The organism is Candidatus Merdisoma sp. JLR.KK011, assembly GCF_036941125.1.
In the GTDB taxonomy this organism is placed as follows: Bacteria; Bacillota; Clostridia; order Lachnospirales; family Lachnospiraceae; genus Laedolimicola.
This window is the reverse complement of sequence record NZ_JAYWSZ010000004.1, coordinates 1,931,887-1,984,607: the sequence shown is the minus strand read 5'-3', so window position 1 is coordinate 1,984,607 and position 52,721 is coordinate 1,931,887. Positions and strand designations below refer to the sequence as shown.

General features: G+C 49.7%; 51 protein-coding genes and 1 pseudogene (1 of these 52 running past the window's edge). 8 read left to right on the top strand and 44 right to left on the bottom strand.

Annotated elements, in window-relative coordinates:
- The 22 genes from VV089_RS23380 to VV089_RS23275 form a co-directional block, all read right to left on the bottom strand.
- On the bottom strand, positions 1-799 hold a 799-nt coding region (locus tag VV089_RS23380), incomplete at its 3' end, for a Mu-like prophage major head subunit gpT family protein (RefSeq protein ID WP_334337577.1).
- 17 nt (positions 800-816) lie between these two features.
- Positions 817-1,218 carry a hypothetical protein gene (locus tag VV089_RS23375; protein ID WP_334334553.1) on the bottom strand — a complete coding sequence of 134 codons (402 nt, stop codon included), beginning with the start codon at positions 1,216-1,218 and terminating at the stop codon, positions 817-819.
- A gap of 3 nt (positions 1,219-1,221) precedes the next feature.
- Positions 1,222-2,289 (bottom strand): phage protease, encoded by a 1,068-nt coding sequence (locus tag VV089_RS23370; protein ID WP_334334554.1) that lies wholly within the window; start codon positions 2,287-2,289, stop codon positions 1,222-1,224.
- Positions 2,290-2,407: 118 nt separating this feature from the next.
- Positions 2,408-3,148, bottom strand: coding sequence for a phage head morphogenesis protein (locus VV089_RS23365; RefSeq protein WP_334334567.1), 741 nt, complete (start codon positions 3,146-3,148; stop codon positions 2,408-2,410).
- On the bottom strand, positions 3,148-4,725 hold the full coding sequence (locus tag VV089_RS23360; RefSeq protein WP_334334568.1) for a DUF935 domain-containing protein: 1,578 nt from the start codon (positions 4,723-4,725) through the stop codon (positions 3,148-3,150). Before VV089_RS23360 ends, VV089_RS23365 begins: the two co-directional genes overlap by 1 nt.
- Positions 4,726-4,740: 15 nt before the next feature.
- The gene (gene terL, locus VV089_RS23355; RefSeq protein ID WP_334334569.1) at positions 4,741-6,507 is read right to left on the bottom strand and encodes a phage terminase large subunit; all 1,767 of its coding nucleotides are present in this window, start codon (positions 6,505-6,507) and stop codon (positions 4,741-4,743) included.
- Positions 6,500-7,063 carry a phage protein Gp27 family protein gene (locus VV089_RS23350; protein ID WP_135991634.1) on the bottom strand — a complete coding sequence of 188 codons (564 nt, stop codon included), beginning with the start codon at positions 7,061-7,063 and terminating at the stop codon, positions 6,500-6,502. Before VV089_RS23350 ends, terL begins: the two co-directional genes overlap by 8 nt.
- On the bottom strand, positions 7,063-7,377 hold the full coding sequence (locus VV089_RS23345; RefSeq protein ID WP_135991633.1) for a hypothetical protein: 315 nt from the start codon (positions 7,375-7,377) through the stop codon (positions 7,063-7,065). The genes VV089_RS23350 and VV089_RS23345 overlap by 1 nt, the downstream gene beginning before the upstream one ends.
- 10 nt (positions 7,378-7,387) lie before the next feature.
- A complete protein-coding gene (locus VV089_RS23340) occupies positions 7,388-7,747 on the bottom strand; it encodes a hypothetical protein (protein ID WP_334334570.1) in 360 nt (119 codons plus the stop codon).
- A 6-nt stretch (positions 7,748-7,753) separates the two neighbouring features.
- Positions 7,754-8,068 (bottom strand): hypothetical protein, encoded by a 315-nt coding sequence (locus VV089_RS23335; RefSeq protein WP_334334571.1) that lies wholly within the window; start codon positions 8,066-8,068, stop codon positions 7,754-7,756.
- Positions 8,069-8,195: 127 nt separating this feature from the next.
- Positions 8,196-8,525: a Mor transcription activator family protein gene (locus VV089_RS23330; RefSeq protein WP_334334572.1), complete on the bottom strand. Its 330-nt coding sequence runs from the start codon at positions 8,523-8,525 to the stop codon at positions 8,196-8,198.
- A 19-nt stretch (positions 8,526-8,544) separates the two neighbouring features.
- Complete coding sequence (locus VV089_RS23325; RefSeq protein ID WP_334334573.1) at positions 8,545-10,155, bottom strand: N-acetylmuramoyl-L-alanine amidase; 1,611 nt, start codon at positions 10,153-10,155, stop codon at positions 8,545-8,547.
- Between the two features lie 121 nt (positions 10,156-10,276).
- Positions 10,277-10,960, bottom strand: coding sequence for a hypothetical protein (locus VV089_RS23320; RefSeq protein WP_334334574.1), 684 nt, complete (start codon positions 10,958-10,960; stop codon positions 10,277-10,279).
- Complete coding sequence (locus VV089_RS23315) at positions 10,960-11,208, bottom strand: AbrB/MazE/SpoVT family DNA-binding domain-containing protein (RefSeq protein ID WP_334334575.1); 249 nt, start codon at positions 11,206-11,208, stop codon at positions 10,960-10,962. The genes VV089_RS23320 and VV089_RS23315 overlap by 1 nt, the downstream gene beginning before the upstream one ends.
- Positions 11,205-11,600 carry a hypothetical protein gene (locus VV089_RS23310; RefSeq protein WP_334334576.1) on the bottom strand — a complete coding sequence of 132 codons (396 nt, stop codon included), beginning with the start codon at positions 11,598-11,600 and terminating at the stop codon, positions 11,205-11,207. Before VV089_RS23310 ends, VV089_RS23315 begins: the two co-directional genes overlap by 4 nt.
- Before the next feature lie 19 nt (positions 11,601-11,619).
- Positions 11,620-11,865: a hypothetical protein gene (locus tag VV089_RS23305; RefSeq protein ID WP_334334577.1), complete on the bottom strand. Its 246-nt coding sequence runs from the start codon at positions 11,863-11,865 to the stop codon at positions 11,620-11,622.
- Complete coding sequence (locus VV089_RS23300) at positions 11,828-12,292, bottom strand: regulatory protein GemA (protein ID WP_334334578.1); 465 nt, start codon at positions 12,290-12,292, stop codon at positions 11,828-11,830. The genes VV089_RS23305 and VV089_RS23300 overlap by 38 nt, the downstream gene beginning before the upstream one ends.
- Position 12,293: 1 nt before the next feature.
- Positions 12,294-12,485, bottom strand: a complete 192-nt coding sequence (locus VV089_RS23295) for a hypothetical protein (protein WP_334334579.1) — start codon at positions 12,483-12,485, stop codon at positions 12,294-12,296.
- A gap of 14 nt (positions 12,486-12,499) precedes the next feature.
- A complete protein-coding gene (locus VV089_RS23290) occupies positions 12,500-13,465 on the bottom strand; it encodes an AAA family ATPase (RefSeq protein WP_135992229.1) in 966 nt (321 codons plus the stop codon).
- Between the two features lie 53 nt (positions 13,466-13,518).
- Complete coding sequence (locus tag VV089_RS23285; protein WP_334334580.1) at positions 13,519-15,633, bottom strand: transposase; 2,115 nt, start codon at positions 15,631-15,633, stop codon at positions 13,519-13,521.
- A 14-nt stretch (positions 15,634-15,647) separates the two neighbouring features.
- On the bottom strand, positions 15,648-15,851 hold the full coding sequence (locus tag VV089_RS23280; RefSeq protein WP_160225173.1) for a helix-turn-helix domain-containing protein: 204 nt from the start codon (positions 15,849-15,851) through the stop codon (positions 15,648-15,650).
- Between the two features lie 14 nt (positions 15,852-15,865).
- On the bottom strand, positions 15,866-16,045 hold the full coding sequence (locus VV089_RS23275; RefSeq protein ID WP_334334581.1) for a DUF6906 family protein: 180 nt from the start codon (positions 16,043-16,045) through the stop codon (positions 15,866-15,868).
- Positions 16,046-16,270: 225 nt separating this feature from the next.
- Between VV089_RS23275 and VV089_RS23270 the strand changes: the two genes are divergently transcribed.
- Positions 16,271-16,678, top strand: coding sequence for a helix-turn-helix domain-containing protein (locus VV089_RS23270; protein ID WP_334334582.1), 408 nt, complete (start codon positions 16,271-16,273; stop codon positions 16,676-16,678).
- Positions 16,679-17,280: 602 nt separating this feature from the next.
- Here the strand turns inward: VV089_RS23270 and VV089_RS23265 are convergent.
- The 5 genes from VV089_RS23265 to VV089_RS23245 form a co-directional block, all read right to left on the bottom strand.
- Entirely contained in the window at positions 17,281-18,504 is a 1,224-nt protein-coding gene (locus VV089_RS23265; RefSeq protein ID WP_334337576.1) for an N-acetylmuramoyl-L-alanine amidase family protein, read from the bottom strand.
- Positions 18,505-18,508: 4 nt separating this feature from the next.
- Positions 18,509-19,918: an ABC transporter permease gene (locus VV089_RS23260; RefSeq protein ID WP_172542649.1), complete on the bottom strand. Its 1,410-nt coding sequence runs from the start codon at positions 19,916-19,918 to the stop codon at positions 18,509-18,511.
- Positions 19,915-21,879 (bottom strand): COG1361 S-layer family protein, encoded by a 1,965-nt coding sequence (locus VV089_RS23255; RefSeq protein ID WP_334337575.1) that lies wholly within the window; start codon positions 21,877-21,879, stop codon positions 19,915-19,917. The genes VV089_RS23260 and VV089_RS23255 overlap by 4 nt, the downstream gene beginning before the upstream one ends.
- Positions 21,876-22,601 carry an ABC transporter ATP-binding protein gene (locus VV089_RS23250; protein ID WP_172542644.1) on the bottom strand — a complete coding sequence of 242 codons (726 nt, stop codon included), beginning with the start codon at positions 22,599-22,601 and terminating at the stop codon, positions 21,876-21,878. The genes VV089_RS23255 and VV089_RS23250 overlap by 4 nt, the downstream gene beginning before the upstream one ends.
- Before the next feature lie 319 nt (positions 22,602-22,920).
- Positions 22,921-23,358: a DUF3879 family protein gene (locus tag VV089_RS23245; RefSeq protein WP_172542643.1), complete on the bottom strand. Its 438-nt coding sequence runs from the start codon at positions 23,356-23,358 to the stop codon at positions 22,921-22,923.
- 425 nt (positions 23,359-23,783) lie between these two features.
- Between VV089_RS23245 and VV089_RS23240 the strand changes: the two genes are divergently transcribed.
- From VV089_RS23240 to VV089_RS23230, 3 genes are read left to right on the top strand one after another with little or no spacing between them, the layout of a single operon-like run.
- On the top strand, positions 23,784-24,365 hold the full coding sequence (locus VV089_RS23240; RefSeq protein ID WP_172544199.1) for a TetR/AcrR family transcriptional regulator: 582 nt from the start codon (positions 23,784-23,786) through the stop codon (positions 24,363-24,365).
- Positions 24,358-25,050 (top strand): ABC transporter ATP-binding protein, encoded by a 693-nt coding sequence (locus tag VV089_RS23235; RefSeq protein ID WP_334337574.1) that lies wholly within the window; start codon positions 24,358-24,360, stop codon positions 25,048-25,050. Before VV089_RS23240 ends, VV089_RS23235 begins: the two co-directional genes overlap by 8 nt.
- Positions 25,034-26,203: an ABC transporter permease gene (locus tag VV089_RS23230; RefSeq protein WP_334337573.1), complete on the top strand. Its 1,170-nt coding sequence runs from the start codon at positions 25,034-25,036 to the stop codon at positions 26,201-26,203. Before VV089_RS23235 ends, VV089_RS23230 begins: the two co-directional genes overlap by 17 nt.
- 126 nt (positions 26,204-26,329) lie before the next feature.
- Here VV089_RS23230 and glyA read toward each other — a convergent pair whose 3' ends face one another.
- On the bottom strand, positions 26,330-27,571 hold the full coding sequence (glyA, locus tag VV089_RS23225; protein ID WP_334337572.1) for a serine hydroxymethyltransferase: 1,242 nt from the start codon (positions 27,569-27,571) through the stop codon (positions 26,330-26,332).
- Positions 27,572-27,947: 376 nt separating this feature from the next.
- Here glyA and VV089_RS23220 point away from each other — a divergent pair, with 376 nt between their 5' ends.
- Together VV089_RS23220 and VV089_RS23215 are read left to right on the top strand one after the other, a co-directional pair.
- Complete coding sequence (locus VV089_RS23220) at positions 27,948-28,214, top strand: DUF1294 domain-containing protein (protein WP_334337571.1); 267 nt, start codon at positions 27,948-27,950, stop codon at positions 28,212-28,214.
- 214 nt (positions 28,215-28,428) lie between these two features.
- Entirely contained in the window at positions 28,429-29,529 is a 1,101-nt protein-coding gene (locus VV089_RS23215; protein ID WP_334337570.1) for a radical SAM/SPASM domain-containing protein, read from the top strand.
- 368 nt (positions 29,530-29,897) lie between these two features.
- Here VV089_RS23215 and VV089_RS23210 read toward each other — a convergent pair.
- From VV089_RS23210 to scfA, 12 genes and pseudogenes are all read right to left on the bottom strand, one after another.
- Positions 29,898-30,347, bottom strand: a pseudogene (locus VV089_RS23210) (hypothetical protein); the annotation flags it as partial.
- A 62-nt stretch (positions 30,348-30,409) separates the two neighbouring features.
- Entirely contained in the window at positions 30,410-32,176 is a 1,767-nt protein-coding gene (aspS, locus tag VV089_RS23205; RefSeq protein ID WP_334337569.1) for an aspartate--tRNA ligase, read from the bottom strand.
- Between the two features lie 147 nt (positions 32,177-32,323).
- On the bottom strand, positions 32,324-33,568 hold the full coding sequence (hisS, locus tag VV089_RS23200) for a histidine--tRNA ligase (protein ID WP_334337568.1): 1,245 nt from the start codon (positions 33,566-33,568) through the stop codon (positions 32,324-32,326).
- Between the two features lie 290 nt (positions 33,569-33,858).
- The gene (locus VV089_RS23195) at positions 33,859-34,482 is read right to left on the bottom strand and encodes an HD-GYP domain-containing protein (protein WP_334337567.1); all 624 of its coding nucleotides are present in this window, start codon (positions 34,480-34,482) and stop codon (positions 33,859-33,861) included.
- A 51-nt stretch (positions 34,483-34,533) separates the two neighbouring features.
- Positions 34,534-35,988: a coproporphyrinogen dehydrogenase HemZ gene (hemZ, locus tag VV089_RS23190; protein WP_334337566.1), complete on the bottom strand. Its 1,455-nt coding sequence runs from the start codon at positions 35,986-35,988 to the stop codon at positions 34,534-34,536.
- Between the two features lie 8 nt (positions 35,989-35,996).
- Positions 35,997-36,623 (bottom strand): MBL fold metallo-hydrolase, encoded by a 627-nt coding sequence (locus VV089_RS23185; protein WP_334337565.1) that lies wholly within the window; start codon positions 36,621-36,623, stop codon positions 35,997-35,999.
- 23 nt (positions 36,624-36,646) lie between these two features.
- Positions 36,647-38,953, bottom strand: a complete 2,307-nt coding sequence (locus VV089_RS23180; RefSeq protein ID WP_172544546.1) for a RelA/SpoT family protein — start codon at positions 38,951-38,953, stop codon at positions 36,647-36,649.
- 105 nt (positions 38,954-39,058) lie between these two features.
- The gene (locus tag VV089_RS23175; RefSeq protein ID WP_334337564.1) at positions 39,059-39,583 is read right to left on the bottom strand and encodes an adenine phosphoribosyltransferase; all 525 of its coding nucleotides are present in this window, start codon (positions 39,581-39,583) and stop codon (positions 39,059-39,061) included.
- Positions 39,584-39,998: 415 nt separating this feature from the next.
- On the bottom strand, positions 39,999-41,714 hold the full coding sequence (gene recJ / locus VV089_RS23170; protein WP_172544544.1) for a single-stranded-DNA-specific exonuclease RecJ: 1,716 nt from the start codon (positions 41,712-41,714) through the stop codon (positions 39,999-40,001).
- Positions 41,715-42,048: 334 nt separating this feature from the next.
- Positions 42,049-44,193 carry a protein translocase subunit SecD gene (secD, locus tag VV089_RS23165; protein ID WP_172544543.1) on the bottom strand — a complete coding sequence of 715 codons (2,145 nt, stop codon included), beginning with the start codon at positions 44,191-44,193 and terminating at the stop codon, positions 42,049-42,051.
- A 28-nt stretch (positions 44,194-44,221) separates the two neighbouring features.
- Positions 44,222-45,592, bottom strand: a complete 1,371-nt coding sequence (gene scfB, locus VV089_RS23160; protein WP_172544542.1) for a thioether cross-link-forming SCIFF peptide maturase — start codon at positions 45,590-45,592, stop codon at positions 44,222-44,224.
- A 133-nt stretch (positions 45,593-45,725) separates the two neighbouring features.
- Positions 45,726-45,869, bottom strand: a complete 144-nt coding sequence (scfA, locus tag VV089_RS23155; RefSeq protein WP_160565146.1) for a six-cysteine ranthipeptide SCIFF — start codon at positions 45,867-45,869, stop codon at positions 45,726-45,728.
- 343 nt (positions 45,870-46,212) lie between these two features.
- Here scfA and VV089_RS23150 point away from each other — a divergent pair, with 343 nt between their 5' ends.
- Entirely contained in the window at positions 46,213-46,587 is a 375-nt protein-coding gene (locus tag VV089_RS23150; RefSeq protein WP_172544541.1) for a TIGR04086 family membrane protein, read from the top strand.
- Positions 46,588-46,769: 182 nt separating this feature from the next.
- Positions 46,770-48,059 (top strand): HlyC/CorC family transporter, encoded by a 1,290-nt coding sequence (locus VV089_RS23145; RefSeq protein WP_172544540.1) that lies wholly within the window; start codon positions 46,770-46,772, stop codon positions 48,057-48,059.
- A gap of 103 nt (positions 48,060-48,162) precedes the next feature.
- On the opposite strand, the gene VV089_RS23140 is transcribed toward VV089_RS23145, so the two are convergent.
- From VV089_RS23140 to VV089_RS23125, 4 genes are all read right to left on the bottom strand, one after another.
- Complete coding sequence (locus VV089_RS23140) at positions 48,163-49,884, bottom strand: AAA family ATPase (RefSeq protein WP_334337563.1); 1,722 nt, start codon at positions 49,882-49,884, stop codon at positions 48,163-48,165.
- 147 nt (positions 49,885-50,031) lie between these two features.
- The gene (locus VV089_RS23135) at positions 50,032-51,732 is read right to left on the bottom strand and encodes an AAA family ATPase (RefSeq protein WP_334337562.1); all 1,701 of its coding nucleotides are present in this window, start codon (positions 51,730-51,732) and stop codon (positions 50,032-50,034) included.
- A 231-nt stretch (positions 51,733-51,963) separates the two neighbouring features.
- Entirely contained in the window at positions 51,964-52,284 is a 321-nt protein-coding gene (locus tag VV089_RS23130) for a DUF1540 domain-containing protein (RefSeq protein ID WP_172544537.1), read from the bottom strand.
- 115 nt (positions 52,285-52,399) lie between these two features.
- On the bottom strand, positions 52,400-52,721 hold the 3' portion of the coding sequence (locus tag VV089_RS23125; RefSeq protein WP_334337561.1) for a phosphoribosylformylglycinamidine synthase. Its footprint extends 3,428 nt past the window's final position; only the last 322 of its 3,750 coding nucleotides appear in the window; its start codon lies off the right edge, out of view — the gene reads right to left on this strand; the stop codon is at positions 52,400-52,402.

Sequence of the window (52,721 nt, the reverse complement as noted above, 5' to 3'; positions counted from 1 at the left end):
CCAACATGAAGACATTCTCATCCGTGTCCTTCGTCAAGGACACAAACTTGATTTTCTTCCGGAGCTGGTAGATGAATGGCTTCAGGAAGCGGTTGGTACACAGAAGGAACCAATACTCCGGGTGCTCTGCAAGGGCAGGCTCCACATGGAGCTTCGCTGTACCCTTCAGCACGTTTGTGGTGCCTTCAATCTGGTCAGCCTCCAAGATGAGCCGGGCTTCCTCCTCCAATGCCGGCGGCACCACCAAGAGGTCAGGCACAAGCTTCAGGCTCTTGCCTTTGTCTCCCCTGATGCTCATAATGGAGCTCCTTGCCTCCATGTAGGACTCCCTTGACAGTTTCTTGTTGCTGCGGTTGCTGTAGGTCTTTTCGCCTACCTTGTGGGCTGTGTTGAAGAAAGAGAGCCCGTCATAGCATTTCTCCGTGAAGCCGCTCATCATTGCACCAAAGACAAGCTCGTCCGGATGCAGGGCAGCCGCTTCCCCCATGTTGGAGAAGAGCGGAGTGTACACTCCATACTTGTCATCCTCAATGTCATCCCTCGGAACGCCTATGGTCATCTCAAACTTTTTGTTCTTGATGAGGTAGTCATAAGCGGCAAGAGCCTGTATCTCCCTCTCGCCAATCCACTCCCTCATGCCGGGCATCTGCCCAAGCCACTTGTAATCCTGCTCCCCCGTGGTGCTCGGTACCACGGTTGCAACCTTCTGATAATTGGACTGCGTGGTGTCAAAGCTCTTGTTGAAAGCTGTGGAATACCCCACGGACAGCCCGTGTAAATTCGCCTGATTAACAATCATGTGTCATTTCCTCCTTCTTACTCTCCGGCTCCTGCCTGTGTCATGTCCACGGTCACTCCGTCATCCGCCACCTCCAGGATGATGCCTGCCATGCTTGAGCCCTCCGCTGTGATGGTCACTGTCCGCTCATCCTTGACATAGCAGGGCTTCAGGATGTCGGTCTCCTTGATGGTTCCGTCATTGCCCCACACGAATGTCCCACGCTTCACGCTGACCGCCTGCTCCCCGTCTGCCCCGTTGCGGTTGTCGCAATAACGCTGTACGCATCCTGCGACCCGGAGCCCGGCGGAAGCGGCTGCCGGGGCTGCATATCCATCCCCATTTATGGCTGCCATGGTTGCCTCTGTCAGCTCTGCTCCGCCCTTCACCGGGATGTTGAGCATCCGGTTCCCGGTTCTCTCGTTTCCTGTCCTGTCCATCTCTTAGTCCTCCTTTTTGCTGTACTTCTTTACATCTTCCATGGATACGCCCATGTTCTTCAGGATAGCCACATCCACCTCATCAGAGCCGGGGGCTGCCGGGGCATCCTTCAGGTCAAGCCTGCCCTGCGGAACCACCACCGGAGCCTTGTCCACAAAGCCCTTGAAGCCCTCCATGTCCTTCAGTGCATAGGACTTTGCCCACTCGGACTGTGCCGCTGTGATTTTCCCTGCCTTCAGTGCCATCCCTACCGCCTCATCCGCATCCCTTTCCTGCATCCTCTGTTTGAGTACAAAGAGCTCCGCCTGCGTGTCCGGCGTTCCTGCCCGGAGTGCCATGATGGAAGCAGCCACATCCTCGGTCTTGGCATCCGCCTTCAGACCAAGCATGGAGAGGATGGTGCTGTTCGCCACCATGTCAGCCCCTTCCGGCTTCGGTTCCCCGTCCCCCGGCTTCCCTTCTCCCTCTCCCGGCTTCTTTCCGTCCATCTCCTTGAGCTTCTCCGCCGCTTTTGCAGCATCCTCCACCGCCTTCTTGATTTCATCTTCCGTTGCGGTCTCCGGAAGCCCTAATGCCTTTGCAAGTTCTTTTAAGTCCATGATATTTCCTCCTTCTGATATGTCCTCTATGTCAAGAGAGTTCACCAGTGCGAACATCCCATCAATAGCAGGCGTGTTTGTCAGTGCGACAGAGTGTATCGCCGCCGCCTTTTGGTCTCTCTTCCGCACCAAAACCACCGGGGAGAGGTATCTGTACTCCTTATTCTTCAGATACTCGGCGGCTTTTGCTGTCCACTCCACCTTGGCAATGATGGCATCCTCCCCTTTGTAGAGGTCTTTTATCCATCCGCCTGCCGGAGCCTGCACATCTGACAGTGTTTGGTGCTCATAGTCAATCACAAGGTCAAGCTTCCTGTCCTTGAACTGTTTCCGGATGAGCTCAAAGCTCTCATCATCCACAGTAAAGTCCCCCTTTTGGGAATGAACCCTCCCAAGGGGAAGTATTTTGATTTCTGTAGGCACACCGGAGAGCTCCACGCCCTGTCCGGCACATGCTATCAGCTTTGCCATGCCTTACCACCTCTTTCCTTTGCGTTCTGATAGCGTTATTACGCGTTATAACGCCCTTTTAAGCTTCAAGGCGTTCCTCCCACTATGACATGACACCACAAGCCCTCTAGGAAGCCTCCTAGTCCGCCTCTCCGCCTTCAGGCTGCTTCCTCTCCCTGAACAGTTTCCTAAGTTCCGGGGAGATGCCTGTCATATCGGGCTTCCATACGCTCTTTGCCGGGTTGTTGGAGAAGCCCTTGTCCGGGAACTTCGGGAGTATCTCCCCCGTGGAGTAGTCAATGTCAAACGGTGCATCTGTCTCAACATGCAATCCCATCCTTTCCACCTGTTTCTTGGTCAGGCTCACCACCATGCAGCGGCACCGGAACCCGTTGGGTGGGTACCATACGTCCCATATGGGGTCATCTGCCCGGTACACCCTGCCTTCCATGACTGCATGTGACTCCCTCACATGACCGTCCCCGGCTGTCCGGTACCTCCAATATGGTCTCATCTTCATGGTTGTCTCGTCTGTCATGCTTTTATAGTGTCCTGCATTGAGGGCTGTCTGCATGTTCGTCCGGAAGATGTTGTCACTCTTCCACGGGTTGATGCCCTCATACCCATGCTCCTCAAGGAAGCGGTTCATGTCCTCCCGGAACTGCTCCTTGGTGGTTCCCTCCTCGGCTGCCTTCGTCAGGCAGTCAAGGAACTCCTGAAGGACTCCAAGGCTTGTATAGCCTGACACGGTGAAAGCCTTTGCCCGGCTCTCGTCATCAAGCAGTCTGTACTCCTCACTTGTCAGTGCCCTCTTCCCCTTCAGGAACGCCACCGCCTCCCTGAAGACAAAATCCTTTGCCAGTCCATACAATACATCCATCAGTCCATTGACCTCCCTATCAGGTGGGACAGGTAGATGCCCTGCTGTATCAGGTCTTCAAGCTCCGGGCTCTCCATTTCCTGATACAGTTCCCGGAGACCCTTCTCATCCTTCAGAACCTTTTGCAGCTCATCCATGTCCTCCGCCCTGTCAATCAGCCGGAAGATGGGCTTTACCATTTCCCGGAAGATGCCCTCTGCCTGCTTGTTGGCTGCGGATACGATTGCATCCACCTGTCTCTGCTCCTTCTGCCCTTCCTCCTGCTTCAGCTTCAGCTCCTCGGCTGTTTCCATTGGCGGCTGTGCCGCCGCCTGCGGCGGTCTCAACACCTCCTCGCCATCTTCCGGCTTGGGTATGTTGAATTTCTTGTATATATGGCTCTTGGGTATCTCAAGCCCCATGTCACAGGCAAGTGTCCGGTATATCTCAACGACTTCCTTCTGGTCTTCCACCTCATGGCAGTCAAAGCCAAAGAAGGGGATGTTTGCATCCGTCCCATAGTTGAACTCCACAAGCGGTCTGATGATGTCCCGGCGGATAGTCACCGCCAAGGCTTTCGCATCCGCCACCGTCAGGTCATGCCTGACCTCATCATGGGTCTTGGACTGTGCATAGGAGCCCCCTCCGCTGTCGGATGTGAGTGTCTGCCCAAGAATTGCCTTGCTTATCTGCTCATCACAGTACCGGGCAAGCTTCTCATAAATCTCTACGCTTGTGGTCTTCTGTGACTCAATGAACTCTATCATGGTGGAGCTCGGCACAATCCCGGCTGCATCCGTCCCAAGGCTGATGATAGCTTCCATGAGCTGCTTCTTGTCATCCTCTGATGCAGAGGCATCATACTTGCCAAGGCGGAGCGGCATCCCGAACACCTCACAGAAGCTCACCCAATCCTTGATGTCATAATTCTTGAACAGGTACATCCAAGAGACCACCCTCATAATGCCTGCCCTGCTCGCATGACCTGACTTTGCCTTGTACTTATGCACTACGAACTTGTTTTCAGGGAGCTCCACGCCGGAAGGGTATTCCTTTGTGCAGACCTTCAGCTCATCCGTGGTGCTGTCCCAAACAAGCTTTTTAGGGTGGACATACTCAATGTCCTCAATGACGTTCTTCCCGTCCTCTACCGTCCATGCAAGCTCCATGATGCTGATGCCCTTCCCTATGGCATCCAACATGTCTATCAGCACCTCGTCAAAGTTCTCAATCCCCTTGAGCTGCTCATCTATGAAGTCCGCTATCTCCTTGTCCGCCTCGTCTTCAGAGAATGGCTGCACCTCCCAATCAAGCCCCGTCACAGCAAGCTTGCGTGTCTGCATCTGTGAGAAGAGGTGGGTGTCCTTCTCCTCTATCTCCTCAAAGAGCTCCATCTGTGCCCGGACATTCCCCTCATCCGCCTCCCGGAAGATACGGGCAAGCCTGCGTGGTGTCAGCCCGTTGGATGGGTAGTCAGAGAACTTGTCATTGACATCCCCCACCGCCACCCTTGCGGTCACGGGTCTCCTGATGCCCGTGTCTTTGTCCGGGTTGAAGGGCAGCCCTTCCTTCTGCTTCCGTTTCTTATTCTTTGCCATGCTGTGTCTCACCTCCTAGTAGGCACCCTTGCTTCTCCGGAAACGTCTCCGAAGAACTGTCCTGTAATTTGCTTTTGATGCCACCGCCTTGATGCTCTGTGCAAGCTGCACCGCCATCTGAAGACCGTCCGGGGCATCATCATTTTTGCCCATTGGGAACTCCTGAAGCTGTTTCAGGAGCGTCTTGTGCTCCCGGTTGAATTTCAGGTACTTGTTCTTGATGACGGGCTGCAAGGACTCAATGCGGAGCACCTTGTTGACTGTGGACTGTATCTCCTCTATCGGGATGTACTCCCCTTCCTCTGCGGACTTGGCAGCCATGACCTCCTTGAAGAAGTATTGGAACTGCACCACCTCCACGCCGAACTTATAGAAGCCTTTCTTGTAGTCCCTCTTCAGCCTCCGGTTCATCTCAAACACATCATCAATGATGACATCCGGCTTCCGCTTCTCCACGGAGGCATCCGCCACATACATGTACCCGGTCTTGGTGGACAGGGCAAGGTTGATGATGGAGCTTGTGTCTGATTTCTTGTTTTTTCCAAGTGACGGGTCATTTGCTGCCACGAATACAAACTCCGGACTTGAGAAGTCCATGAGCTCCGGCTCGTAGTAATCAAACCATTCAGGATTGAAGGTTGCACTCTCCGGGTCAATCGGGTCATTCTGAAGCTCGGAGTTGAAAGATGCCACGCCTTCAGAGACCTTAATTTCCATCAGGTCATAATAGGACAGCTTCTCTTCCCAAAGAACTTCAGCTCCAAGGAGCATCTCCTCCTCATGTGCTTCATAAAAGGTCTTTGCATCCTCCTCATGGTTCTCATTGAAAAGATTGGTGTAGATGCTCTCCCATTCATCCCACAGCTTTGTATTGGCTGCTTCCGATATGACCGCCCTATATTTCTTGGTCTTATATCTTGGGTTCTGAAGCACGTTGTTGAGCAGGGAGTCATAGTGGAGTATGGTGCCTATATACATGATGTCTGTATAGGTGTCCCCTGCCTTTGAGACCGCCTTGTCAAACCAGTTCTTCAGCTTCCGCCTCTGCTCCGGCGTGTTGACGTTCTCATCATTCTCAATGTCATCCAGTACAATAAGGTCAGGTCTCCAGTTCCTGTGCCTCCTTCCCCTGACCTTCTTCCCGGAGCCGATTGCCTCCGCCTTGATGTCCGTCTTGGTCAGTATCACCCCTGTCCTCCATGCTTTCTCCCCTTTCAGAGAGCCAAAGTCCATGATGATGTTGCCATTGTCCTCAAGCTCCGTCTTGATGTCATCAAGGAAGCCCTCCGCCTGCTCGGATGAGTCAGACAGAATGAGGATGTAGTGCTTGTATGCGTACAGGATGGCATGGAGGCTGTCCTTGAAGGTGAAATTGGTTGACTTCGCATGACCACGGGGAGCCGCCACGACCTGCCGGGAGCCCTTCAGCCTTGAGATGACCTTGGCTTCCTTCAGGGGGTTCCTCCCCTTCATCACGCCCCGGCTCCATATACCGTCAAGCTCCTCATGGAAGTGTGGGGACTTCCGGATGAAGTAGTGGGGAAGGTACGCCCTCCCAAAGTAGGACATGTCAAAGGCGGCAAGCTCCTTTCTAAGCCCATGCTCTCCCATGAGCTCCTCCCCGGACAGGTACCGCTCATTCAGTTTTTTCCTTTCCTCCTGATGGTCAGAGCCCCGGAGCACATATTCCTCAAAGAGCTTGGTCTGATACTCCTCATTGCTCCTTGCCTCTGTGTCCACGTCCTCCTCAAGCTCCCTCATCCAGTTGTCAATATCAATCATCTTCCATCATCCGCTCCTTTGCCCTTGCCAGTATCTCCTTGAGCTGCTCCGCTGACTTCCCATCCTGCTTGATGACCTTGAGCATCTCGGACTCCATCTCACGGAAGGCAATGTCAGCCTTCCGCCTCATGTCCTGCCTTACCCTGTCCTTGTATACCTTTGTCCGGGACAGGGAGGCAATGAGCCTTCCTGCCTTGTCAAGGGGCATCTCATTGAACTCTTCCTCTGCGGTTGCCACCTTGTTCAGGAGCCCGTTCATGGTCAGGAGTATGGCGGCTTCTGTGTAGTCCGCCTCCGGGTTCTCCTTCACCACCTGTATCAGCCTGTCCGTCTGTGCCTGTGCCTCAAGGAGCCTCTGCATGGCGTTATTTGTCCGGGTGGCATACCTCCCCACGCTGGACTTTGATATGTCATAGCCCTCCCCCTTCAGGAATTGGCTAATATATTCATAGGTATTGGATGTGTCAGCAAGCATCACATCCACTTTCATCCGCAAGCCTTCAGGGAGCTCGTCAATCTTTGAGGTTATCCTCTGCTTGGTTCTTTTATCTCCCATCAGACATCAACCCCATTGTCCTCAATCGTACCTTCCGCAAGGTCTACGCCTTCCTTGGTGAGCTTGATGACTGCATCATTGGCATAGGCATTGTAGGCTGTGACCTTTTCCTCGGTAAATTCGATATATCCGGCTCCCTGAAGGTAATCAAGATACTTGCTGATGTCCGGGGATATGATGAGCCCGGCTGCTATCATGGCATTGGATAACTGCCTTGTGAGGGCTGTGTTGTTGTATCCCTTCACCAAGCACCGGATGATGTACCCCCTGATTGCCTTATTCTGCTTGATTTCTGCTTTTTCTAAGTCATTCACTTTGTTCACCTCACTCTTTTCTGCTGCTCTGCATTAGGAGCTTGTCAATCTTTCCGTCAATGCTCCTCATCCTGTCCTCCACCCCGTTCATGGAACGGAAGAAGTCCTCCCGGAGCACAAACGTGGTAGCAAAGTCACCCTTTATGTTATTGAGTTCCTGTTTGATGTTTGCTATGTCCTCATCCGTCTCCTCTTCCAACCTGTCAATTCTCTTATTCACTTTGTCATCATTCTCTTTAATCTGCTTTTTTATCTCTTCTGTGCTGCTCTTGAGGCTGCCTATCCACCCCTTGATGAAGAATGTTATCACTCCCAAGCCAAGGGTGATGACCCCTGCCATCACGTCAGAGAAAGATATAACATAGTCCATAGGCTCCTACTTTCTGATGAGCTTTTCTGCAAGCTCCGTGACCCTCTCCCATCCGTCCATGGACACCAACGCCACAATGAAGGCTGCTATGAATGATGCAAATACCATGAACCATTCAATAGCCACCCCGTAATGTGCCGCAAGCCCCAACAGGCAGACCGGGCAGAGGATAAGGGACAGGAGGATGACGGTCAGTGCTGTAGGCACCTTCCGGTCAAACCATGCCCACTTTTTGAGTGCCTCCGTGATGACTGACACGATAAATGCCATGACACCAATGAAGACGATAATCTGTGATACATCCGCTGTGAAATTCGTCATGCAAACCACTCCTTTTCTGTCAATTTTTTTGAGAATAACGCACAAAACAATAAGAGCATGTACTAAGTACATGCTCTTATCTTATACTCATTGCGAAAGACTCTTTAGGGGAAACATTTCCGGAAAATCACTCTCCGTTATCCATGTCAAAAAGGCTCATCTGCCCTATCATTGGCTCATCCTTCAGTATGTTCCCTATCTGCTTGGTGGTCAGGTTATACTTCTCTGCAAGCTGCTTTGAGTTGTATCCGTTCCACTCCTTCTTGATACGCCTGTTCCTTGCCGGGGCTATGATGTTCTCTGTCTTCGGGAAGTAGAGCTCATCCCCTTTGGCGTACTCACTTAGCTCAATGAACTTCTCAATCCCTATGATTTCCACCACAGGGCGGTAGCTTTCTGATATATCCTCCAACGTGGTCTCTTCAATGAGGGCTCTTGTGAGTTCATCCGCTGCCATCTCCGCCTCCTTCCCACTACTATGAGGCTTTCTTGGTGTAAGAGAGGCTTATCCATCCGGCTCCGGACTTCAGCCTGCCCCATCCGTCCTTTTCCTCCACAATGGTGTACTTGTTCTTCTTGCCTGCCTTCTCACGGATGGCTCCCACCACGCTGTGCCCGGTTCCGGCTCCGGAGCGGATGTTCAGCACGTCACAGGTGGTAGTGATGAGGTATGGCGTGAAGCCTGTGCCGCCTCCGGATGCAGTCGCCTTCTTGGTGTAGGAGAGGCTTATCCATCCGGCTCCGGACTTCAGCCTGCCCCATCCGTCCTTTTCCTCCACAATGGTGTACTTGTTCTTCTTGCCTGCCTTCTCACGGATGGCTCCCACCACGCTGTGCCCGGTTCCGGCTCCGGAGCGGATGTTCAGCACGTCACAGGTGGTAGTGATGAGGTATGGCGTGAAGCCTGCCTGCTGCTTGTCTTCGTCATCCGGCTTCTTGCCGGAGTCCTGTCCGCCGCTTCCTGCCTGACCGTTCCCGGCTCCCTTGATGGCATCCAGTATCTTCAGTATCTTTCCGCCATACCCTGCTCCGGCAGCCCATCCCTTGCCCTTCGGGTTCTCCTGTATTCCAAGGTACTCCACATACGGGGCACAGCCACGGGATACAAGGTCAAAGCGTGGGTCAATGCAGTCCTGCTTCAGCTTCGTGGTGTTGGCGTATGCTTTGAGGTGCTGCACCTGTGCCCGGATGCCAAGCTGTGGTGTGCTGAAGCTGTTCCCGGTCTCCCCGTTCTTGGTCACTCCCATACCACAGAAGTTATTCTGTGAGAGCTTCACCGCACTCCCGGAGAAGGTGAAGTTGCCCGTCTCAAGACAGCTCTGTGCAAAGGCAATGTCACCCCGGATGTTCTCCGCCTCTCCCTCGGACAGGTACAGCGGTATCATGTCAAGTACGCTCTGTGCAACGCTGCCATTCTTCGCCTTGATGTATGCCGCCATCTGCTCCGCTGTGGCTTCCGCCTTCCCGGTTATCTTGGTCATGCTGCCCTTGTCCTCTGCCTTGCCGCTGTCCATCCCATAATGCTCTGCTATGACCCTGCACTCTGCCTCTGCAAGCTTTCTAAGGTTGGAGTCATTGAGCAGCCATCTTGTCATCTTGGCATTGGTGTGGAAGGAGTGCTCAACAATATAGTAGTCTGTCAGCCCGGCAGCCCTCGCTCCTCTAAGCACCCCGTAATACTCTCCGCCGGATGAGCCCCTCCTTGTGGCTGTCCTTCCTGCCTGCACCGTCCCCATGGTGGAGGCTATTACCTTTGCAAGCTTCAGGGCAAGCCCGTCACAGTTCCCAATGTTGTCATAGCCACGGTACACCACTGGATAGTCCACGCTCTCCGTACCACAGGCATTGGAGTGGTCACTGATGAAGAGCACACATCCCTTTGCCGCATATCCACGGTCATAGAGCCCCCGGTCTGTAGCCTGACTGCTCCTTGTCAGGATGACCTCAAAGCCATATCCTTCCAGTATCTCCTTCTGCATCAGGTGGAGCTTCCACACCATGTCCGACTCGTAGTATTCCGGCACCACCGGAGACCTGTTATACTTGCCATAGTGCCCGGCATCAATACATATCTTTTTCTTTGCCATGATTATTCCTCCTTGTCTTCGCCTTCGCCTTCGTTTGCGTGGTAGATGGGCTGACCATCTGCTTCATTGATTTCCTCTTCGGTTGCCACTGCATCAAACAGCTCTTTCTTTTCTTCCATGGTTACTCCTCCTTTTCAGTGTCATAGTCTAATGTGATGGATGTCTTGGTCTCCACCAAGATGCTCTTCCTGATGCCCTCTATGGTTGCATCAATCATGTCCTCCGGCAGAAAAGCCCGGATGAGCTCTCCGTTCTTGATACGGTAGATGTACCACAGCTCCACATCAAAGTCCGGTACCTCATGCCCTTCCTGACCCAAGACAGAGATGAGGGTCTCCTTGTCCTTCTCAAACTCTCCCTTCAGCTTTTTCAGCAGGAGCTTCTTCTGCTTCTCGTCCGGCTTGATGCTCATTTCATCAAGGAACTCTGCAAGCGTGGTCTCAAAGGTGTAATCTCCTGTAAAGATTGCCTTCAGAGCCTTCTCAAATTTGCTGTCAAACTTGTAGCTCTTCTTGGTCTCCTCCTTGACCTTCATGCTGTATACCCCCTCACCCACAAGCTCCTTCAGCTTGTCCGGGTTCAGGATGTCAAGGCTCATGCTGTCCGTGATGGCAGCACTGCCCTCACCACCGTAAAACTTCACATACCTCACATTGTGGTCTTCCATGAGAGCCAAGCCCCTTGCCTGAAGCTCCGCCTTGTAGCTGTTCATCAGAGCCCGGCTCCTCTTCTGCTCCCTGTCAAGCTCCACACATGCCCCAATGAGCTGCTCATTGCTCATTGCCTTTGTTGTCTGCTCTCCCATTACTGTCCTCCTAACTTCTGATATGCCTTTGCTGCACAGGCTCCACAGATACCCTTCCCATGGAACTCCTGCACCCCGTCCGTCACGCCGCAAAAGTTACAGCGGAGCGTGTACGGTCTTATCCTGATTTCCCCCTGATGCTCCTCCACCACCATAGGGTCTTTTGGCTCAATGCCAAGCTCCCTCCGCATTGCCACCGGGATGCTGATTGACCCGTGGCTTGTCATCTTCTTATATGCTGTGCTCATGTCTGCTCCTCTCCGTCCGCTCCTGACGGACTCTTTTTCTTGTACTTTTGATAGTAGATACATTGCCTGACCTGTTCCGGCTCTGCCCTGATGTCAGCCGCTATGTCCTCATTGCTCCATCCGGCATTATGGAGAGCCATCACCCTGCCTGCATCAAGCCTTCTCCTCCTTGCAGGCTTTTCCTTTGGCTTTGGTGGAGGCTTGTTTTCAGGGAGCAGGAACTTCAGGAGGGCATCCGTACACGCTGCACAGAAGTGCATCCCATGTGTGGCTTCATCCACCGGATGCAGGATGTCTTCCCCCTCAAGCTCTACTACGTTTGGTATTATCTTGATAGCTGTCTTCTCAAGGACAGCTCCGCACCTGTCACATACAAACTGTATCTTTTTCAACCTCTCCGCCTCCTTCTCCTTAACTGCCATCCGTGTCAGGGGTGCCGCCCCGGAGCTGCTCCTCAAGCGTTTCCATGGCAGCAAGGTGGATATCAAGCATGTTGTTCTTCACATCATCCATGTCTAATCCACGCTTCAGCCCCTCCATGCCAACAAACACCTGAAGGAAGCCTGCTATCTGTGCCAGCTCCTTAACGCTGATGTCCTGACCCTCAAAATTCACCTTGTCATTTCTGACCGTTACAATCAGCTTGCAGTCCTGCATCCTGCCCCTCCTTTTCCTCCTGTCTCTTCACCATGCTCTTGAGTGCCTCAATCAGCTTGGAGCACTGCTGATAGTCAAGCCACTCCACCGCACTGACCCCGAACATCTTCCGGCACATGCCATTGACCCTTGCAGGCTTGTCCCACCCAAGCTCCTGCGTGAGCTTGTATATCTTCTTCCTTTGGTTCTCCGTGGGTGTGTTCCCTCCACGGTGCTTCCCACGCTCTGACTTCTTCACGGAGTCCTTCATGCCTCCAAGCACCCGGATGACCGTCTGAAGCTCCCGTTTGTTGAGAGCCTTGATGCTGTCCTTCCCCGTGTGTGCCTGTACAAGGAGATGAAGTTCCTCATCCGTGAGCTTCAGCTCCGGGCTCTTTGCAATGCCCCACACCCTCTTGATGCTCGGCTGTGATGTGTTCCCTGCCATGCTATCCTCTCCTCTCTTTCTTCCGCTTCAGGAACTCCGGTATCTGAATACATCCTTGGTCTGTAATGGTATCCGCCCGGACAGACACGCCCATGCACCCATATTTCTGAATGACACCATAGATGCCTGACAGCATCTCACGCCCCATCTCTTCCTCCTGCTCGTCTTTGATAACAACCTCCAATTTCTTCATACGCCCTCTCCTTCCTAAAGCATCATCATGTCGGATGCCTCACTCACAATCTTCATGGTTATCCGGGTCTCGCCCTTCTGCTTCAGGATACGGAGCACGTTGTTGAGTGTCCTATCCAACAGGCGGAAGCATCCGCTCTGTGTGTTGGTTGCCCGGCTTATCATCTCGCCCATGGCTGCCTCTTCGACCTCATAGCCCTCAAGGTAGTCCGCCACCTCATTCTTGGACAGCCCCTTCAGCTTGTAGTAGAAGTCCATCCGGTTCGCAAAACGGGCAAGGTTGCCCTTCAGCTCCGTCTCAAGCCTCGGCTCCCCGGCTATGACAATGCCCACATCCGACTGGTCAAAGATGCCCCGGAGTATCTCCATCTTCTTCTGTGTGTACTTGTTGATGAGCTTGTCCGCCTCGTCAATGATGAGCAGGAAGCCCTCATTGGTATTGAAAAACTCCCGGATACGGTTGACCCTCTTCCATATCGTTCCGCCATACCCTCTAGGGAGCCCTATCCCGTTTTCAATGGCTTCCACCAAGTCCCGGCAAGCCATGGTGTCATCACACTCAATGTATGCCACCCTCGGCAGCTCTGCATATTTCTTCAGGGCATGGGTCTTTCCCTGACCGGACTTCCCAACGATTATCCCAAGCCCCATATACTCCTGACATGCCTGACAAACTCCGATAGTCTGCACAAAATCCCGGCTCTCAAAAAACTCTACCTTCTTTTTGAGGATGCCTGCCTTGCCTCCCTCCGGTGCCTGACCGCCTTCCATCCCTCCGGATGCCTCAAGGAACTCCCTGACCTTCTTTTCCAGTTCGGTAGGGTCACTTGCATACTTCCCGTTGAGGTATTGGCTAAGTGCCGCCCTTGAGTAGTTCATCTTGAGGGCTGCCTCCGCCTTGGTCATCTTCAGCTCCGCCAGTCTCTCGTTCATCTGCTCCGCCAGTGTCTTCTCCGCTTTGTAGGTATTCAATGCTTCCATAGTTACAACCTTCCTTTCCTTTTCCTTCACTAAAACCTAACCTTGTCTTCCTGTCATCCGCCTATCGCTCTAAGCTTCTTGAGTGCGTTCTCCGCCTGCCTGCTCATGTATTCGCTGTCCCCTTCAGCCTCTTCCCTGCTTTCCGCCCGGAAGCCCTGCTGATAGGTTCTGTCCTTCGGGAGTGCTATGACTTTTGCCGCCTTCTCCTGCTTCTTGCCGCCTATCATCAGGTCAATGCCGCCAGTTGTCTCATTGAAGCCAACATACTGCTCATTGAGCTCCTCAAACGGTCTCCTTGCCTCCTCAAGCCTTTCCCTGTCACGCTTCTGCTGCCTCTTCTGCATCTTCAGGTGTTCCTCAAGGGCTTTCTGCGTGACCTTCGGTGCTATCTGAAGGAGTTCCTGACAGTACGCCTCACAGATACGCTTGCCCTTCTGGTCAAAGACGTACAGGACAGCCATGTCATCCGGGTCATACTTGATGTCAACCTTCCGCCCGATATAGTCACACAGCTCATCGGAGCGGTACTCATATCCCCATTTGGTGATGCCTATGTTGCGGACAAGCACGTTTTCTGACTTCATCATCAGCATGGTTGCATAGCTCTTAGGCGGTGCCGCCTTGAAGTACCTGTCCTCATTCATAAAGCAGTCATAAGGCTTTTTGTAGGTCTCCCCCATCTTCTTGAGCCCGGAGTGCTCCGTGTGCATGTAGACCGTTGTAAGCCACTCATGCCACTTTTCATAGAACTCTTCCAGTGTCAGGAGCTCTCCCCTCTCAAGCATCCGCTTGATGTCCTTCTCCACCTTGTCAGAAGTCTTGGAGCCCGTAAGCGTTCCCGTGTAGGATTTCATCCAACGGGTGAACTTATTGCAGACGGTACGGAAGAACCGCTCTATCTGCCCTTTGCTCCATGGCTCATAAGGCAGTGCCCGGTGGTCATCCTTGATGCCTATGCTCTTGTAGAAGCCCTGTGTCTCATTGTCAAAGTTCAAGCCGCTCCGGTCATTCCGGTCTCTTCCCGTCATGGTCTTGGCTGTATAGTCCTTGCCATTGTCTATGTAGAGGTACTCCGGAACCCCTCCCGGCTCTGAATAAATCATCTTGAGGAGGCTCTGCTTCAGGATGTCGGAGTTGGCATCCTTGCAGAGGACATCACCCATGATGACCCTGCTCCGCATGTCCACCCATGCCGCCAAGTGCGGCTTGATTGCTATGACCTTGCCATTGGGCTGCTTATAGCTCACCCAACAGTCAAAAGTATGCTCATCACCCATAACTATCTGCATCACCTGAAGCCCTTTGGTATCCCGGCTCCCCTTCACCATGACCTTGTTCTTGTATTCACGGGTGCCACGGGATGCAAGGAAGTAGGCGTTCCTCATGTTCTCATCCTCCATGAGATAGTTGATATACCTCACCACCGTCTGATAGGATGGTATCTTCTCCCATTCCGGCATCCCGGCTGTCAGGTTGATGTTTGCAATGGCTGTCAGCTTCTCATAGAGCATCTCACGGGTGCCTTGGTTCCGGGCAAAGTCCTCATTGAACCATATGTTTTTGATGACCTGCTTGACCTCCGGCTTGATGCTTGGGAAGCATCCGGTCTCCTTTGGCTTCCGGCATAGGCAGAGAACCTTGAAGAACTCATACCCTGCCCCTTCCTCCTTCTGAAGCTTGTCCGCCCATGCGGATGCCTCAAGGTATGCCTTGGTGTATCGGTACAAAGTCCTCTGCCCCTTCCCAAGGTGCTTCTGTGCGAACTCTTCAGCGTACTTTGTCCGGTCTCCCTCGTCATACTGAAGGAACTTCCTGACCACGTTCCCAAGCTCCACAGCCTTGTAGTATCTCTCCTTGTAGTTTTCAATGTACCAGTCAATGTCCATGTTCACATACCATGGTACTTCCGGCTTCTGCTCTGCTGTCTCCTGCCCTTCCGGAACCCCTTCCGTGAAGGATTTCAGCTTTTCCCTTTCCTTCCATGCGTTCCTTGCCTGTTTGGATAATGAGGAGACTGCCACAAGCACCACATCTTTTCCGCCCGTTTCTGACTTTTCGGTCTTGGTTTCAAAAGCCTGTTTTTTTCTTGACAGCCTCTGTGCCATTGTTTTATATTTGACCCCTTCCAGCTCCGCCGCTTCAGCCAATGTGACATATGCTTCAGCCAATCATCTCACCTCCTTCATGCCACCATCTCAATTTCCAGTATCCTTGATATTGCTTCAATGTATTTCTTACCACTACGCTCACCGACTAAAATCTTGTGGATATACTGCTTATTGCATCCAAGCAAAGCAGCAAGCTCCACCTGTGTCATGTTCTTGTCTATGAGCCTTTTCCTGACTTTCCTCCCAAAGGGTGTCAGTCTCGTCTGCTTTGTTGCCATCTGCTCACCTCACATTAAAGGCTCTTTGATACAATCTTTGTCCTTGGTTTCTGACCGACTTTTTTCAATGCTGTCCGGCTTACCACCTCCAAAGTATCAGGGAGGTTTTTCACTACAAGCCAGTTTTCCGGTATCAGTCCATGAGCCTTCATAATTTTTTTCTGCTCCCGTGTAGGGGCTTTCCCATTCTTCACTCGTTCCGTTCCTCCTGTTTTCTCATTTCTCTGCTACCCTGAACCGGGTGACTTTCTTTGTGCCGGAGAACTCCGGCTATTGAGATTTTCTTAGAAATTTGATATGCTTATTGGGTTACAAGTAACCCCCTTGCAAGTATAAGTATATCTTCGTATCCGAAGATTGTCAAGCCTTTTTCTTCGGATACGGTGATTTTTATTCGATTACGCAGAAAGTGAGGTATCATGGATATTAGTATGGATAGTATTGGAAATAGAATCAGAGAGAGAAGAAAAGAATTAAGGCTTACTCAAACAGATATGCACCGTGAATGTGGCATTACATCCGGAGCACTTAGTCAGATTGAGAACGGAAGCAGAGTCCCATCTGCTATTGCATTTTTCTCAATTTCACAAGCTTTGAATTGTAGCATGGAATATCTTATGACCGGAATATCTTCGGAAACGAAGAATATAGAAATCTTCGGAAACGAAAAAAAGCTTTTAGATGGTTTCCGGGAACTGTCTGAAGATGACCAAGAGGAGCTCTTAGGACTATTGGAACTGAAGCTACGGAAGACCCAAAAGGCAAGAGAGACAAGTGCAAAATCATCCGGATTGACAGATACAGAAAAAGGTAACATGGTGGGATAATTTTTTTGCTTTTTTTGGGTTACTTGTCACCCAAAAACTGTAGAATTGTTTTTCAGGGAAACATTTCCCCAAAGTGGGCTAAAAGCTTATAAAATAGGGCAATTCTACACATGCAATTCCAAAGCTCCATTTTGTAGAATTGATTTTATCCAATCCGGCTCCCACATGCCGGATACTGCTGCTGACAAGTAACGCCTATTTTTTCAAGCGTTACTTTCAAAAAACCTTTTATTTATGGGAGCTTTTGCGGTACTTACCCATGTTTCTAATTCTAAATCAGTAACGCAATAACGCCCCGTTATAACGCTTTCACTATTTTCAAGCACAAAAATCTAATGTATAATATCATTACAACCTTAAAGAACGGGGGAAAGTCGCAGAAACCCTATAAAATCAATGCTTCCTTGCACTCTCCTCCGTTCTCCTTCCTTAAACACATATAAAAAAGCATCTTAACAGCCTATTCACAAAATCGCTGTCAAAGATGCTTTATTTTCTCCCTCTCAAATTCGCCACAACCCTATATTTCACGGGGTTTCCCGGCATTTCCCACCCCCTCACGGATGTTCCCACTCATAAATACCTTTTTGTCATTTATTCTGTTAAGTTACACCGTCCGTTCCCGTCCGCAGCTCATAATTATTGTAGACGCGGAAAACAAGCTCCTCCTCCCCTGTCAGGGGCAGATAGAACTGTATGGTTTCCTTTGTTCCCCACAGATTTAACCGGCTGTAGGTCACGCCGCCGTCCAGACTGTAATCGTAGTACATCACCCGGCTCTCCCTCTCCGCCCCATGAAAGGTAATCAGGTACCGCCCGTCCCTCTGAAGCTCTTTTTTATACCAGACCTCCTCGGGAGGCGTTGTATCCGGAGCGACGGCATAGGCAGGAATGCTTTCCTCCGGCTTTGGAAGCTCCCCAAGGACGGTTCCCTTTTCCAGTCCGAAATAGGCGGCCAGGCCTCTTGCGTCCCTCTGCCCCAGATCTCTTAAAGCCTCTTCGGTACACATCCGTGACCAGTCACTGTCCTCATCCATATAACCATGCTCCACAATCAAAGCCGGAATTCCAAGGCTTTTGCACTCCCGGATGATTCCGTAATAATCCGCCCCCTTGCTTCCCAGCCTGGTTTTGACCCCTTTGGATACGAAGCCGTAGTCTGTGAGCTGATTTAAAATGCTCTGACCCACGCCGGCTCCTCTGGCGTAAAACCAGTCAAAGGCCGAGACAAAAACCTCCGAGCCGTAAAAATTGTGCTCCAGAGAGGCATTTAGGTGGAGGCTTACCAAAAGATCTGCGCCAACGGATTCCGCATAAGCCGCACGCTCCTTTAAGGTCATGGCCTTATCCGTGTCCCTGGTGAGAAAGACCTCCACATTTCCATATTGGGAAAGCTCCTCTTCCATGGCACGGGCAATCTCCAGGGTCAGATATTTTTCATAGGTATCCCGGTAAATGGCTCCAAGCTCCTGTTCATCGGTAAGTCCCGGGCCGCCGTGCCCTGGATCCAGGACAATCCGAAGGCTGGGAGCCTCTGTCTCTTCCGGCTCCTCCATAGCTGCTGCCGCATCTTCCCGCTGCTCTGTCTCACCCTTTGCAGCTTCTTCCTCCTGCTTCTGCGGAACCTGCAGTGCTTCTGCTGGAAGCCGCTTCTCCAGTATCTTTGCCTGCGCCAAAATGACAGGCCCGGTAAGCTTACCAGACCTGTCTTTTGTATCCATTCTTATCCATACTATGCTTATCACCCCTGCGCCTATACAAAGAACCAGGAATGACAGAAGTAGGGGCAGAATCCTTTCTGCCCGCTGCCGCCTTCTTCTTCTCATATTTTTACTCGTTTCTTATGGCCGCCAGGGCGCTCAGGCGCATGGCCCGAAGGGCCGGGAACAAGCCTGCGAACATTCCCATAAATACGGCAAACACCATGGCTAACAATACCAGGACAATCGGAATATAGGAGATTCCCGAAGCATACGTGGCTTTGGTGACAAAATTGATAATGGCCGATATTCCATAGCTGAGCATAAGACCTGCCGCTCCTCCGATAAGGCCGATAAAGCCGGCCTCCGCCAGGAACATATTCCGGATGGCTCCCATATCACAGCCCAGCACCTTCATAACGCCGATTTCCTTCGTCCGCTCATAGATGGACATCATCATCGTGTTGGCAATTCCGATAGCCGCTACAAACAGGGACACAGCGCCGATTCCGCCCAGAGCCATCTGAATGGACCGGGACTGCTCCTGCACCTGGTTCATCCACTCCACGTTGCTCTCTGCCTGGAAGCCAAGAGCCCGGATCTGATCCTGTACCTCTGTCACATAGTTCATATCGTCCACCCGGATGTACGCTTGATTATAATACATCTCTTTGTAGGGCTTACCGGACTTGTTGGTGGGCTGGCCGGGAATCACCTTTCCTTTAAACACCTTTTTCAGATGTGCCTTCAGGGCTTCCACATCGCAGAGAATGCTGTTGGCATTCTCCCCCCACTCCGTGGGTTTGCCGGCCATAAGTCCGCAGGCAGGCACCATGTATTTCTTGGGAGCCGGGACGGGTGTGCCGTTTTCATCTGTACCGCCGTACTGGGAATTGTAGTAGGCGTCTGTGTCAAAGATTACAAACATAGGAGAATTCATCAAATCCACATCCGCCAGTGTATAATTATCCTGGTTTTCATAATCGTAATTTTCATAGAAGGGATTCTGGCCCGTCTTGGAATTATAAAAATCCGTGATCACTGTATTTCCGTAGAAGAACTGCAGCTCTCCGCCTTCCTCCGGCAGGCTGCCCTCCGCAATCTCCAGATCCATCTTCTCCAGCGCCTCCCGGCTCATGCCCCGGATGGACGCACTGTTCTCCCACACGCCCTGGCGCAGAAGCACCCAGGTACTCAAAACGGGCGACGCAATCTCCACATGCTCCATATGCTTAAACTGTTCAATGGCGTTATCGTCAATGCGGACCGGCTCCTGGCTTTCACTGTCGCTCTCCGCAGAAATCGCCACGCCTCCGCCGTAGTAGCTATAGCCCCCTTCGTTGGAGTAAACCGTAATGGTAGTAAGGCCGCCGTACTGCTCAATCTGCTCCATGCTGGCTTTATTGAGGCCAAGGCCCAGAGAAATCATAACCACAATGGAAGCAGTTCCAATGACAACGCCGAGGACAGTCAGTATGGTCCGAAGCTTCCGGCGCCACAGGCTGCTTAGGCTCATTTTGAGCAAATCCTTTACACTCATAGGCCGTTCCTCTTCTCTGCCCTCCGCTTCTTCCATCTCTTCCACGGACTTAATTTTTCTGTTTCAGTCCCGTCATCGGATGAATCGTCCCGATCATCGCTGCTGATATCGTCCAGATCCTCTTCCAGCTCCAGAAGCTCCTGGGCTTTTTTCTTCTTCTTTCTGCGGATTACTACAAATATAATAATGCCGATAACAATCAAAACTACAGGTACGATGACCCACCAGATTTTAAAGCCTCCGGGCTGTTCCGTCATATCTTCGCCATACATGCCGTCCATTTCCATATCATCCGGAAAATACATCTCATTGACGAACAGAGTCATTTCTTTTTCGATGGTGGTGACTTCTCCCGCCTCATCCTCAAAGGTAATCTGTATTTTTACAATACCGTCGTCCATAGTGGCCGCAGCGCCTGACAAATATGCATCCACGTTGGAGGTTGCTCCCGGATCGATGTTGCCCAGGTATGTATCGCCGCCGGTGACCGAATCGGATATAAATTTTACGCTTGTATTGTAGAGCTTGGTCTTTCCGATGTTGTAGACGCTGAACATAACATTGGCTTCATTGCCTACTTCAATGGATTCAGGCATAACTTCTATGCTGCTGATGTCTACACGGGCTTCCTGGCGGACGGGGATGGAGACGCTGGCCGTATTTTCATAGGCGTGGACGCTCTCGTCCTCATAGTTCATCTTTACATTGACCACATAGGGCTTCTGGGCCAGATCGGAACGTGCTTCCATTTCCATGGAAATGTCTTTGGTTGCTCCGGCCGCTATGCGATCTACGAAAATGGTGCTGGATCCGGCTGTGGGCAGGAATGCTGCCGCCACATAAGTGGTGTCGGTGCTCTCGCTGGCTGCCTGGATATCAAAGAGCATGTTCTGGACTGCCGTTGACTTGGAGGTGTTCTGCATATGCAGCGTCAAGGTAAATGTCTCGCCTGCACGCACCTCCTCCGGATCGGTTGTGAATCCGGTTACGATTACACGGGGGGTAGAGGCTGTTCCGTCTTCGGATGTGCCTGTGGTTCCCTTTACTTTTACATAAGTAGTTAAATTTACTGTAGTTAAGCTGTGATCGTCGTTCTCAAAGGTCACGTCAAAGACAAGGGGGCGATAGCCGCCTGGGGCGTCTTTTCTCGTTCTTAAAACCCAGGTCAGTTCCCTTCTGCGCTCCATATCGTCGCCGCCGTCGTCTGTGCCGGGGAGACGGTCTATGGTCTGGGTGTAGTTGGAGGTCTCGATCTCGAAGGGCCATTTGCTGGCATCGTCGCTGATCTGAGGGGTTACTACTACGTTCTTAACGCGGGTGCGGCCCATGTTGACGATGGGAAGTACTACGCTTACCTGGCCGCCGCCGTTGGCTGTGGGGGTTATCCAGTTGCCGCCTACCATGATGTTGTTGTTGGTGGTTTCGGGTTCCGGCTCTGGTTCGGGTTCCGGTTCTGGAGGAGCCGGAATGTAAGAATCCACTTTTGCTTTTCCTTCCGTTAAACGATCAGAAATTCCCGATAGGCTTTTACAGTTGTTAATCGCAGTTTTAGATGAACTTACCGCATTAGACGCTTCTGACCATTTTTCCTGCGGAATGGATGATTTTTTCAGTTCAAAATAATCATCCAGTTCGTTTTGCGCTGCAACTTTAGAGTCTGCCAGAGTTTGTGCAGGATCGTCGGGCTTATTTCCATTATTATTATTTTCATTATTATTATTTTCATTATTATTTTCATTATTATTTTCATTACTATCATTATCATTTTCATTATTCGCATCTTTGGCTTTTTGTGTTTCTGTACTGTCTTGAGAACCAGTAACAGGCCCAACTCCACCTGGAAGTTCTGCGCTGCTCGCCTCCACATTAACCGGCGCCCACGCCATCCCGGCTGCCGGCGCCATCAGCATACCGCACAGCACAAGCGTCAATCCTTTTTTTATCAGTCCCATTCTCCTCATGCCTCTACTACCTCCCTATTCTTCCGGTTGTCCTCTATTTTCACAATTTTTCCGTCTATAATATGAAAGATCCTGTCCGCAAAGCTTGCCAGGTGATTGTCATGGGTTACCATCACCAGCGTCTGGTTCTGCTCCCGTACAATCTTCTTCATCAGCTCCATAACCTCTGCCGAGGTATTGGAATCCAGATTACCCGTAGGCTCATCGGCAAAAATAATCTCCGGATCCACCACCAGCGCCCTGGCTACGCCTACACGCTGCTGCTGCCCTCCGGACATCTCATTGGGCCTGTGGGTCTTATGCTTTCGAAGGCCCACCAGATCCAGCATCTTGTCTGCTTTGTCCAGCCTCACCTTCTTGGGCACGCCCCGGAAGGTCAGCGGCAGAGCCACATTTTCCTTGGCGTTCATAGTCCCCAGAAGATTAAAAGACTGAAAGATAAATCCCACATGCTCCCGGCGGAACTTTACCAGCTGATTCTCGTTCATCCGTTCCAGATGTTCCCCCGATATAATAACCTCGCCCTTGGTAGGCTTCTCCAGGCCGGCCAGCATATTCAGCATCGTTGACTTACCGGAACCGGATGTACCTACGATAGAGCAGAATTCGCCCCGGTAAATCTCCAGATCCACACCGTTCAGGGCCCGTACCTTGTTGTGACCCACCCGGTAGATTTTATATAAATTCTTTACTTGAATCACCGGCTGTCTTTCCTCTGCCATAGCCATCCCCTTCTGTATAAACCTTTCACAATTCCCTTTTTATTAGTCCTTCCCTATATCGACCATAAATCGGGCAAATATACCATATCTAGCATAATCCACTCCCAGTATACCACATACATTTTCAAATTACTATTTAAGAATTCCTTAAAAAAGGTATCATTTCATATGCACATGAATCTCTGGTACAGGCCGCTGGTTATAAAGCATAACATATAAGAGCATCATTTATGCATCACCAGCCACGGCATTCTTATAGGATTCAAAAAAGAAAAGAAACCGCTCATCTTTTCCTCATAAACAGTCCCTTTTCCTTGTATTAAATCTGTATATCCACACCCTGCCGGTATCCGTCTAAAATGCTGGTATCAAAGGGATTTCCCCAATCCCAGTCCGGGTCTTGCTGATGGACAAACTCACCCAGCCGGGCAGCCTCGCTGTGGAATATCTCATTCAGCGTCCATGACGCACTCAACCGCTCTTCTGGTGAAAGTGACATCGTATAGTCACGAATGACTGCGCTGATGTCCTCTCCATCGCTGACCCCATAGCCATTCTTCATGTGGTCAAAAGCAATCTGCTTGACACGTTGTACTATCCCCTCGTCCACGGGGACGATTTTCCGATAATCGCCTGCATTGTTCAGGCTCATGCCAGGTGTACCATAGGGATTGACATGGGGCTTTTCCTGTGTTCTTTGAGAAATCCCGCCAATCCGCTGCTGCTGTTGATTTTGTACCATCTGTGTGATTGTCATACAATTACCTCCAATCCGCCTGCTTGCGAATGGCAGAAACATGGTGCTTGTCGGTTACTTTGTGCCAATTCTAACCCTCATTTGATATATCGGCATTTTACAAGAGAAGTTAAGATTTTCGATGAAACCGCAAATGGCAGGCAATAAGGCGGCAGTGGATAATCTCATCTTCCTTATTGACTTTTCGTGCGGCTTTGATTATAATTAAATCACTTGATTTAAAACAAGTGATTTAAAAAAGCCAGGCTAAGAACTGTCAAGTATTTATTAGAAAAATTTCTGCTGAGCGGTAAAGCTGCAAAGGCGCACGAGAGGAACTTTTATGAGTGCTTTTTCGAATAAAAGTTTCTCTCATTACCGGTGTGTCAAAGCAGCTTTACCCTTTCGTGCTGTCGCGCAGCGACTTAGAATAGGAGAAATAGAGTATGCCGCCAAAAGCAAAATTTACAAAAGAAGAAATTATTGAAGCCGCATTAAACATTGTCAGGACAGACGGATATGAAGCTTTAACTTCCAGAGCACTTGGAACATACCTCGCCAGCTCGGCAAGACCGATTTTTACGGTATTCAAAAATATGGAAGAAGTGCAGCAGGCTATGATTGAGGCTGCTAAAACGTTGTATAAAGAATATGTCAATAAAGGTTTAGCAGAGGCGCACCCTTTCAAAGGCGTAGGTACGCAATATATTCTTTTTTCTGTTAAGGAGTCAAAGCTTTTTCAGCTCCTCTTTATGACGGAGCAAAAACAAATTCCAGATTTATCAGGTGTACTTCCGCTGATCGATGAAAGCTATGAGCAAATTCTATTATCCATTCAAGATGATTACAAAATCTGCACATCATCTGCGAAAAAGCTATATCATCATCTTTGGATATATACTCACGGAATTGCATCCCTCTGCGCCACAAAAATGTGCCGCTTTACAGACGAAGAAATCAGTACCATGGTTACTGAGGTATGTATGAGCATTTTGAAAAAGATAAAAGAGGAAGAAAATAATGATTAATGTGAAAAATATAATAAAATCATACGGAAACGGAGAAAGCCGATTTCAAGTATTAAAGGACATCAGCCTTGATATTGAGGATCATGATTTTGTGGTTATTCTCGGTGCGTCGGGCTCTGGCAAGTCAACTTTTTTGAATGTAATTTCAGGTCTTGAACGCCCTGACAGCGGTAAAGTGTTTTATGACGGAAAGGATATTACAGCTCTTTCCGACAATGAAATAACTTCATTTCGTAAGGAAACTGTCGGATTTATTTTTCAGCAGTATTATCTGCTGCCCAATATGAGCGTCGATAAAAATGTAAAAATGGGCGCTGACTTAGCAGATAACAAAGATTATAAAACCGTCATTGAGGCAGTTGGACTCAGCGAAAAATTACATAAATATCCCAGCGAACTCTCAGGCGGCGAACAGCAAAGAGTATCTATTGCAAGAGCTTTGGCAAAAAGACCGAGGGTTTTATTTCTTGACGAACCGACAGGGGCATTAGACGAACAAACAGGACGTCAGGTTCTTGACTATATCTGTAAGCTTCAAAAGGAATATGATTTTACAATCATATTGATAACGCACAATCTGAATATTGCGGAAATGGCTGGCACCGTTATAAAAATGAACAGCGGAAAAATATCTGAAATTTATACAAACGAAACGCAAAAGACCGCTTATGAGATTGGATGGTGATGGTATGCTCGTCGGAATAAAAAATGCTTCAAAGCTCATCGGTATTTCCATTATCGCCTGTTGTGCCGTACTTGTATGTACAATGTTTGTGAATTTTTATCTTGATGCCCGGCTCATTGAGAGTGAAATAACATCTGAATTGTCCATGGTTTTTTATCATGCTCAGATTTCTACCGCAAAAGTCGTTTGCCTTGTAAGCGGCGGATGCCTGCTTTTAACTGCGGTCATTATGTTGTTGTTTTATATCAAGCATTATATTGACACGCATAAGAAAGAGCTGGGAATATTAAAAGCATTGGGATATTCGAATATCAAAATTGCAAAAAGCTTTTGGGTATTTGGAATCAGTACTTTTATCGGAACTGCAATCGGATATGCAGGCGCATTTCTTATAATGCCGTGGTTTTACGCTCTGCAAAATGAAGATCACATACTTCCTGAGATCACGATAAATTTTCATCCAAGCATTTTATTTTATTTCGTGGTATTGCCCACTGTGTGTTTTTCGGCGCTTTCAGTTTATTACGCTTGGTACAAATTAAAAAAGCCTGTGCTGCTGCTTTTGAAAGATAATCTACAGACTGCTTCTAAAACACCAAATCACAGAATGGAAAAAAACAGAAAACTGTCGTTTGTAGAGGATTTGAAAAGGAATACCCTGAAATCTAAAAAGGCGCTTGTATTTTTCATTATGTTTGCTTCATTTTGTTTTTCAGCCATGACACAAATGTCATTTCGTATGAAAGATTTTTCAAGTGAAATGATGGGTGTGATGATGCTGGTCATCGGACTTGTATTAGCGTTTACAACTCTGTTTCTTGCCATAACTACAGTAATAAAGGGAAATACAAAAACGATTGCTATGATGAGGGTGTTCGGCTATTCGCAGAAAGAATGCTGCCGGGCAATTCTCGGCGGATACAGACCGCTGTCTTATATTGGTTTTATCATCGGAACAGGATATCAGTACGGATTACTGCGGCTTATGGTGGATATTGTATTTAAAGATATGGGGAACGTACCTGCATATAAATTCGATGTATCCCTTATGCTTATTTCACTCACCGCTTTTATTGTGATTTATGAAATCCTGATGTATGTATATTCTGAAAAAATCAAGAAGATTTCTATCAAGGAAATTATGATTGAGTAACAGAGGAAGTTTATACCGCCGCTATGGATAACACCATAACGGCGGTTTTTCTGTCTGTCCCTGCTTTTCAGGCGGACTGCGCTGTTCTTATCAAATACCTTTCACCGCTGTCCTTCCCGTCAATTATTACATATTGAGAGGATACTTCTCTGTCAGGCTCTTAACCAGGGCTTTTGCCTTCTCCGAAGCCGCTTCGCCTTCTTTGATCATCACAGCCACTGCCTCTGCCACTGTGTCCATATCAGCTTCCTTAAGTCCACGGGCTGTTACTGCCGGCGTTCCAATCCGCACGCCGCTGGTAACGAATGCAGACTTGGGATCATTGGGAATGGTGTTCTTATTGGCTGTAATATTGGCCCCGTCCAGAAGGTGTTCCACTTCCTTGCCGGTCAAATCATAAGGTGTCAGATCCACAAGCATCAGATGATTGTCTGTTCCGCCGGATACAATTTTAATTCCCCGATCCATCAAACCTTTGCAGAGGGCCTGGGCGTTTTTCACAATCTGCTCCTGGTAAGCCTTGTATTCCGGTGTCAGCGCCTCCGCAAAGCAGACGGCTTTTGCTGCAATCACATGCATCAGAGGACCGCCCTGTATTCCCGGAAAGACAGCCTTGTTAAAGTTAAACTTCTTCGCTGTCTCCTCATCGGACATGATCATGCCGCCCCTGGGTCCCCGGAGGGTCTTATGGGTGGTGGTGGTCGTTACATGAGCGTAAGGAATGGGGCTTGGATGAAGCCCTGCCGCTACCAGGCCTGCAATGTGGGCGATATCCACCATCAAATATGCGCCTGCCTCATCGGCAATCTCCCGGAACCGCTTGAAATCAATGGTTCTGGCATAAGCGCTTGCGCCTGCAATGATAAGCTTCGGCCTGCACTCAAGAGCCAGGCGGCGGATCTCCTCATAATCCAGTACGCCGTCGTCATTGACGCCGTAAGGCACAACGTTGAAGTATTTTCCGGAAAAATTGGCAGGACTCCCGTGTGTCAGATGGCCGCCGTGATCCAGATTCTGTCCCATAATGGTGTCACCCGGCTCCAGCATGGCGAATTCCACCGCCATATTGGCCTGTGCTCCGGAATGGGGCTGCACATTTACATACTCGCAGCCGAAGATTTTTTTTGCGCGTTCAATCGCCAGATCCTCCACAACGTCCACACATTCGCAGCCGCCGTAGTACCGCTTTCCGGAATAGCCTTCCGCATATTTATTCGTTAAAGGGCTTCCCATAGCTGCCATTACTGCCTTGGATACCCAGTTTTCTGATGCAATCAATTCAATGTGGCTGTTCTGCCGATCCATCTCAGCCTGGATGGCGGCCGCAACCTCGCTGTCTACTGCTTTCACTTCCTCAAAAGAATACATTTAGTCCCTCCTATTCCAGTTCCGCAACCCCTGGACAGTGCACCTATATCCAGAAGAATTTCCAGCCGCAAAAAACGCGTCTGAAATCCTTCTGTGCACTGTCCAGGAGCTGCTGTTTTCATCTTGTTTTCTGGTACGCACCGTTTGTCTTTCTATGGCGTACATTTGTCTTTTCAACACATGCTCCATTATATGCGGGGGCATGCAAAAAAGCAAGTACTTTTTCGATTATTTTATCAGCTCTGATTCACACACTTATTATTTCATGGTATACTGTTTTTATCCCGGTTTCACACAAGTGCGCTGGAAGAAACTTATAGATTCAAAATCTTGTTTGCTGTGGGAAAAAGCTTCCCTGTCACGCATGGAGGTACTTATGAAAATACACGATATCCTGTTCTGCTATCTGATATTTATGAACATCCTTTCTTTTCTACTGATGGGCACGGATAAACACAAAGCCCGTCACAAAAAATGGCGTATCCCGGAAAAAACCTTGTTTCTAACCGCAATCCTGGGCGGCAGCATCGGCTCTATTCTGGGAATGCAGCTTTTCCGGCATAAAACAAGGCACCTGACCTTTGTCGCCGGAATGCCGTGTATTCTGATTGTCCAGATTCTTCTGGCAGTGTATTTGCTATAATGTCATATAAAATGCAAAGGCTGTTCACAAATTCCGTATCACATTGAAAATGGCAGTTCCAAGAACTCCAAGCTGAACCATATGGAAAGCCTTTTCCACTTCTTTTTCAGAAAGCTTCCTGCTGCATACAGTTCCGCAATATCATTAATCCTTTCTTTCTCTTTTGTTTCCTGCTATAATAAACAGGACAGCTTCCAGGAAGGAGTGGATTGTATTGAAGCAGCTTTCTCTTATGCTGAAGCCAGCCTCGTCTCTGTGCAACATGCGCTGCCGATATTGTTTTTATTCGGATGTAAGCAGTCTGCGGGAACAGGCTTCTTTTGGCATAATGCCCCCCGAAACACGAAAAAGCATACTGGAGCATACTTTTTCCCAGCTGGATGCCGGAGACTCTGTCACCATTGCATTCCAGGGAGGGGAGCCTACTCTGGCCGGGCTTGACTGGTTTGAGCAGATGACCGAGGAGATCTCCTGTCTGGCAGTACCTGGTCTCCGTGTCTCCTATGCCCTTCAGACGAATGGACTTTCCTTGGACAAACAGTGGACAGCCTTTTTAAAAAAGAACCGATTTCTGGTGGGCCTGTCCTTGGACGGCCCCCGGGAGTTCCATGATATTTGTCGTCCGGATGTTTTCGGAAAAGGAACCTTCTCCCGTATCGCAGCCGCAAAAAAGCTGCTGGAGCGCTGCGAAGTTCCCTATAATATTCTAATGGTGCTTACCAATTCACTGGCCCGCCACCCACAGCAGATCTGGAACTTTCTGAAAAAAGAAAACATTGGTTATGTCCAGTTTATTCCGTGCCTGGGTCCGCTGGATGCGGAAATGTCTAAGTATGCCCTGACTCCCAGGCGTTATGCTGACTTTTATACACAACTGTTTGAATATTGGTTTCCAGAAACTTTAAACGGACACTTTCGAAGCATTAAGCTGTTTGACGATCTGTTGAACCTCCTTGCACGAGGAGATGAGACTGCATGCGGAATTACCGGAAAATGTTACGGGCAGCTTATTGTAGAGGCTGACGGCAGCGTGTACCCATGTGATTTTTATGCCTTGGATACCTGGTGCCTCGGCAATCTTAAAGCAAGTACCATCCGCCAGGTATATGAGGCGCCGCAGATGTCTGCGTTTTGTTCCCGTCCCAGAGAACTTCCAGCCCTGTGCGGTTCCTGCCCCTATTTCCATATCTGCGGCGGCGGCTGTCCCCGTATGCGCAGTGAAGTGTTTTGTTCTCCCAAGGACGGTTTCTGCGGCCACCGCGCTTTTCTGGATGCTGCATTTGCACGGCTTGAACATCTGGCAAGACTGTTATGATGATAAGGGGCTGCCTTATTTCGGCAGCCCCTTACCTGTGCTATAAGATATTATGTATCCGGCTCTGCCAGGAGCCATCATAAATCCTCCAATAAACCTTGTATAATCATCCTCCTGGGTATATCTCTTATTAAATCCCATACTTCCATAAGGATCCTTCAAATGATGCGTTAAATTTTATCATATTTGTATTTTAAGTCAATTGTATATTTCTAACATATTTTATTTGTCATTTTTGTTTATTTTTCATATATTATATTTTTTTCTTTTGTTTTTCCTAAAATTTCTATGGAATTTTCTCTGATTTTTCAAGCCAAAAAAGAGAACACTCAAGTGTTCTCTTTTTAAAAAGTTGCGATTCAAAAGTTTTATAATACTTGTACGCCGCTTTTTGCCAGTTTCTTTATAATCTGAGATTCCAGCATACCGTCTGTGACTAATATATCAACTGCATCCAGGGATATTTTCTGCGGCATCAATGCATAATTAACCTTTGAGGAATCCATCAGCATAACCACTTTGTCTGACTGTTTAATCACCATAGAAATGGCCGCAGCCGTCATTTCGGAAAAATAAGAAAATCCATAATCCGGATGAAACCCCGGCGTTCCAAGGAAGGAAATATTAAAATGCATTTCCTCCAGCTGCTTTAAAACAGCCAGGCCTTCTATCCGCATGGTATTCATATCTACTTCGCCGCCCAGAATCTGTACTGTCAGATCATTCCTTTTTGGAAAATTAATTGCTGTATATAAGCCATCCGAAAAAACATACATAGGTATTTGGGGCAGGCGTTTCGCCAGCTCTGCACAGGTACTTCCCGCAGTAACAAGATTGCCTGGCGCCGTTTCCCGATATTACGTCCCAACTATTTTCCTCCTCATCCGACCTTGTCATTTTTTACTACCGCAATGTGCACGTCCTTAAGCTGCTGTGGATCCACCTCGGCCGGTGCGCCCATCATCACATCCTGGGCTGTCTTGTTCATGGGGAAGGGAATGATCTCCCGGATGCTCTCCTCCCCGGCAATCAGCATCACCATACGGTCCACGCCGGGAGCAATGCCTGCATGGGGCGGCGCTCCGTAACAGAAGGCATTGTACATCGCCGGGAATTTGGCCTTCACATCCTCCTCGCCCAGACCGACCAGTTCAAAAGCCTTCACCATAATCTCCGGATCATGATTCCGAACCGCGCCGGATGACAGCTCCACGCCGTTGCAGACCAGGTCATACTGATAGGCGTAGATATCCAAAGGCTCCTTCTCCAGCAGATCCTTCATGCCGCCCTGGGGCATGGAAAATGGATTGTGGCAGAATTCCAGTTTTCCCGACTCCTCCCCAATCTCATACATGGGGAAGTCCACGATCCAGCAAAATTCATAGCATTCCTTATTCATATGGCCTTCGACAGTATTTCCCAGAATCTTGCGGAACACGCCGGCTGTTTTCTGGGCAGTCTCCTTCTTTCCTGCTGCCAATCCTACAAAATCCCCCGGCTTAAGGGAAAGGGCTTCCACAACTGCCTCTTTCCGGTCTGCCAAAAACTTAGAAATGCCGCCGACCAGCTCGCCTTTTTCGTCCAAACGGAACCAGTACGCCTTATTTCCTGTCTGAACCTCCACATCGGCACACATTTTATCAATCACTTTTCTCGTAGCGCCAAAACCGCTAAACACCACCGCCTGGACATTCTGTCCCTCAAAAGGCCCGAAACCGCAGCCCTCCATACAGGCCGCAGCGTCCGTAAGAGTCAGATCAATCCGCAGATCCGGCTTGTCCGATCCGTACCGCTCCATGGCTTCATGGAAGGAAATACGTTTAAAGGGTGCCTTTGAGGCCGTATGATAAGTGCCGTATTTTGCAAAAATGGGTGGAAGCACATCCTCCAGCACCGCAAATACATCCTCCTGGGTGGCAAAGGCCATCTCCATATCAAGCTGATAGAACTCTCCCGGAGAACGATCCGCTCTGGCATCCTCATCCCGAAAACAGGGGGCAATCTGGAAATAGCGGTCAAAACCCGATGTCATCAAAAGCTGCTTAAACTGCTGGGGCGCCTGGGGCAGGGCATAAAATTTTCCCGGATGATTTCTGGAGGGTACCAGGTAGTCTCTTGCGCCCTCCGGGGAGGAGCAGGTGAGAATCGGTGTGGTGATCTCCAGAAAGCCGTGATCGGTCATGCTTTTTCTCAATTCCGCAACCACGCTGCAGCGCAGGATAATGCGGTCCTTGACTGCCGGATTGCGCAGATCCAGGTAGCGGTAACGCAGACGTGTATTTTCGTCCGCCTCCTTGGAGCGGTTAATCTCAAAGGGCAGCTCATTGTAGCGGCATTTGCCCAGAACTTCTATCTGCTCCGGCACAACCTCAATATCGCCTGTGGGCAGATTGGGGTTCTTGCTGGAACGCTCCCGTACCACTCCTGTGATGGAGAGGGTGGATTCCGTGTTCACGCCGGAAAGCTTCTCCATCATCTCCTCGGTTTCAATAACAAACTGGGTGGTTCCGTAAAAATCGCGCAGAATGAGAAAGCCTAAGTTCTTGCTGACCTTCCGCAGATTCTCATACCATCCCGTTAAAGTAACAGCCTGACCTGCATGCTCTATACGAAGATCATTGCAGGTATGGGTTCTTGATTGAAACATTTCTGTCCCTCCATTAATAGTTCCGTATATCCCCATTCAGCACCGGTACAGGAGATGTTCCGGCCGCAAAATACATGCAGCCGTAAATCCATCTGGCGCTTCATGGGGATATACTGTTTTCAGTTCCCTATATCCCTATATATTTCCTTATGCAAACAATTCCGGCAGTCTGGAAAGCTCTGTCTCCGCCTGCTCTCCCGTTTCCATATCCTTTACGCTGGCTGTGCCCTTTTCCAGCTCATTGGCGCCAATGATCACGACTTTTTTCGCCCCAATCTTGTTGGCATACTTCATCTGGGCCTTCACGCTGCGATCCATATAATCGGTTTCTACGATCAGCCCACGGCTCCGGATTTCATTTACCAGACTAAAAGCCCTTGCCTTGGCCTCGGATCCCAAGATTCCCACATAGAGATCCGGCGTCTCCATCGGCGGAAGTTCCACGCCCTCTTTTTCCAGGAAATAAAGAATGCGCTCGATTCCCATTCCAAAGCCCACAGAAGGAATATCCTGCTTCTCGTCAATCTCGTGAATCAGTCCGTCGTAGCGTCCGCCGCCGCAGAGGGTAAATCCCTCCTGGTTCACAAACTCAAACACCGTCTTGGTGTAATAATCCAATCCCCTGACAATGCCCGTATCCACCTCAAAGGGAATCCCAAGCTGGGTCAGCAGGCTTTGAAGCTCCTCAAAATGAGTCCTGCATTCCTCATCCAGATACTGGATGGTTCTGGGAGCGTCCTTCACAATCTCTTTGCACTCGGGGACCTTGCAGTCAATGACCCTGAGGGGATTCTTCTGCATCCGCTCCCGGCAGGTAGGACACAGCTTGTCCTCATGCTTTTTCAGATAAGACAAAAGGGCATCGTTGTAAGACTTTTTACAGTTGGGACAGCCGATGCTGTTAATGTGAAGCTTTGCATCCTTTAACCCCAGCTTTTCAATAAAGGCAGTCACCAGGGAAATCAGCTCTACCTCCGCCAGCGGGCTCTTAGCCCCCACAAATTCCACACCAAACTGATGATGCTGGCGGAGCCTTCCGCTCTGGGGCTTCTCATAGCGGAAAGCCTGGGTGACATAATACAGCTTGGCCGGAGCCGGATTCGCATACAGGTTATGCTCCAGATAGGCACGCATAACGCCTGCCGTTCCCTCCGGCTTTAAGGTGATGCTGCGATCCCCCTTGTCCGTAAAGGTGTACATCTCCTTCTGTACAACATCCGTAGTCTCTCCCACACCGCGCTGAAACAGTACGGTATGCTCAAACATCGGAGTGATAATCTCCGTCATATGATAAGTACGGGCCAGCTCTCTGGCAAGCTTTTCTACATAAGCACGCCTGTGCATCCGCTCGCCGTACCAGTCCTCTACGCCTCTTGGGGCCTGTGTAATCATAATAATTTCCTCCTATTTTTAATCGCTGCGCGATGGCTCTAAAGGGTAAAGCCGCTTCGACACACCGGGAATGAGAGAAACTTTTATTCGAAAAGCTCTCATAAAAGTTCCTCTCGTGCGCCTTTGCGGCTTTACCTAATCGCTGCGCGATGGCTCTAAAGGGTAAAGCCGCTTCGACACACCGGGAATGAGAGAAACTTTTATTCGAAAAGCACTCATAAAAGTTTCTCTCGTGCGCCTTTGCGGCTTTACCTAATCGCTGCGCAACAGCTCTAAAGGGTAAAGCCGATTTATTCCAGTTCCGCTATTCCAACCCGAAAGCTTCTGGGCGCCCATTTGTGCTGCAGCTCCTCATCGTGGATCACGGTCTGAAAAGCCAGAAATACCTTCATATCAAAATTTTTGACTTCCTCAATCATCAGCTCTATGGCTGTCTGCCTGTCAAATGCTCTCCGGTAGGGCCGGTCTGAGGTAAGGGCCGCAAACGTATCGCAGACCCGTAAAATCCTTGCTCCCACAGGAATCTGAGTTCCGGCCAGATTTTCTGGATACCCGGAGCCGTCATAATTTTCATGGTGATAGAGAATGCTCTCCAAAACATTATCCGAAAAATCATATCGGATCAAGGTCTCGTAGCCCAGTCTTGGATGCATCCGCACATACTTCATTTCCTCAATATTCAAAGTATCCTCATCTCTGCCATACAGATAGCCGGAGATCCTAAGCTTCCCGATGTCATGGAGCATCCCTGCCACCGCCAGCTCATGGCACGGGTCCTCATAAAGTCCATACTGCTTTGCCACACAGTAGGCCAGGTTGCTGACACAGATTGCATGCCTCAATTCCTCTGTAGCATCGTCCTCAAACATCGTCCAATCGTCTGCCGCCGCTTCTCTCAATGCTGCCTCTCTCATTGTCTCACCTAAACTCCACAAGCCGCTGCAACAGCCCGTTCACCGGAACCGTTACAAGTGATTCGCTGCAAAAAAGATTCTCTTACGTTCGATCATTTCCTCGATTCTGCCTATATACTGAGCCACATCCTTCACATTCTCCACGCGCTCAATATGCTCCGCCCCAAAGACAAACTTCGAAGCTCCGCCTGCGCCTGCGGCCAGAATCGTCTGTTTCTCCTCCATAATCAGTATATTGTAAATTCCGGCTTTGTCAACCTTTGCATAGCCTACATTTTCAAAATTTCCCGCCATATTCTTCTGGCGGTAAAGATAATAAGGGTAAAGTCCCTGCTCCACGCAGCTTTGATAAGCCAGATCCATGATTTCCTGGCTGTTCTTAAGCCCCATCTCCCGGTATTCCTCCTGGAACAGCTTAAGGCGCGCCGCCCGCTTTACCGCCAGGGAATGGACGGTGATGCTGTCCGGGCCCAAAGTCCGAAGCTCTTCCAGGGTGTGACGCACCTGGGGCAGCTCCTCCCCCGGCAGGCCCACAATCAAATCCATGTTGATATTGTCAAACCCGGCCTCCCTTGCCATGAAAAATGCTTCCTTCGTCTGTTCCACTGTATGCCGCCGTCCGATGATGTCCAGCGTCTCCTGGTTCATGGTCTGAGGATTCACCGAAACCCGTGTCACCCCATGAGCCTTCAGCGTCCGGAACTTTTCGGGCGTCACGCTGTCCGGCCGCCCGGCCTCCACAGTCAGCTCCCGAAGCTGCCCGTAATCAAAGGCTTCCTCCAGAACACACATCAGCCGGTGAAGCTGCTTTTCCGTAAGCGTGGTAGGCGTGCCGCCTCCTACATAAATGGTATTCAGCTTCCTGCCTTTATAAGCCTTTCCAAGAAAACGAAGCTCCGAAAAAAGCGCTTCCAGATAAGTATCCACCTGCTTCTCCCACCGATTTAAAGGAGAAGAGGAAAAAGAACAGTACAGACAGATGCTGGGACAAAAGGGAATCCCCACATACAGGCTGTATCCCTCCTGGTAGTCAAGGCCTTTCAGCACCTCCCGTTCCCGGTTTGCAATGGACACAGCCAGGGCCGTTTTCTCATTGCTGCATAGATAGGCGCTCCGCATATAATCCGCAATTTCCACATTGGATCTGCCCTGCTCCAGCATTGCCATGGGAATCTTCACCGGCCGGATTCCCGTAAGTGTTCCCCAGGGCAGCTTCCTGCCTGTATAATCAGAGAGCACTCTGTAAATAAGCTGCTTTAACTGGTTTTTCACAAGCTTCCGCTCTGGATCCTCCACACAAACACGGCTCTTCTTCTGAAGAGCCTCATTTTCATATACTGCAAATTCGATTTCCTCATTCCCTATGGACGCCTTCATCCGTAAAGGCGTTTCTTCCGTAAACTCCGGCTTTTCACGGACATTTACTTCCTCCTCCGGGTAAAAAGCCTTGATTAAGGAATGAATGTCGTATGCAAAGCTTTCCTGGTTGATCTTTACTTCTATCATCTTCTATCTCATCCCATATATGGATTGTACTTCTTCTCATGCCCGATCGTAGTCGTTTCCTCATGGCCCGGATACACCTTCACGTCCTCCGGCAGCGTAAGAAGCTTCTCCTTCACAGACCGCACAAGGGCCGAAAGGCTCCCTCCCGGAAAATCCGTCCGCCCGATGGAACCGCAAAAAAGCGTATCGCCGCTGAACAGCGCCTTCTCCTTTGGCTGGTAATAACAGCAGCCTCCCGGGGTATGTCCCGGCGTGAGAAGCATCCGAAGGTTTATGCCGGCTTCCTCAAACTCCTGTCCGTCCTTTAAAAGCACATCCGGCTCCACCGTAACCGATACGCCGAAGAGGGCCTTTGACAGATTCTGTGTCGGATCGAGAAGCAGCCCTTTTTCCGCCTCCGACGCGTAAACCTTCACTCCAAAGTCTCGTTTCAAATCCGAAACTGCCAGAATGTGATCCCCATGTCCGTGTGTCAGCAGAACCGCCTTCAGCATAAGCCCTTCGTCCACGGCCTTCCTGCCGATCACATCCGCCCTGTCCGCCGGATCTACCACAATCGTCTCCAAGGTTTCCTCATTGATCAGAAGATAGCAGTTGGTATGCACATCTCCCAAAACAAGCGTCTTTATTCTCATGCTTCCCTGTTATCCTTTCCTTGCTACCCCATAGCCCGTTCAATATCCAGAACACTCTCCACCTGATGAAGCTTCTCCGCAATCCGCTGGAGCTCATCCTTGCCGCCGATATCAAAGGTAATAGAAATAGTCGCCGTCCCCTGCTTGCTGGTCCGCACATTGATGCTGGTCATATCAATCCCCCGTTCCGTAAAAATCCGGGAAATATCCACCAGCAGCCCTGTCCGGTTGTTTGCGTAAATCTTAATCTCCGTAGCATACTTCTCCCCAGAAGCTGCGGCTCCCATGTCCTGCCACTCTGCATCAATCAGACGCCGCCGCTCCAGCTCCTGAAGATTCAGCACATTGATGCAATCGGTCCGATGAATGGAAACGCCCCGTCCCCGGGTAACAAACCCAATGATCTCGTCCCCCGGAACCGGACTGCAGCACTTGGAAAACCGCACGGACACATCCGAAAGACCTTTGACCACAATTCCGCTCTTAGATTTGGTAATGCGGATCTTGCTGTCCTTGTTGTCGGCTACCGCCTCCATAACCTTCTCGTCGGTAAATTCCTTTTTGTGGAGCTTATCATACTCCTCTGTCATCTTATTGATGACCTGGCCTTCCTTCAGGCCGCCGTGCCCGATAGCCGCCAAAACGGAATCCCAGTCCCGGAAGCCGTATTTGCGCATGACTACATTCTGAAATTCCGGCTTCATAATGTCGGACATCACAATGGACTTTACCTTGCAGTACTGGGCAAGCATCTCCTTGCCCCTTAAAATATTCTCATCCTTGAACTGATGCTTAAACCACTGGTTAATCTTATTTTTCGCCTGGGTGCTCTTAACCACATTCAGCCAGTCTCGGCTGGGCCCCCTGGAATTCTGAGAGGTCAGCACCTCAATGCGGTCGCCGTTCTGAATGGTATAGTCGATGGTCACCAGCTTGCCGTTGACCCTGGCCCCAATCATCTTATTGCCCACGGCGCTGTGGACACTGTAGGCAAAATCAATGGGGGTTGAACCGCTTGGCAGGGTTTTCACGTCTCCCGTAGGCGTAAAGCAGTAAACGCTCTCAGAAAAGAGATCCAAATCGCTCTTTAAGAGATTCATAAACTCCTTATTGTCGGACATGTCCCGCTGCCACTCCAGAATCTGCCGCAGCCAGCTCATCTTCTCCGCTTCCTGCTGATCCACCGTCTTTTTGCCGTCGCTGCTCTCCTTATACTTCCAGTGGGCCGCAATTCCGTACTCGGCAGTCTTATGCATGTCAAAGGTACGGATCTGAATCTCAAAGGGCTGTCCGGTAGGCCCGATAAGCGTCGTGTGAAGAGACTGGTACATATTGGGCTTGGGCATGGCCACATAGTCCTTAAACCGCCCCGGAATAGGCGTATACATCTCGTGAATGACACCCAGAGCCGCATAGCAGTCCTTCACCGTATCCACAATAATCCGCACGGCAAATAAGTCATAAATCTGATCCAGCGTCTTATTCTGATTCACCATTTTCTTATAGATGCTGAAAAAGTGCTTTACGCGGCCGTCCACGTGGGCGTCAATGCCGCCGTTTTTCATATGGCATTTGACTTCCTGCACAATTCTCTGGACAAAAGCCTCCCTTGCGCTTTTCTTATCGGAAATCTGCTCCTTCAGCTCATAGTAAACCTCCGGCTCCAGGTACTTAAGGGACAGATCGTCCAGTTCATTTTTGACCTTGGAAATACCCAGCCTCTGAGCAATGGGCGCATAAATATCCATGGTCTCCCGGGCCTTTTCCTTCTGCTTCTCCGGCTTCATATACTGGAGCGTCCGCATATTGTGAAGGCGGTCTGCAAGCTTAATCAGAATCACACGGATATCCTTGGCCATGGCCAGAAACATCTTCCGCAGATTCTCCGCCTGGATCTCAATCTTATCCTTGGAGTAGGACAGCTGCCCCAGCTTGGTAACGCCGTCCACCAAAAGAGCAACCTCTTCGCTGAACTCCCTGGCAATCTCCTCGGTCGTCATAACCGTATCCTCCACCGCGTCATGGAGAAGCCCGGACACAATCGTCTCCTTGTCAAGCTCTAAGTCCGCTAAAATAATGGCAACACAAAGAGGATGAATAATATAAGGTTCACCCGATTTGCGAAGCTGTCCCTCATGGGCTTTGAAGGCAATTTGATATGCTTTTTCAATCATGGAAATATCTGCGGAGGGATGATATTTGCGCACGCTTTTAATCAATTCCTGGTAAAGCTCCGCCGGATCTGTAAAATCCTGCATCGTCTTTACATTCTCATCCGCTCTGGCCAAAGCCCCGTCCCGGTCCTTTACACCAATTTTCATTTCTGCCATCTGTCAATCACCTGCTTCTATCTCTATACTGCTGCCAAAATCCGCCGCCATCATTTCATTCATCCAGAAAATCCGGGAAAGCTCCAAAAAAGTACCGGCCTTTTCCTAATTCCCTTCGTAACGAATCACAGAAGCCACATCATACTTCGACAGCTTCTCCCGTCCCTTAAGCCCGGCAAGCTCCATCAGAAAAATAATCTTCACAACCTCGCCGCCAAGCTCCTCCACAAGCTGGGCTGCCGCCTGTATGGTTCCTCCCGTCGCAATCAGATCATCCACCAGAACCACCTTCTGCCCCGGCTTAATGGAATCCTTGTGCATCTCAATCACCGCGCTGCCATACTCCAAATCATATTCCTTGGAAACCGTCTCACAGGGCAGCTTTCCCTTCTTGCGCACCAGCACAAAAGGCTTATTCAGGTTATACGCAATGGGAGTTCCAAACACAAAGCCCCTGGACTCAGCCCCCACCACCACATCAAAATCAACATCCTTTAACAGCTCCTGCATAGAATCAATTGCCAGTCTCAGGCCATCCGCATCCTGCAGCACAGAAGTCACATCACGGAAAATAATCCCCTCCTCCGGAAAATCCGGAATACTCCTTACATATTCTTCCAATCTCTTCATCCTTTTATGCTCCTTTAGCAAAAGTAACTAACATCACAAACAACAGGGCACCCGCCCTCCCCACACCACGCAGAAGGCCTCCCCTGTTCACCAATGGAACACATTATAGCACGAATCCCCCCATTTGACAACACTTTAAGCCATTCCCACAAAGATCTGCAAAAATAAAACCCCCAAAACCTTCCACCCCCAAGGTAAAAGTTCATCCGCACCGGCACACAGGCGTTTCCAATATCAAGTGTCCGGCTGTTCGCGCACATGCTGTCTGCTTGGGACGGACATTACCCACCAAAAAAAATCCCTTCCAAAAAGCCAAAGATAATGTCCGTCCAAAGCAGACAGCATGTACGCGAACCGTCCGAACACAGATATGGAAACGCCTGTGTGCCGGTGCGGATGAACTTTTACCCCCCCCCTACCGATAAGCATCCACCACCAACTGCACCGTCCTCCTCCCCATATACTCATTCACCTCCGGATAATAAAGAATCGAGATCCGCTCCTTCCCCTCTATGTACTCCAAATCCCCCTGGACATCCCCAAAGCTCAAGGCCTCCATCCGATTCCCGTTCCCATCCTCCAGCACCAGCTTTAACACATTGGCATTCTTCCCAATAATCCGCGCACTTCTGACAAACAGATTCCCGGCAGCAAACAGAGGCTTCTCATTCCCTTTTCCAAAAGGCTCCAAAAGCTCCAGCTCCCGAATCAGCTGCTCCCCCGCATACACAATCGGCAGCACTGCATCAAAAGTCTCCCTGGGAACCAAATCCTCCTCTGTCAGCGTACAGTTCTCATTCAGCCTTTGCCGAAGCTCCTCCACCTTACTGCGCTCCATCGAAAGCCCCGCAGCCATCGGATGCCCTCCAAACCGGGTAAAAAGCTCCTCCACCTTCATCATTTCCTCAAACATATGATACCCTGCAATAGAACGTCCGGAGCCCTTGACCCCGTCCTCCCCGTCCGTCAAAATAAAACAGGGACGGTAAAACTGCTCCCGGATCCGCCCGGCAATAATCCCGGCCAGGCTCTCATGGCACTCCGGCAGGTAAACCACCAAAACCCGATCCCTTCCAAGCTCAGTCTCCTCAATCTGCCTCCTGGCTTCCTCCGTCCCCTTCACCGTAAGCGCCTTCCTGCTGTCATTAAGCGCCTTCAAGTCCCCGGCCAGGGCCTCCGCCTCCTCCCGGCTCTCAGCCCCCAGAAGATTCAAGGCACGTTTCGCCGTATCCAGACGGCCGCTGGCATTGATGCAGGGTCCAAGCACAAACCCGATGTGGTAAGCTGTAAGCCGCTTCCCCTCCAGGCCGTTCACCGTAATCAGAGCCCGATACCCCAGATTCTTAGTCTGCTCCAGCCTTTTCAGCCCATACCGCACCAAAATCCGGTTCTCTCCCTGAAGCTCCATAATATCCCCCACGGTAGCCACCGCCGCAAACTCCGCCAGGTCAAGGGCCTCCTCCCTGGAAATCCCCTCCGCCCGATAGAGCGCTTCCACCAGCCTCCAGGCCACCGCAGCCCCGCAAAGCATCTTAAAAGGATATCCGCAATCCGCCTGCTTCGGATTCACAATCACATCCGCAGGAGGCAGAACAAAAATCCGCTCCCCCTCCTCCTCCCGAAAAGGAATCTCATGGTGATCTGTCACCACCACCGTCATTCCAAGCTCCTTCGCAAACCCAATCTCCGCAGAAGCAGCAATCCCATTATCACAAGTCACAATCGTATCCACCCCAGCCTCATACGCCTCCCGGATCAGATTCTCATTCACCCCATACCCGTCTTTCATGCGGTCCGGAATCACCGTATCCACCCTGGCGCCAATCCTCCGAAGCCCCGTAAGCAGAATATGCGTTGCATTCACCCCGTCAATATCATAATCCCCAATAATCCGGACTGAAGCCCCTTCATCCCTCTTCTCCCGAAGAAGCGAAACCGCCTCCTCCATTCCCTTCATCAAAAAAGGATCCGCAAGACACTCCATCCCCCCATAAAGATACCCCCGAACCGCCTCCTCACTCATCCCGGCCCGATTTCGAATCATCCGCACCGTCAAAGGGCTAACCCCAAGCCCCTGCGCCATCTCCCGATTCCCCTCCATCCGCGCCGCCTCAATCCACCGGCCTCTCATATCCAATCTCCTCTCCAATCAAAAAACACTCACACAACACCTGCCTGCCAAATACACAACTAAAATCCACAATCCATCTTAAACTCCGCCCCCAAAGTCAGGAGGGGACTGCCGCGAAATGCCGCATCCGGCTTTTCCAATATCCCATGTCCGCCTGTTCGCGCACAGCCTGTCTGATATTGGCGGACTAACCCCAAAGCTTTCAACAGGCAAAGCCTGTCAAAGCCTAAAACAAGTTAGTCCGCCAAGAGCAGACAGGATGTACGAGAACCGCGCGGACAAGGGATATGGAAAAGCCAGATGCGGCATTTCACGGCAGTCCCCTCCGTCCGTCCTACTCCACCTTACGCCGCACCTTAGTCCTCAAAACAAACCAAAGCGCCCCCGTAATACAAACCGAAGAATAAGCTCCGCAGACAATCCCCACCATAAGCGGCAGCGCAAACTCCTTAATCGAAGCCACGCCCATCACAAACAGAGCCGCCACCATAATAAAGGTAGTCAAAGAAGTATAAATACTCCTGCTCAAGGTCTGCGTAATGCTCCGGTTCACAATCTCCTTCAGCTCATCCTTTTTCCCGGCCGATCCCAGGTTCTCCCGAATCCGGTCGAAAATAACAATGGTCGCATTAATTGAATACCCCACAATCGTCAGCATACAGGCAATAAAGGTATTCCCCACCGAGATACGCGCCGCCGCATAAAAGGCCAGCACCACCAGCACATCATGCACCAGAGCCGTCACCGCACTGGCCGCAAATCTCAAATCCTTAAACCGGAACCAGATATAAAGCAGCATCAGAACAGAAGCCAGCACCACAGCCGCCAGCGCATCCGAGCGGACCTCGCTGCTGATAGACGAACTGATATTCTCCGCCGTAATGGCCGTCTCATCCACGCCGAACTTCTCCGCCAGAGCCTTATTCAGCGCCTGCCTTGTCTCCAGATCAAGCTCCTTCGTTTTAATCACCACATCATTACTGCCCTGCACCTGCTGAGCCTGGATCTCACTGCTTCCGATCACCTCGCTCACTACCGGCTTTACATTGGCATCAATTTCCCCAATGGACATCTCCTGGGCAAAGGGAATCGTGGTAGACGTACCTCCCTGGAATTCCAGGCTGTAATTCAGTGCGCCTGCGCCCCGCCCGGCCTGGACGCCCATAACCGCAGCGCCGCCCAGAATCAGCAGGGCAGAAACAAGAAAGCAAAGATTCTTCTTTCCCACAAAGTCAAAGGTCTTTCTCTCCTTCTGAACCCCATAGAGCTTTTCACTCTTAAGCCCCAGTGCAAACAGCGCATTCAGCACCAGCCGCGTCACCACAAGAGCCGTAAACATGGAAATCACAATACCAAGAGCCAGGGTCTGGGCAAAGCCCTTCACGCTTCCTGAGCCCCGAAGCCCCAGAACTACCGCCGCAATCAAGGTCGTGATATTGCCGTCCACGATGGCCGACAAAGCCTTCTTAAATCCGATTTTCATGGCAGAGCGCACCGTCTTTCCGGTGGCAAGCTCTTCCCGGATCCGGGCAAAAATAATGACATTGGCATCCACTGCCATACCTATGCTCAAAATAATACCGGCAATCCCCGGCAAAGTCAGAGTCAGCTCAAAGGCATTTAACAATACCAGCATCAGAGCCACATAAATGGTTAACGCAATGCCGGAAGCAAGTCCCGGAAGGAAATAAACCGCAATCATAAAAATCAGCACCAGGACAAATCCCACAGCCCCGGCCTTCAGGCTGGTGGAGATGGCTTCCTCCCCAAGCTGCGCCCCTACGACCTTTGATCTAAGCTCCGTAAGCTCCAGCTGAAGAGAGCCGATTCGAATGGTGGAAGCAAGGCGCTCCGCTGCCTCAAAGGACTCCATATTGGTAATGGAAGGATTGCCTCCCGTAATCTCCGCCTGAACCGTAGGCGCGCTGATTACTTCCCCGTCATATACAATGGGAATCTGAAGTCCCAGATTTTCTCTTGTAGCCTCCGCAAACTTCTCTGCACCCTCGTCTGTCAAGGTCAGAGCTACTTCGTAAGAATTCTTGCCCAGATTATCCGTATAGCCCTTGGCCTCGGCGCTTTTGATATCCGTTCCCTCAATGAGCACATTTCCCATTACGTCCTGGAACTCAAGGGAACCGGGCCGTCCAAGCTCTTCCAGGATTGCGTTCGCATCGGACACGCCGGGAATCTCAATATTAACCCGGTTATTTCCCTCCTGGTAAACCACAGCTTCGGTGCTGTAGCCCTCCACACGCTTCTGGAGCTTATACACGGTGTCATCCATCTGTTCCTGGGTGGGGTTGTCAATCACCGTCTGATAAGTAATGCTGACACCGCCGGCCAGGTCCAGACCCAGCTTAATATTCTTTGCCGCACCGGTCTGCGTCTCTCCAAAACCCACGGCTGCGCCGTAGATCAGACCCACCGCCGCCAGCACGGTGAGCAGCAGGGTCAAAATTGCTGTATTTTTCTTCATAATACCAACTTAGCCTTCCTTCTTAATTTCATCCCATTGTTTCATGCATTCCTGCTGTAGCCGCTTTGATCATAACGGCACACTCCACACGCTTTCTCTGAAGCTCGCACCCGATGTCGTAGGCATCGTTGATGGAGCCGTGGAAATTGTAGGAGTTGGCCGCACAGCCGCCGCTGCAGTAAAACTTTGCAAAGCAGTTTCTGCATTTTTCCTTTGCATACACATTGCAGCACTTGAATTCGTCCCGAAGCTCTGTATTTTGAATTCCGTCGAATACATTTCCCATAAGGAACTTCTCTTCTCCCACAAACTGATGGCAGGGATAGAGATCACCCCAAGGAGTTACCGCCAGATACTCGGTGCCTGAACCACAGCCAGACAGACGTTTGTACACGCAGGGGCCGCCGGTTAAATCAATCATAAAGTGAAAAAAATGAAAATCCTTTTTTGTCCCATGGCGTCTGACCATCTCTTCCGCCAGCCGGTCATACTGCTCACAGAGAACCGGGATGTCCTCCTTGCGGATTGCGTAAGGTTCTTCGGGGGGCGCCACCACCGGCTCCACGGAAATCTGCTTAAAGCCCAGGTCTGCCAGATGAAGTACATCCTCGCAGAAATCCAGGTTATTCCGGGTAAAGGTACCCCGGACGTAGTAATTGTTCTGGTTCCTGCTTTCTGCCAGCTTCTTAAACTTGGGCACCACCAGCTCGTAGCTTCCCTTTCCATTCCGGAAGGGGCGCATTTTATCGTGAACCGCCGGCCGGCCGTCAATGCTTAAGACCACATTGCTCATTTCCCGGTTGGCAAATTCCATTACCTCGTCATTCAAAAGCACGCCGTTGGTGGTCAGCGTAAAGCGGAACTTCTTGTCGTGAAGCTTCTCCTGCTCACGGCCATAGGCCACCAGATCCTTCACCACCTGCCAATTCATCAGCGGCTCGCCGCCGAAGAAATCCACCTCCAGGTTCCGGCGGCTTCCGGAACTGGCAATCAGGAAGTCCAAAGCCTGCTTTCCCACCTCATAGCTCATCAGCGCCCGGCGTCCGTGGTACTCTCCTTCTTCTGCAAAGCAATACCGGCAGGCCAGATTGCAGTCATGGGCAATGTGCAGGCACAGCGCCTTCACCACGGTGGAACGTTTTTTGAAATCTATGATTTTATCTTCATAGGTGTCCTCCGTAAACAGAGTCCCCTGTTTTTTCAATTCCTCGATATCCTCAAGAACCTCCTGGATCTCCTCTTCCTCATAGCGATCCCGAAGCTTTGCCGCAGCCTCTTCCCGGCCGCCCGCTTCATAGAGGCCGATTGCCTCATAGGCCAGCTCGTCTACTACATGAACGGCTCCGCTGTTTACATCCAGCGCAATGTGATAGCCGTTATTTCTATATAAATGGACCATCTTTTGTCCCCTTTCTCAATGCGTTGGGGCTGCCGCAAAATAAAACAGCCCCCGCACAAGAAGGATGTCCCAAAAGCCTGCCTGTTACGCCGGGCTTTTGAGACACCCTCTTTCCTGTTTCTTACACTGTCTCTTATTTGTGATTCTCACAGGTCTGGTTGCCTACCGTGCAGGAAGTCTTGCATGCAGACTGGCAGGATGTCTGGCACTCGCCGCAGCCGCCCTTTTTCACGGTGTTCTGTAAAATCTGTGTGTTCAAAGTCTGAATATGTTTCATCCTCTTCACCCTCCTATTTTCAGTTCTGCAGCATTCCCTTCAGTACGCAGTCAGTCAGATGCCGCGCAGCAGGCTGTGGGGTATACCGAACAAAACGCTGCTTTTTTATATAATACATGGTAGCAGTATAGCACACTCTTTTGTAATTTAAAAGAGTTTTTTTCATGGGATTTGGGCCTCTCCTTCCTATCCCCAGGATATCTGAAGCCGCTTTTTGCGTACTGTCATATTTTTCTCCTACGCTTCCGATTCTATCCTTGAGGACTGCCACATATATTTGTTTTAAACAAGGGACTGCCGCTGACGGGGCTGCTCCCTATGATTTGATCCGGGGAGGAACACAATGGAGAAAGGAAAATCTTATCAGAACATGGCAATACGGATGCTGAAATCTCTTTTGAGCGCTTATATTATCACGGGAATCCTGCTTTTATTCCTGGCTCTTCTGCTGTACAAATTTCAGCTTTCAGAGCCAAAGGTGAATATCGGAATCATCATTGTATATGTAATTTCAAGCTTTCTTGGCGGCTTTCTGGAGGGGAAAATGATGAAGGCCCGGAAGTTCCTTTGGGGCGCTGCCGCCGGACTTCTCTATTTTGCCATACTTGCCTTAATTTCCCTTGCGGTAAACCAGAGCTTTGGAGGAGGCTCCTCTCACTTCGTCACCACACTGATTCTCTGTACGGCCGGAGGAACCCTGGGGGGTATGGTATCATAAGACTTCCAGCCTTCTTAAAGGCGTTTTAAGGCTTTTTGACAAAAACAGCAAAAGATCTCCGTACTTGCATTTCCAGCAAAAATATTGTATAGTAAAAAAGATACTTTATCCCTGCCGGGGCGGATCGGAGCCGGTTCTGCTCCGCTCACAGCCGGCACATCATACAAAGGAGTGAACTTTTCTTGGATTCAAGTGACGCCATACAATTGGCCGTATTACTGCTGTTGTTAGGTCTTTCCGCATTTTTTTCTTCTGCGGAGACTGCGTTAACTACCGTAAACAAAATCAGAGTCTTAACCCTGGTGGAAGAGGGAGACAAGCGTGCTCTGCGGCTTCAGAAGGTTCTGGATGAACCGTCGAAGATGCTCAGCGCCATTTTGATAGGAAATAACATCGTCAACATGAGCCTTTCCTCTCTCGGTACTGTCATTGCCACCAAAGCCTTCGGAAGCGCCGGAGCCGGTATTGCCACAGGTATTTTGACCTTCCTGGTTCTGGTTTTTGGAGAGATTACACCGAAAACCTGCGCTACGCTTTCAGCGGAAAAGCTGTCCCTGGGCTTTGCCGGTGTGGTCTATGGCTGGATGCAGATTGCCACGCCTCTTATTTTCATTATCAATGCCTTTTCCATGGGCGTGCTGAAGCTTCTCCGGGTAGATCCGAACAAGCGCAGCGATATTTATACAGAAGATGAGATCCGTACCATTGTGGAGGTGAGCCACCAGGACGGCGCAATCGAGAGCGAAGAGCGCAAGATGATCAACAATGTGTTTGACCTGGATGACCATCTGGCAAAGGATATTATGGTTCCCAGGGTGGATATGACTTTTTTAAATGTGAATGCTACTTACGGGGAAACCATTGAGGTATACCGGGAGAACTTATTTACCAGGCTTCCCGTCTATGAAGAGCATAGGGACAATATTCTGGGTATTCTGAATGTGAAGGATCTGATTCTCTACGAGGATAAGGAGCATTTTGATGTGCGGCATATTCTCCGGGAGGCTTATTTTACACACGAGTTTAAAAAGTCCTCGGAGCTGATGATGGAGATGCGCGAGAATTCCATCAGCCTTGCCATTGTCCTGGACGAATACGGCGCAACAGTGGGGCTTGTAACCCTGGAGGATCTTCTGGAGGAGATTGTAGGAGAAATCCGGGATGAGTACGACGGCTCCGAAGCGGAGCTGATTCAGAAAATCAGCGATTATGAATATATTGTGGAAGGCTCTTCCAAGCTTGAGGATCTGCAGGATCAGATAGGCCTGGAGCTTGCCTCGGAGGATTACGATTCCATCGGAGGCATTGTGATTGAGCTTCTGGACCGGCTGCCCCAGGCCGGGGAATCCGTGACTACGGAGAACGGGATCCGGCTGGTGGTGGATGAGGTGGAGAAGAACCGGATTGATAAGGTGCATATTTATCTGCCGCAGGAGGATGAGGCGGAGGAAGATGCGGAAGAAGAATCTTAAATTGTTTGACGGATATAAAAAAATGGCAGCGGGAAGATTTTCCTGCTGCCATTTTTAAATCCAAGAAGCCTTTTATCTGCAAACAGTATTAAATTAGAAATCCTTATTCTGCATCCTGCACTTTACCAAGCTGCACTCTGCAGTCTTTTTTTCTGCATGCAATTCCATATTTTAGAATCCGGGTCATCCCATCCTGGCAGAGCCTGGCTTCATAACTCTTTTTTTCTATCTGCTCAAGAGCGGCTCTGCATCCGGCTTCCAGACTATTCTCATCCGGGTACTTCACCTCTATGACAATTCCGATACGCTTTTCTTCTATCTCTATCAAAATATCACTGTACCCCTCTCCTGATTCCGCATTGGACACAATGTACCAGTCTTCCTTATGGCTCAGCAGCCCAAGCAGCAGTCCATGATAAAAGTTTTCCTTTCTGTTTTTTCTCACACTGGTATCACGGATGCTGATTGTTCTCCAAAGATAGGCACTCAGCTGCTCCTCAATGGTTTTTACGTCTCCTTTGGGAAATGCATTACAAAATGCATCCAGCATGGGCTCATCTTTTCTGGCTTCCTCCTGGAACCATTCCATTACTTGTTCCACAAAAATCTTCCGGATCTCATAATTCGGAATTGCCAGATGAAAAGTCTCCTCTGCCGCATCCCCCCGTCTGGTCAGATAGCCAGTGGTAAAGAGCACGCTCCAGAGATTTTCAATGCTGTTGTATAAATCACGGTAGGTTAATTCTTCATTCACCTTTTTCGCAACCGTTCCGCCATTGATAAGTTCTTCAATCTCCCGTTTCACGCCGCCTTTTGCCATCTGAAGAAAGATCCGGATCACATCATTCCCACTGGTATTGAGCCAGAAGGCTTTCGGAGAGGCAGACGGATCCGCACACAAAAGACTCGCATAATTAACCACATCCCATGGGCAGTAAAGATCCGTATTTCCAAACCGGTATCCATCATACCATTCTTTTACTGCCCCATACTTATCTTCTAATCCATAAAACTCCAGCAGTTCCCGGACTTCCCTGTCTGTAAAGCCAAAATATTCATCAAACTGCACATTGGTAATCGACAGAACCCTTAAATTGTTCAAGCCCGTAAAAATGCTTTCCTTTGCGAGCCGAAGACAACCGGTCAGCACGGCAAATTTAAGACTGTCATTCGTCTTCAATGCCTGTCCCAGCAGTCCCCGTATCAGATTCAGCATTTCATCATAATAGCCGTAATGCTGTGCCTTATCAAGGGGCACATCATATTCGTCAATTAAAAGAATGACTTTCTGGCTATAGTGTTTCTGAAGCAGCCGGCACAAAATCCGCAGGCTGTCCTCAAGCACTGCATCCGGCATAATAAATGCCTGACGGCCGGTTGTATCTACATTTACCAATTGCATATATTTATTCTTTTCTTCATCAGAAAGCTGCGTACTCTCCTTTAAAAACGGAAATCTCATCGCCTCATTTCCTATGATAGAGCCAAGCATCTCTCTGGCCGTCTCGTAGCTTCCGGCCCCTGCCCCCTTTAAGGTAATTGAAACCACCGGGAATTTCCCCATGTACTCCTGGCAAAGCTTCTCTTCTTTTTCTATGGCCAGGCCTTCAAAGAGGCTGCTGTCGCATCCATATTCAAAGAAATATTGAAGCATATTCATATTCAGGGATTTCCCGAATCTTCTGGGTCTGGTGAACAGATTCACCTTCGCTTTGTCTCTTAACAGCTCCTTTATCATCCCTGTTTTATCCACATAGTAAAAGTCTTCCCTGCGCACCTCTTCAAAATGTTCGATACCGATGGGTAGATTTTTAATTGTTTTCATAATTGCTTCACTCCCTTGGGGAATCCGTTGATGGTTATATGGCTTGTATTCTTTTTATTTTAACAGATGCCAGGGGAAGTTCAAAGGGATCAAAAAAATTCTTCCTAATTCATCCCAATTCCAGGGTATTCCCTATACGCCCTCCTATCATCCTCCCTCAATCAAAACCTCGCTCCCCCGAAAGCCAAATCCATATTTCCGTATCCGTTCCCTGGCAGCCCCTTTCTCAATAAGCATAGCAGCATAATTCTTTTCCTCTATCTGCCTAAGGGCCGCCTGCACTGTATCGGCCAGTTCTTTTTCTTTTCTTGGCTGAAATACTTTAAATTCCAGGATAAACGCATCGTCCTTAAGGTCTCTTGGTTCCAGCATCACGTCATATCTTCCAAAACCGCTTTCCCGATTGGAGGTCAGTACATAACGATCGGCCAGCTCCACCATCAGCCCCAGCACAAACCCATGATAAAAACGCTCCGGCTCCGTTCTGGAAGGTCTTTCCCCTGTGTCAAAATAACTGAAAGTCGAAAGCGCCACATGATTCATATAATCGTTCATGGCATCCAGATCATTTTTCAGCAATGCTTTGATAAAATCATTGTAATACGAACTGCCTTTTTGAAACCAGGCCCTCACCATATTCTGGAACATCAGCAGCACTTCACGGTTTGTAAGGACAAGCTCATAATTCGGCTGCTTTGCGCTGAACGCTTCATCTTCATATTCTTCGCATCGAAGTACTTTGAGATAACCGCTGGCAAGTAAAAGGCTCCATACGGCCGTCTCGTTAGAATCCAATTCCCCGTACACAATCTGCTCATCCAGAGGCGTTAACAAATGCTCGCCGCAAAGCAGTCCTTCAAACTTTTTCTTAATATCCGCACTCCCCTCACGGAGCAGTTTTCCTACCAAGCTGTTGGAGCTTGAGTTGGCCCAATATGTTCCAACCCTTCTTGTATCCAAATAATTCAGAATAGACCATGGATTGTAGATATCTGTCTGGCTTCCAAAAGTAAAACCATCATACCATCTTTTTACTTCCTGCCTCCTGTCCGCCATTTCAAACTCATCCAGCGCCGCAAAAACTTCTCTCTCTGTAAACCCAAAGCAATCTGCATATTCATCCGAAGTAGTTGTTACAACCTTCAAGTTATTTAAATCAGAAAAAATAGATTCCCTGCTCACCCTGGTAATCCCTGTCATAATTGCCCGTTCCAGGTAGGGGTTCGTCTTAAAGGTTGAATTGAACATGCTCCTGGTAAAAGACGTTAACTTCTCCCAATACCCATTTACATAGGCCTCCTGCATGGGCGTATCGTATTCGTCCAGGAGAATAATAACTCTTTTCTTATAATGTTTATACAAAAGCTTTGCCAGCCGATGAAGGGCCATGGTAGCCGTAACCTCCGGCATATCATCAGATATTCTGGAAAAATACTCCTTCTCCTCCGGCAGCAGGGCGTCGCTTTCCCTCAAAAAGCCATAATCGTGATACAAATCCACAATAATCTGATTGATCCTCTGTATTGTGGAAGAATAATCTCGTTCCTTCACATTGGCAAATGAAAGACTGATCACCGGATACGTTCCCTGCAGCTTCCGAAATTTATCATACTCCCAGATGGCAAGCCCTTCAAAGAGCTTGTCGCTCTTTTCATAACTTACGGAAAAAAATTCCTCCACCATGCTCATGGTTAGTGTTTTTCCAAATCTCCTGGGACGGTTGATCAGCGTCACACTGTCGCCGCCTTCCCACCATTCCTTGATAAACATGGTTTTATCAATATAAAAGTACCCTTCTGTCCGAATAATCTCAAAGCTCTGACACCCAATGCTGATTGTTCTTGCCATATAGCGCCCCTCTTTCTTTTCTTCCAAGACAATTATATCAAAAATATGCACAAGGATTTCTGATATAGACTGCCGAACTTTGTTTTCTTTAGTATAACGAATTTTTGATTATATTACAATGCCATATATAAAAGGCTGCCTCCCTTCCGATCTGAAAGGAAAACAGCCTTTTTCTATACACCAATCATAAATCCAAACGGATTGCCTGTTACACGTTACTCTCCGTGCTGCCTACTCACACTTGCAGCGGAAAGTCGCACACTCTGTCTCCTTGCACTCACAGGCGGATCCGCCGGCAATTCCGATGTGCTTTGCATGGCAGACACAATTCTCATTAAAGGTACATTCCTCTGCCTTGCAGGAAACACTTGTCTCCTTTGTGGGATAATCCACGGAGCTCTGATAATTGCCCTCGCCTCTCTCCCTAAAGCTGCTGCAGCAGGTGTCTTTGGAATGCTTTGCGTTATTGCCCTCTACTTGAATGTTATCCTTGCAGCAGCTCTTTTCTTTGTTATACATGCAGCTTGTTACGGTACAGTCTAATCTTGTCATGTTCATCTACCTCCATCAAAATATAGAAGTAGTATGCGTAATTCTTCAAAGCTTATACCATAACCTTTCATTTTGCAGACAGCAGAAAAAGCGGATATGCCATTACTGGAAAATTTTACTTAAAATAAGCCACCCCGGATTCAAAGATCTTCATATCCTGCTCTCCGTAAATATTCACGGCCACAGCCTCGTCACGCCGCTCCGAGTGCGCCATCTTTCCCAGAACCCGTCCGTCCGGGCTTGTGATACCCTCAACAGCTCCATAGGAACCATTCACATTCCAGTACTCATCCATGGTAGGCTCGCCCTCCAGGTTCACATACTGGGTAGCCACCTGCCCGTTTGCAAAGAGCCGCTCCATCCACTCCTTATCCGCCACAAAGCGCCCTTCGCCGTGGGAAGCCGGATTTACATAAGTCTTTCCGAGCTCTGCAAGC

Bases quoted from the DNA above. Each gene is read 5' to 3' on its own strand.
- VV089_RS23375 (WP_334334553.1), bottom strand. From the start codon at position 1,218: ATGGACAGGACAGGAAACGAGAGAACCGGGAACCGGATGCTCAACATC.
- VV089_RS23370 (WP_334334554.1), bottom strand. From the start codon at position 2,289: ATGGCAAAGCTGATAGCATGTGCCGGACAGGGCGTGGAGCTCTCCGGT.
- VV089_RS23365 (WP_334334567.1), bottom strand. From the start codon at position 3,148: ATGGATGTATTGTATGGACTGGCAAAGGATTTTGTCTTCAGGGAGGCG.
- VV089_RS23360 (WP_334334568.1), bottom strand. From the start codon at position 4,725: ATGGCAAAGAATAAGAAACGGAAGCAGAAGGAAGGGCTGCCCTTCAAC.
- terL (WP_334334569.1), bottom strand. From the start codon at position 6,507: ATGATTGATATTGACAACTGGATGAGGGAGCTTGAGGAGGACGTGGAC.
- VV089_RS23350 (WP_135991634.1), bottom strand. From the start codon at position 7,063: ATGGGAGATAAAAGAACCAAGCAGAGGATAACCTCAAAGATTGACGAG.
- VV089_RS23340 (WP_334334570.1), bottom strand. From the start codon at position 7,747: ATGGACTATGTTATATCTTTCTCTGACGTGATGGCAGGGGTCATCACC.
- VV089_RS23335 (WP_334334571.1), bottom strand. From the start codon at position 8,068: ATGACGAATTTCACAGCGGATGTATCACAGATTATCGTCTTCATTGGT.
- VV089_RS23330 (WP_334334572.1), bottom strand. From the start codon at position 8,525: ATGGCAGCGGATGAACTCACAAGAGCCCTCATTGAAGAGACCACGTTG.
- VV089_RS23325 (WP_334334573.1), bottom strand. From the start codon at position 10,155: ATGGCAAAGAAAAAGATATGTATTGATGCCGGGCACTATGGCAAGTAT.
- VV089_RS23320 (WP_334334574.1), bottom strand. From the start codon at position 10,960: ATGGGAGAGCAGACAACAAAGGCAATGAGCAATGAGCAGCTCATTGGG.
- VV089_RS23315 (WP_334334575.1), bottom strand. From the start codon at position 11,208: ATGAGCACAGCATATAAGAAGATGACAAGCCACGGGTCAATCAGCATC.
- VV089_RS23305 (WP_334334577.1), bottom strand. From the start codon at position 11,865: ATGCAGGACTGCAAGCTGATTGTAACGGTCAGAAATGACAAGGTGAAT.
- VV089_RS23300 (WP_334334578.1), bottom strand. From the start codon at position 12,292: ATGGCAGGGAACACATCACAGCCGAGCATCAAGAGGGTGTGGGGCATT.
- VV089_RS23295 (WP_334334579.1), bottom strand. From the start codon at position 12,485: ATGAAGAAATTGGAGGTTGTTATCAAAGACGAGCAGGAGGAAGAGATG.
- VV089_RS23290 (WP_135992229.1), bottom strand. From the start codon at position 13,465: ATGGAAGCATTGAATACCTACAAAGCGGAGAAGACACTGGCGGAGCAG.
- VV089_RS23280 (WP_160225173.1), bottom strand. From the start codon at position 15,851: ATGGCAACAAAGCAGACGAGACTGACACCCTTTGGGAGGAAAGTCAGG.
- VV089_RS23270 (WP_334334582.1), top strand. From the start codon at position 16,271: ATGGATATTAGTATGGATAGTATTGGAAATAGAATCAGAGAGAGAAGA.
- VV089_RS23265 (WP_334337576.1), bottom strand. From the start codon at position 18,504: ATGAGAAGAAGAAGGCGGCAGCGGGCAGAAAGGATTCTGCCCCTACTT.
- VV089_RS23260 (WP_172542649.1), bottom strand. From the start codon at position 19,918: ATGAGTGTAAAGGATTTGCTCAAAATGAGCCTAAGCAGCCTGTGGCGC.
- VV089_RS23255 (WP_334337575.1), bottom strand. From the start codon at position 21,879: ATGAGGAGAATGGGACTGATAAAAAAAGGATTGACGCTTGTGCTGTGC.
- VV089_RS23250 (WP_172542644.1), bottom strand. From the start codon at position 22,601: ATGGCAGAGGAAAGACAGCCGGTGATTCAAGTAAAGAATTTATATAAA.
- VV089_RS23245 (WP_172542643.1), bottom strand. From the start codon at position 23,358: ATGACAATCACACAGATGGTACAAAATCAACAGCAGCAGCGGATTGGC.
- VV089_RS23240 (WP_172544199.1), top strand. From the start codon at position 23,784: ATGCCGCCAAAAGCAAAATTTACAAAAGAAGAAATTATTGAAGCCGCA.
- VV089_RS23235 (WP_334337574.1), top strand. From the start codon at position 24,358: ATGATTAATGTGAAAAATATAATAAAATCATACGGAAACGGAGAAAGC.
- VV089_RS23230 (WP_334337573.1), top strand. From the start codon at position 25,034: ATGAGATTGGATGGTGATGGTATGCTCGTCGGAATAAAAAATGCTTCA.
- glyA (WP_334337572.1), bottom strand. From the start codon at position 27,571: ATGTATTCTTTTGAGGAAGTGAAAGCAGTAGACAGCGAGGTTGCGGCC.
- VV089_RS23220 (WP_334337571.1), top strand. From the start codon at position 27,948: ATGAAAATACACGATATCCTGTTCTGCTATCTGATATTTATGAACATC.
- aspS (WP_334337569.1), bottom strand. From the start codon at position 32,176: ATGTTTCAATCAAGAACCCATACCTGCAATGATCTTCGTATAGAGCAT.
- hisS (WP_334337568.1), bottom strand. From the start codon at position 33,568: ATGATTACACAGGCCCCAAGAGGCGTAGAGGACTGGTACGGCGAGCGG.
- VV089_RS23195 (WP_334337567.1), bottom strand. From the start codon at position 34,482: ATGAGAGAGGCAGCATTGAGAGAAGCGGCGGCAGACGATTGGACGATG.
- hemZ (WP_334337566.1), bottom strand. From the start codon at position 35,988: ATGATAGAAGTAAAGATCAACCAGGAAAGCTTTGCATACGACATTCAT.
- VV089_RS23185 (WP_334337565.1), bottom strand. From the start codon at position 36,623: ATGAGAATAAAGACGCTTGTTTTGGGAGATGTGCATACCAACTGCTAT.
- VV089_RS23180 (WP_172544546.1), bottom strand. From the start codon at position 38,953: ATGGCAGAAATGAAAATTGGTGTAAAGGACCGGGACGGGGCTTTGGCC.
- VV089_RS23175 (WP_334337564.1), bottom strand. From the start codon at position 39,583: ATGAAGAGATTGGAAGAATATGTAAGGAGTATTCCGGATTTTCCGGAG.
- recJ (WP_172544544.1), bottom strand. From the start codon at position 41,714: ATGAGAGGCCGGTGGATTGAGGCGGCGCGGATGGAGGGGAATCGGGAG.
- secD (WP_172544543.1), bottom strand. From the start codon at position 44,193: ATGAAGAAAAATACAGCAATTTTGACCCTGCTGCTCACCGTGCTGGCG.
- scfB (WP_172544542.1), bottom strand. From the start codon at position 45,592: ATGGTCCATTTATATAGAAATAACGGCTATCACATTGCGCTGGATGTA.
- scfA (WP_160565146.1), bottom strand. From the start codon at position 45,869: ATGAAACATATTCAGACTTTGAACACACAGATTTTACAGAACACCGTG.
- VV089_RS23150 (WP_172544541.1), top strand. From the start codon at position 46,213: ATGGAGAAAGGAAAATCTTATCAGAACATGGCAATACGGATGCTGAAA.
- VV089_RS23140 (WP_334337563.1), bottom strand. From the start codon at position 49,884: ATGAAAACAATTAAAAATCTACCCATCGGTATCGAACATTTTGAAGAG.
- VV089_RS23135 (WP_334337562.1), bottom strand. From the start codon at position 51,732: ATGGCAAGAACAATCAGCATTGGGTGTCAGAGCTTTGAGATTATTCGG.
- VV089_RS23130 (WP_172544537.1), bottom strand. From the start codon at position 52,284: ATGACAAGATTAGACTGTACCGTAACAAGCTGCATGTATAACAAAGAA.